Here is a 43061-nt window from a genome sequence, read left to right on the forward strand (position 1 = left end):
AGTAGAGTCTGAACAAGTTGAAAATAACTCTGAGGTTATGAACACTTCAAATACTCAACTTTTGGCAATAGAAAATAAGATAGACGTCAAAAGAAAGGAGATTATTTCATTTGCTGAGGAGCATGAAATAACCTCTTTAGAGCGTGATGAAAACCGCTTATTAATTAAAGTAAAGGCTTTGAGTGCTAATTTAGATCAAGCTATTTCAGAAAAAACAGCTGCTCAAGCATTGTTAAATAGTTTAGTCGATTCAGTCCAAAAAAATCAGTCTATTATTCGGGATGAAGATAAAGCTGGGATTAACGCAACTAAACAAAGATTGCAGTTATTGACCAGAGAGCTATCTAGCCTTGAGCAAAAGTATACTCAAGCCTATTTAGAGCGAGACCCAATAATTGTAAATAAGCAACAAACAGTCACAGTGTTAGAAAAATCGTTATTTGAACAGTTAAAATCCAGTCAAAAACTTTATTTGCAAGATACTGAACGTGATTTAACTGCTGCAAATGAAAAAGTACTTCAAATGCAATTGCAATTTGAAGTGCAAAATCAACAAGCTCAAATATTCAGCCAAAAACTCCAAGAATATAAAATCTTGAATACAGAGCTAACGGCTTTGCAAGAGCAAGAACAAAAAATCCGCAATCAACAAGTTTCGCAAGAAGTTTCACAGCCCTTTGACGCTAAAATTAGTGTATTAGAAGCTCCATATACGCCTAATTTTCCAAGTGGTCCAGATTATTGGTTTATTTCTTTAATTAGTTTATTAGTGGCTTTTGTAAGCAGTGTTATTGCTTTACTTTTATTTGGATACGTAGTTAAACAAAAATACGTTCCTCAAGCTTCTACAAACTATATGGTGGTGCCAGGTCAAAGTTTAGATAATGGTTTATCTCAATTATCAGGAGCAGATCAAGTTCAACTTGCTCAAAATTCCCCGACGTTATCAATTGGAAGTGAGACTAGCCCTAATGAGATTTTGCGAGAGTTGACAGAAGTAGAATCCAAAGCATTGTACAGCGTATCAAATAGTGAAAGTAAGGTAATTATTGGGCTGGTTTACGCAGGCTTAAATATAGATGAGCTTTGTCAGCTTGAACGTAGTCATTTTTCTGAAGGATATTCTACGGTTTCTATTCAAACTGGTTCAAAGCGTATTTTAGAGCTGTCTCAACACTTGTCTGAGAATATTGCGTTATTTTGCCAGGATAATTCAGAATTAACTTCGTTTTGGTCGACTATTGACAAGGTTGAAGATCTAGAACAGGTGGTTATTAATACCGCGTATGACGTTGAATTGGAAAACCCCGAACAATTTAGTCTCAATGTACTTCGGCATACTTATATTTGTTACCTCGTTAGGTCAGGAGTAAGACTGAATGATCTTAATAAAATTGTTGGTAAGGTTTCTCCTAGTGATTTAGCCAAATATCGACCATTTCAACGGGTAGGTTCATCTATTGATTTTGAGACAATCAATCTACATTATCCATTACATAAACAAGTTAAGTGAAACCAATAAACTCCAACTACATTCAGATTTGGCGAACGGTGCAGTTAATTCCTATCGGATTTGTGTCTAGTTATGGGCAAATTGCTGATTTGGCAGGCTTGCCTGGTAGAGCAAGGTTAGTGGGTAAATCTTTAGGGTTTATTCCAAGTGATATGAACGTGCCTTGGTATCGCGTTTTACGTTCCAATGGACAAATTGCTTTTCCATTAGGTTCAGAGTCAGCGATTGTTCAAGCTGGTTTACTTCAAGAAGAAGAGGTGGTGGTAATCAACAACCGAGTCAAAATGAAGTTATTCCAATGGCAGCCAGATCTAATAGAAATCTTAAATAAACTAGAATATTAGTTTAGTGACTCGCTGCTTCTTTAATTATTATTTTTAGCTGATCACTTGTTACGTCAGAAGGACAAATTCCTTTATTCACTAATTCTTCCCTTATACATTCGGGATCATTTGAAGAGAAATTTGCGCTATTTTTTTGTACATAACGAGTGAGTTTTTGCTGTAATTTACGTGTTAAACAAGACATCTGTACATCTTAACCAGTTATTTAATAAGTCATTGTAAATGGCCTATAAGTATAATGAAAACTTATAGAGTAATAATCAATCCATTAATATTGTTATAATCAAAAACCAAGCCAAGATTAATTTGTTAATAAATTCATATAGATATAAATTTCAGGTTGGATGGGTGTAAAAAAAGCTGACAAATTAAGTCATTATGATTAATTGTTAGATTCTTCAACTTTATCTATTGTCTTATTATACTAGGTTCGTTAGTTGAATTTTCTCATCTTTAAATCAAAAAAGTTAAGTTATTAGGTATTTAATTGGAAAAGTGTATGAATATAAATGAAGGAAAATTTAGTCTAGATTTAGTACATATCGATGTGGCTCGTAACGCGACTGATGATTTCAATTTATTTCATGACAAAAAACAGTGGGATCAGATTGAAGGTAATCCTTTTGAAGGTCCTATTGCTTTAGGTTTCCAGTTAGAGTGCTTCATTGAAAATTTGGTTAAACGTTATCGTCAACATCATGATGAGATAAGCCTTATTGAACAAGAACAACTTACTTTTAGTAATTACTCCTTCAATTTTGCTGGTGTGGTTAAGCCTAAGGATCAATTGACCGCCTTAATCAAAAAATCTCGCTTGTCGTCAAGTGAGCAAACTGTTCTCTCTAATCGTGTAGTCATTAAAAATGAGCAAGGAATTGTTTTAATTGGCTTTAAAAGTGAATCTAGTCGACCTTTATTTGCTAATGATGTAGCGCTACATCAAACGCTTTTTATTGGAAATCTATTAGATAGAAACATAGTTGATAACACCGGCTACTTCTATAAAAGGAAATTCACAACTAACAGTAATGCCAAAAATTTCTTAACCAGCTCCTATGTTGAGCAGTCGGATTATCTAGATGAGGTTAATGACAAAATAGTATTTCCAGAAACCTATTGCACCAGTCTTATTTCTTGTGCGTTACTTGAAAGAGGAAAAGCAGAAGGTTTGGATTTTAAGCGAAACCCTATGGTGTATACGTCTCATAAAATATCTGTCAATAGACGCAATGTAGAAAAACTACGTAGTGACCAAAAAATCCATATTTTAGTTGGGCCGCCTATTTCAGATACTGAACCAGAAATTGAAGGTCATTCAGGATTGATAAAACACTATTGTTTTGCATTAAACCAAGAAAAAGAGGTGTTGTTTCAAGGAGAAATACAACTGGCCCCTCTTTCTTATATTTTGCCCAAATAGGTATAAATTTATTCTATATTCGCGATCTGTTCGCGCATTTGCTCGATAAGCACTTTTAGTTCTACTGCTGATTGAGTTGTATCTGTATTTATCGATTTTGAACCCAGTGTGTTAGATTCGCGGTTAAATTCTTGCATCATAAAGTCTAATCTACGGCCTACAGCGCCACCTTTATTGAGAATTTTTCGAGTTTCACTTATGTGTGAAACTAAACGATCAAGTTCTTCGGCTACATCTACCTTTTGCGCTAACATGACCATTTCTTGTTCGACTCTAGCAGCGTCTAATTCTATTTTTGCTTCTTCAAAACGATTTTGAATTTTATCTCTTTGCCATTGAATAATTTCAGGCATATAACCGGTAACATTATCAACTTCAACTTGGATGCCATCCAAACGCTGTTCGATAAGCGTTTTAAGGTTGCTTCCTTCCGTTGCTCGGGCTGCAATAAAGTCTTTTAGGGTTAAATCAAACTCGTTAAGAATGTCACCTTGAATGCTGTCCATATCAGCTTCTTCGGCTGCAATAACACCAGGCCAACGTAAAATGTCTACAGGGTTAACACCGTTTGATTGCCCTTGGCTTTGAACCCAGTCGGCGGCTTGCATTAATTGTTTGGCTAAGTCTTCGTTTAAGCTCAATTGGCCTACCGCTGCATCATTGGCCACAAATCTAAGTGCACATTCTACTTTCCCGCGTTGTAAGCTTTTACGAAAGCGTTCACGTAAAACCGGTTCCATGCTCTTAAATTGTTCAGGTAGACGAAAATAGGTTTCTAAAAACCTTTGGTTAACTGATCGAATCTCCCATACAGCTGTGCCCCACTCGGCTTTAAGTTCTCTGCGTGCAAAGGCGGTCATACTGTAAATCATCGAAAATTCTCCAAAAGTTTAATTGGGCACATTATACGCATATCACCTTTAAATTCGCTATCTGTGTGAGTCACTCCTGCATATTTTTCAGATAGCCTATTCAATAACAAATTATGCTCATAATTAACCAGAAACAATGTCTGTTTTCTGGTTATAATTCGCAGCAAATTTATTGATGGAGTACCACCATGCGTCCAAGTGGAAGAACTGCAAGCCAAATCCGCCCTGTAACAATAACCAGAAATTTTACCTGTCATGCTGAAGGATCGGTATTAATTGAATTTGGTAACACTAAAGTTTTATGTAATGCCTCTGTGACAGAAGGTGTACCACGTTTTATGAAGGGTAAAGGGCAAGGTTGGGTAACAGCTGAATATAGCATGCTGCCACGCGCTACTCATACCCGTTCAGATCGCGAAGCTGCGAGAGGAAAACAAGGCGGACGTACTCTAGAAATTCAACGTCTTATTGCTCGCTCATTACGTGCGGCGGTTGATTTAAAGTTACTAGGTGAAAACACTATTGTTGTTGATTGTGATGTAATTCAAGCAGATGGCGGAACTCGTACGGCTTCCATTACCGGTGCATGTGTTGCTTTAGCCGACGCATTGAGTTGGATGCGCTCTAAAGGCATTTTAAAAGCGAACCCAATTAAACATATGATTGCTGCTTTATCTGTAGGTGTTTACAAAGGAACAGCTATTGCTGATTTGGAATACCTAGAAGACTCAGACGCAGAAACAGACATGAATGTTGTGATGACAGACACAGGTAAATTAATCGAAGTGCAAGGCACTGCTGAAGGCGAACCATTTGATTTTGACGAATTAAACGAAATGTTAGAATTGGCCAAACATGGTATTCGTGAATTGTTCGACGAACAAAAGTCAGCGTTAAACTAAGAAAAATTAAGAGTTAACTATGCAAGATTATCAAAAAGCATTTATTGAGTTTGCCCTAGCTCGTAATGTTTTAAAATTTGGGCAATTTACTCTTAAATCTGGCCGCACTAGCCCGTACTTTTTTAATGCGGGGTTGTTTAATACTGGTGGTGATTTAGCCAAGTTAGGACAGTTCTACGCACAAGCGTTGCAATCATCCAATATTGATTATGATGTTTTGTTTGGACCTGCTTATAAAGGTATTCCAATTGCTACCACCACTGCCGTAGCGCTTGCGGATAAACATGGGGTAGATAAGCCTTATTGTTTTAATCGTAAAGAAGCCAAAACTCATGGTGAAGGTGGTAATTTAGTTGGCAGTCCTTTAGCTGGCAAAATCATGCTGGTGGATGATGTGATAACGGCTGGTACAGCCATTCGCGAATCTATGTTGCTTATTCAAGCTAACAATGCTGATTTAGCCGGTGTGCTGATTGCCTTAGACCGTCAAGAAAAAGGTCAAGGCGAGCTTTCGGCTATTCAAGAAGTTGAGCGAGATTTTAATACTCAAGTTGTATCGATTGTGAGCTTGGCTGACTTGGTTGAATATTTGGCTGATAAGCCAGACATGGCTGAACACTTAGTCAATATTCAGCAATATAGAGTCGATTTCGGGATATAGCTTTTTGATTGAATTAAACCTCTTTGATAACGCAGACTTTGAGCTTGATGCTCTAGGTCTTCGTTGTCCAGAACCTGTAATGATGATACGTCTTAAAATTCGTGAAATGCAGGTGGGACAAACTTTGGTGGTTACTGCAGATGATCACTCTACTACTCGAGATATCCCTAGTTTTTGCCGGTTTATGGATCACGAGTTATTAGCTACTGATACTGAACAAAGTCCTTATCGGTATGTGGTAAAAAAAGGCTGTTAATTATTGTGAGATAACATGTTGTCTAACAGTGACTGTAATAAATACCTCCGATCTGTCTCTCCCACTCTAGCTTCTATATATCGATACATGCTTTTAGTTTCTTGGTTATCACCTAATAACCCCCAAATATTATCTACATAACCCATAGTCACTTGTGGTGTGGTTGGTAGCTCTTGTTGAGAAAATCGAATTGCTAATAGTTGAGATAACTTGTCTATGAGTTCACTAAAACCGTGATCAATAACTTCCACTTCTTCTCTAAGAGCTTGTTCAGCTTGACTAATAATGTGTGCCGTTAACGCTCTTTTAGCCTTACGTTTACTGCGTGATGATTGCGCTATATTTGGATCTTGGTAACCATCGTCGCAGGCCACTAACATACCTCTTAATGATGCTAATCTTGAAACAACAGGAAGACGAAGAGGTTCTAATTGTTTTTCTGTTTCAACCAGCCATGTCAAAGATTTTTGTGGGTAACTAGGATCGAGCAACATGTATTTGTCAGTGATATTAGTTAACAGCAATAGTTGATGGATAATTTTTTCTTTAGCAATAGAGCGCATAGTTTACTCGGGCTGTAAGCGATTTTTTAATTTTCCATCCTGACTACTTGTCGCCCATTCTAATCCTTCTTCACGCAAGGTGATTTGTAATCGCACACTATTGGCTGAATTAGTCGACTCTTTGACCGCACTCGTTGTAGCGTTAGCCACCAAAGACAATGGATTTGAATTCGACTTTAATGCGACTTGAGACAACTTGTGTCTAATGGACTTGCTCACTACTTGGGTTTTTTCAAATGGGATTTCTTTATTGGCAACATTCTTTTTGAGCGATTTAGAAAACGCATCATCAATACTTCTCAATAACGCCTCTCGGGTGACTCGCGTTCCACCAGCTCGTTGTAATTCAGACATTTTGTCTAATGCTAGTTTTGATTCTTTGTCAAAAGACGCTTGAAAACTTTTGGTTTTACTCAGTATATCCTCATCATCTAAGCTCTGTTTAAATTGCTCCATTAGTGCTTTATGAATGTTACTTGGCGAGTCTAGTTCTGCATCTTTAGCAGGAATATGCTGTTCAAATGTTACGGGCATATCTATGGTTAATTCTGGCACGCGCACTCGAGGTAAGCTCATGCCTTCTAACAAAGGATTATCTTTATAATACTCTGCTACGGCTGCTGTTTCTTCATCTGCTAAACGTCTTGCATGAACTAAACTAATCATTACAGCACCTAACACTTCACTTAATTCTGACATGTTCCACTCCTGTAGTATTACTTAAATAAAAAGGGGCAATATGCCCCTTTATAACTAAGCTGCAGATTCCACTTCTGTTATTGAATTTTCTAAGATTCCTAACAATTTTTCTGTTCCTGCAGGCAGTTCATCTTGCACAGCTCTCACGTTTACCGACAAGCTATAAGTTCGCTCAATTTTAGATGAACTCGATTTAGCGCTTTTACTGGAATAACTTGCGCTAACTTTGACTGATACCGGCCCCCATCCACCTTTAGCTGATAAACTTGCGTTCAGGCTTTTTGATGACGACGTTGTCGATTCCTGTACTGAGTTTATTTTTGCGTTAAAACTAATGGTTGTTTCTTCTACTCGAATGAAAGGTATTGGTAACATTGTGAGTATGGGAACGGTTAAATCAAACTTCTTGGGTTCTACTGAGGTTACATTACCTTCGGCATCTTTTATTTCTACCGCCTTCATGTAACTGAATGTCACCATTGTAGGTTCATTTGTATCTTCATCAAAACCAACGGCTTTGATAAAATCTACAGAGGTTTGTGCAGATTGGGCTTGCGCCCGAACGACGGCATCTAAAGGCCCGCCAATCATAGATTTAAAATCAATACTGGAAAGTTCTTCTCCTATTGCCATGACAATTTCCTTGGTTATCTCCGGGAGTAACCCCAGATTTCTGTATTATTAAATACCTCTTTAAATTCAAGTCTTTAAAGAGGAATAGTGTGAATGTAAAACACTTCAATACTTCACTTAGTACCGAATAATTCAGATCTTCATTTTATTTGCTAACTTCGAAATATATGAAATACCGCATCCTAACAGTACGTTTAATACTTATAGCAGCGAGAAAATATTTTGCCAGTTAAGGTGGTGGTTTTTTGAGCAGATATTTTAGAGTGGAAAAACTAGCAACAAAGTATGTTGCTAGTTTGGTATTTTGAATTCTAAATTAAATTGGTTTGCGAAACTTAATAGTCCAGCGGTCTGTATTACCAGTGACTGACTTTACCCCTACTTCATATTCCAATTCGTCATCTTCACGGTAGTGTAAAGTACTAAAATCGACAAATTCAAAGCCGGCTTCTTGTATTTCTTTAATGGCTAAAACCGGATCAAACCTACGATTGTTGGATGGCGTGTTTTGCTCCATATGTCTTCGCGTATGGTCTACTACTGCATAGGTTCCACCCGCTTTTAATGCATCAAAAGCAAGTTTATTCATTTTACGACGACCTTCTTCTGCAAAGTTATGGTAGTTACGGAACGTTAGCACCATATCTACATTTTTCACCTCAAGCGTATTGGCTTCTAACGAGTAAAATTTAGCTCCTTCTTCTTTATAAATTTTTGAGTCTTCAGCTAGAATTTTTATTTTTTCAAACCCAGGCTGTTTTGCCAATTTTTTTATCGGGCCGGTATACAAAGCGCCGTAATATTGCCCTTTTTCAGCTACGGTTGGTGCTAATATCTTTGTATACCAGCCTCCACCAGGTATTAACTCAACTATTTTCATATCATCACGTAACCCAAAAAACTTTAGGGTTTGTAATGCTTTACGGTTTTTGTCTCGCTTTGTATCCTTTTCAGTACGAACTTCTGATTTTATCGCGGCTTTTATTTTGTTTGCCGTACTTTCAAATTCACTAGCTGCATAAGCACTGCTGCAAAGAGTGGTAAGCAGCAAAGTGGTAATAAGTTTTTTCACTAGGTATTCTCCATTTTTTGAATTGACTGGTTAAGTGCCCATTATCAGACCATGAAACCTTAAATAAAATTGCATAAAGTTTGAGGTAGGTACTTGAATTTGTTTATTAAATCATTGCTGGAAACGAACGCGAGAAAAACTCCTGAAATAGGCATAATTCATTTTGATAAAGTGAGAAATTAAAGAGCCAGAGTTTCTTTAATCTCTCGCAATTTGGCTTTGATACGTCGCATGTTTTCTGGGCCAGTTCTTAATAATTGCTTTTGAGGCGCAGATAAACCTTCTAATCGCTCATCTGCAAATTTGAACATAACGCTGTCTGTGAAAACTTCTACAGGTACAGGCACTTCTGGTGTGTCTAACAATACGTTAATTGCATCCGCTAATTTTTCTTCAAAGGTGTCTCTTGGGTTACTGATTTCAGCAAAAATTTCTTCGATAGCTGGTTTATATTCTTGATACAACTGAATTAAAGATTCAGTTTGAAGCGACTCAAACACATCAACATAAGGCACATATCGTTTGTAACTGGCAGGATCAATCCAATCTTTATCTGCTTGGCGATAGGTTCTAAAAGGCTTCTCTGGGTTAGATAATACATTGTGGCTTGCAGAAATATTTTCGTCAGCAAGTGTAGTCGTCATCACTACAAAACGCTGTAATAAGGATTCATCAATTAACAATCGAGCAAAGGCATCATAATCAGATAAGGAAAGTAACTTTGTTTTGACTGCGCCATCGCTAACGTCTAGTGGTTCTTCCACTGCAGGCTCTTCAATTACCAATGGCTCAACAGGTTCGGGCTCAGGTTCATAGGGTTCAGGCTCTACTATTTGAGGTTCGGGCTGTGGCTCTGGCTTTATTATAGGAGTATTGACCGGCTCATTAATTATAGGGAGAGGTTTAACGGGCGTTTCTTCAGGCCAAAAAAATACGGCAAGTATTATAATTACAACACTCGCTCCAATTATGAAATGAGGGACTAAAGATTTTTTTGCTTCGTCGTTCATGAATATTCCCATTGTATGCAACAAGCACTACATATTAACGTTTAGCCTACTTAATTTTAGTTTAAAATGATATGAACAGATTGTAAATTTGTGTAATCAAGCCATAGAAGCAAAGATTGAGAAAAGTAAATAATGAGATGGCTTGTAAAATAATAAAAACTCCCCAACTTGTAGCTTATGTAAATTAGAGGTAGCAAATAAATGATAGACTTAAGTGGTTATGAAGCGATTGTGTTTGACATGGATGGCACTCTTATCGATTCGATGGGCGCTCATGTGACCGCTTGGCAAATGACATGTGAATATTTTGGTCTCCCCTTTAACGCAGACTACATGTACGGATTAGGCGGAGTACCAACTAAACAAATTGCTGTTTTATTAAATCAAAAATTCTCTACCGATCACAACCCTGAAGAAGTGGCAGCAAAGAAAAGGGAATATTGGTCATCAATTCGCGATGTGCCGAGTAAAATTACTGAAACGTGTAACGTGTTAGAGCATTACCAAGGTAAGTTGAAGATGGGCGTAGGCACAGGCTCTGAACGCAAACATGCAGAAGATGTATTGTGCAAAACAGGAATAGATAAAAAAATAACCGCTTTGGTCACGGCTTCTGACGTAACCCATGGTAAACCTCACGCTGAAACTTTTCTAAGAGTCGCTGAATTATTAGGTGTTGAGCCAACAAAATGTGTAGTATTTGAAGATACTGAAATTGGACGACAAGCAGCAGAAGCCGCCAACATGGATTGTATTTTAGTCAAAGATGGAAAAATCCAAATGAGTTAATCATATTTTTGAAATACGGGAGGCTAAGTGAATATCATTTTATATGCGGTACCCGTATTTTTTTTATTGATTGCAACAGAGTTGCTTTTAGAAAAAGTAAAATCTACACAGTACTATCGGCTAAATGACACCATTAATAGTTTAACCGCGGGCGTTATGAGCCAAATGGTGGGGTTAATCAAGCTACTTATTCCCGTAAATATCTATCTACTGTTTTACCAATCAGTGTCGCTGTTTTCCTTACCTGATAGTCCATGGACGTGGGTATTGGCATTTGTGATATATGATTTTTGTTATTATTGGAATCACAGGTTGGGTCATGAAATGAATATTTTATGGGCTGCCCATGTGGTGCATCATTCAAGTGAAGAATACAATTTAAGTACGGCTCTTAGGCAATCCAGCAGTAGCTTTTTTAGTTGGATTTTCTATTTGCCGTTAGCCATTATGGGGTTTGAGCCAGAGCTGGTCTTGGCAGTAGGGGCTTTAAACTTAGTCTATCAATTTTGGGTGCATACTCGCCATGTACCTAAGTTAGGTTGGTTTGAATGGATCTTTGTCACTCCGTCTAACCACAGAGTACACCATGCGCAGAATCAAATTTATATCGACCGCAATTACGGCGGTGTATTTATTCTGTGGGATCGCTTGTTTAATACTTTTCAGCCCGAACTCGACAGTGAGAAACCTATCTATGGCATTCGTAAGGCTCTAAAAAGTTGGAACCCTTTGTGGGCCAACGTACATGTGTATAGTCAGCTTATTAAGGACTGTTGGCATGCTCAAAATTTTTCCGACAAGATACTTATTTGGTTTAAGCCAACTGGTTGGCGTCCTGCCGATGTCGAACAAGCCTACCCTTTATCTAAAACAAATTTAGCGCAATTCAAAAAGTTTGATATCCCACTTTCATTATCGAACAAGCTCTACAGCACATTGCAATATTTTATTATTTTGGTACTTGGATTAATGACCATTATGAATGTTTCGAATCTGAGCGATTTACAACAAGTGTTGCTAGTTGTGGGTATTCTGCTGAGTAGCTTATCCACTGGGTTTATATTAGAAAACAGATGGTTTTCTACTTGGACTGAATGGGCTAAACATCTAATGAGTTTAAGTTTGTTGTATATGTATGCCCTACCCATCTGGTTGGAATATATTTTATTTACTTGTTCGTTATTAAGTATCGTGATGCTGCTTGTTAAAGGTAAAACTATGATGGAATTAAAAGTGCCGGAGAAGACCAAATGAAAAAAATTAGCGGTTCAATTTTGTTGTTATGTTTTGGACTAATTAATACACACGCTAAAGCCGAGGTTTTACAGGTTTCTGAACACGGCTTTATCGTTGAAAACACAATTCAGACTGACAAAAAGCCTGAAGTGGTGTGGGCAAAACTAGTCAAGGACATTGATAAGTGGTGGCCTAAAGATCATAGCTGGTGGGGAGATATGGGTAAGCTTTCTATTCAAGCCTATGCCGGAGGTTGTTTTTGCGAGGTTTCGGACGATAAATCTGCTGAACACATGCGTATCAGCTTTGTTAATCCAAATAAAACTTTGCGAATGACAGGTGGTTTAGGGCCATTACAGGGTATGGGAATGTATGGTGCTTTGAATTGGGTATTGTCTGAACAAGAACAAAAAACACAAGTGACTTTAACGTATAGAGTAACTGGGATTAATCCAGAAGGATTTGAAAAGCTCGCGCCAATAGTTGATAGAGTGCAATCAATTCAATTGAATGAACTAAAAAAGTATTTAGAAAAGCGGCCTTGAGTGCTTAACATTTAAACGTTTTAACTAAAGCATGCATTGCATGGATGTGAGGCAAAAACACATGAATAATATAGATACCCAGCTTCACTCTTATATCACTATCCTTTTACTTTGCTCAAAACTGCTTCGACTTTATTTTTGGGTGTTTTTGCTAACTTTTGAATAAAAGAGAAGGGCACTTCTTTAGTGTCCATTTGGCTAGCAATGTCATCAACCATAGCCATCCACAACTTTGCGGTCATTTCTGAATCATATAAAGCACGGTGAAACTGACCTTCAGATTGAATATTTTTATAGCTAACTAATGATCCTAGCTTGTGATTCGGTGCTTGCTGGTAGACACGTCTAGAAACCAGTAAAGAACAAGCAAACTGACCCTGATAGGATTGTGAAATTCGCCCCAATTCTGCATCTAAAAATCGTTTATCAAAAGAAGCATTGTGGGCCACAAGATTGCTATCCCCAATAAAATTTGCAAACTGATGCATCACTTCTTCACAGGGAGCGGCGGAACTCAACATTTGGTTAGTGATACCGGTATAATTTTCAATGAAACGGCTCACTCGTTTACCAGGGTTCATTAAACCTTGAAATCGTTCCACTACTTCGCCTTTTTGTAACCTAACGGCACCTATTTCAATCGCTCGGTCACCCATGTCCGGAGATAATCCTGTGGTTTCAAAATCGAGAACAATAAGGGAGTCAGCGCACGTTTGCGTCATCAAAGGTTTACCTAGTGAGTGAAACAGTGAGTTTAACAAAAAGCGACCCAAGGATTAAGTCGCTAAGTAAAAATACCAAGACCTCCACAATACTTTTAGGTAACTCTTTGTTTTATATGGTAATGCACAGTTTAATTTTTTGGATACCGAGATTTCACTGTGCCCGTATCCTGACTTGCTACGCGTGAGCCTAATTAATAAGCTCTGGATTTACCGTTTAAGTCATTGTTAATAATTATCAAGCAGCGCTCAGCTTACTTACTTTGCTGCTGTAACCATTGAAATAGATCAGGCTCGACTCTATCACTTGCCCCAGTGATACTATGAGTTTCGCTGGGAAGAAAAGGCCAAAGTGAAGTAGTAAAATGGGTACCTTCTAGGTAATTGGTTAACTTGGCTCTTTCACTGGGATTGCAGCCGTTAATCGCATTGGCTGCGGTAATACCTGTATTGGTAATTAGGTTAGAATCTTGAGTGCCTACAAAGCTCCACATAGGTACGTCAGCAGCATCACAAACATTACCTGGCACGCCTTGAAACCAGCCTCCCGCAATGGGTACAACCGCCGCGACTTTATGGGGATAAATTGTCATATAACGCAAGGATATATTGGCTCCTTGGCTCCACCCAGCGAGATAAATACGTTGCGAGTCAACCTGATAGTTTATCAAGGCATATTCTATAAAATCATCAAGAGCTTGGGTATCTAGACCGTCTTTTCGATGGGGGGATAGAATGACAAATGGTAGTTCGGTATCCCAAGAATCAAAGTTAATCACTGCCGGCAAACCACAACACTCTACGTCATGCAGGTTACCAGAGCCCGTAGCTCCAGAACCATGATTGAAAATAATTAACGGTGCAGAATAATTAACACTACTATTATAACCTTTAGGTAAATGCTCAATATAACCTAGTTCGGCTGGTGTATTATTTGGCTGACGGTATGATTGCCGCACGGGCTCAGAGTCGAATACTCTCACTATACGATTCGCCTCACCCATTGCCCCATTTAAATCCGTGACCTGATAACGAAGTAAATAGTCAGCCACTACTTGGGTATTTACCGCCCCAACAATGGAAATACTGGCAGACAAGTCTCCATCCTCTTGATCAGTCGCCTTAGCTCCGCTCTCATTATAATTTTGACCTAAAGACAAAATCACAACGCGCTCGCCTAACAAAGTTATCTCTGGCTGGGTATTATTACTGTCTTGGACTATTTTATTATCTGGTGACGGATCAGACAATTCAGGGGACGTTGAAACTAAAGATGAGCCGCCACAACCTATAAATAATCCACAAACTAATACAAATCCCGAATATTGGTATATTCCCATAACTCTTCCTTTCCCCATTAGGGATTCAATTTATGAAATAGAATCCTTCGTTTAGACGTATTTATCTATCCAAGATAGTAATGCCCCAACCACTGTAACGTCTAAAACGAAGCGTGTTAAAGATAATCACACTTAAGTTAGCTCAAGTCAGCCGTATTCTATTATGAGGACATGTATAACCTTTTATTAATTTCAGAGTATTACATTTTGGCCGCCTGTTTTTACAAAATAGGCCTAGACAAAGTGTTCTGTGTTCGGCGTATTATGCTAGACAAATGTTTGATACGGGGCGCCTGTAACGGGTGAAACCGTCTCTTGGACTGCAGGCGAATTTAAACAGGTTTATTGTTTTATTTAATAGTTAAAGAAGCGCTAAAACAACAAGGCCTTGACTAGAGAGTTAAACTATCTGGTCAAGGCCGAGTTATTAATAAAAGTCTGTGTTTAATGTGAGTTAAATTCGACTTTAATCAATTCAACAGAATCAGTAAAAGTTAAGGTTTGTAAATCACCCTTTCCTTCTACATTAATAGTATTAACTTGCTCGGGCCACAAGTCGCGCAATGCATCATGTTGAATACTCAAGTTTTCAAGTTTAGCCGGTTGTTTGGTTTCTTGGTAAACCCAAAAAAATTGACCTTCAATTTCATACCCCACTACTTTTAAGGGTAATGGTTTTTGTTGATTATCAAACAAACTAAATCTCTGATCTACATATTGACTAAACTGAGTTTGGGTTTCTTTTGAGTCTAAGATATCAGCGTCTTTTCCAAAAATCTGTTTTACCGCATGTTCTGCATCGTGCACTCTAAATCTATGCATAACTTCAATGTTTTGGGTGCGGGGATTAAACAAAACCGTACTGATGGAAGACTTTTGCTGATGAGCACTGGCAAGCTGCGTTACTAACAGTAATGCAGTTGCCATTAAAATAAATAATCGGTTTACCATTATTTACCTAAGTACTCTTTTTTACCTGTCTCTTTATCAAGTTCTGTTTTGATATCTTGCATCAGATCTTGAGATACCTTTTTGGTACTCTTCTTCTGTTTGTATGCTTCAATTCGAGACTCAATCATTTTACGAGGGAAGTGGTTATTGTGCGTGTTTACGTCAGCAGTTTCCCATCTTGGATCAACTGTTACACTCACCAATTCTTTATCTTTGTCGGTAATAATCAGTTTGTTAACTGCTTTAGAAGTACGACGCCAAATTTCAGCCGGGATATACTGATTTTCCTTGCTGCCATCTTCGAATGTTAATTCAAGGATAATAGGCATGACTAATCCACCAATATTAGAAAACTCCAACACATAGTAGTTTTTATCTTCTTTAACCGCGCGTTCAAAGGCTGCTTTTTCCCAAGGTTTTAATCCGTTTACAAACTTATGATATTTGTTTCTTTCTTTGTTAGTTACGGTGAAACGATCGTTTGCGTCGTAGAAATCTTTAATGTCTGGAAAACGGTCAACCCATAACTTTTTACCTTCGGCTTTATTTCGCTCATCAGTAAGAGACAAAGGTTTGTCTAATTCAACTTGGCGCTGACGGGCAAAGTCGATATCAGGGTTTTTAGTATCTAAACGCAACTTGTAAATGTTATCTAGTGAAATATCTACATGGTCTGTGCTGTAAAACCAGCCACGCCAGTACCAATCTAAATCAACGCCAGACGCTTCTTCCATTGTACGGAAAAAGTCAGATGGTGTAGGGCGCTTAAATTTCCAGCGCGTTGCATACTCTTTAAAGGCAAAATCGAACAAGTCTCTGCCCAATATGGTTTCACGTAGAATGTTTAAAGCAGCAGCCGGTTTGGTATAAGCATTTGGGCCTAAACGTAATACGCTATCTGATTGGGTCATAATAGGTACTTGAATTGAAGACTTCATATAATCTGTGATGTCTCTTGGCTCAACACCCCAAGGAATAGTTGGATCCCATTCGCGACCTGCTACACCATCTAAAAAGCTGTTAAGCCCTTCGTCCATCCAAGTCCATTGACGTTCGTCAGAGTTGACTATCATAGGGAAGTAGATATGCCCTACTTCATGGATAACCACTCCAATCAAAAAGCGTTTTTCAGCTTGTGAATATGTGCGGCTGCCATCTTTTTGTAATTCAGTTCTAGGGCCGTTAAAGGTGATCATTGGATATTCCATGCCACCTACAGGACCATTTACTGACTGTGCTACTGGGTATGGGTAATTGAATGAAAAGCGGTTGTACACATCTATGGTATGGATAATAGATTCAGTAGAATACTTCTTCCATAAATCGCCGCCTTCTTTAGGATAAAAAGACATAGCCATGACCAATGGTTGTTCTTTGTCATCTTGTTTATACCCACGGGCATCCCACATAAACTTACGTGAAGAAGCCCAAGCAAAGTCTCTTACGTTGTCCGCTTTGAATTTCCAAGTTTTAGTTTTGTTAGTGCCTGACTTTTCGTTTTCTAAGGCTTCTTCTGCAGTGACAACAAATACTATACGCTCTGCTGTTTCAGCTTCTTTAAGTCGCTTACGTTGTTTGGAGGTTAAGACATCATTTGCATTCTCTAACGAACCTGTAGAACTAACAATGTGATCAGCAGGTACTGTTAGTTCAACTTCGTAATTACCAAATTCTAAGGTAAATTCACCACGACCAATAAACTCTTTGTTAGTCCAAGCTTCATAATCTGTATAAGAATGTAAGCGTGGAAACCATTGGGCTAACAAAAATATGTCATTGCCGCCGTCACGTTTATCATTTGGAAAATGTTCATAACCCGCACGAGCTGAAACGGCATCTTCCTCAACAATGTTAAAAGCAAAATCTAAAGAGAATGTGACTTTTTTACCCGGCTTTAAATGAGTCGGTAAGTCAATACGCATGTTGGTGCCAACAATGACATGGTTTAATGATTCACCACGTTTGTTTTTTACACCACTGATGTCATAACCCAGTATGTTATCGTCAACAAATTGTTGGCGACGTAACGCTCCTAAGCTTAATTGAGCGGGTTTGTCTGATGAAGCCGCAGATGTTGCTGGACCTCTGTTACCTATGCCACCAAAAGTGGTTGTTGTGGCAGACATAGAATCACTTTTAAATTTATTTTGGTCTAATTGTATCCACAAGTACTTGAGCGTATCGGGAGAATTATTATGATACGTAATGGTTTGGCTAGCTTCTATGCGACGTTTGCTTTCGTCTAATTTTGCTTGGATTTTATAATCAACTTGCTGCTGCCAGTATTTGTGACCAGGTTCGCCTGCGGCATTTCGGTATACATTAGGGGTAGGAAGAGATTCGTCAAGTTGTCGAAATTTATCTTCAAAACTTCCTTTAGTTTGGTTAATGCTAGCGTTGGCTGTGAGTAACACAGACAACGATAACACTGATATCGTAATTAATTTGTTGAACATACTTTTCCCTGATTTTTATTTAATAGTGATTGCAGCTTTTTTATTTTTTTTACTGCGAAGTGAATTTTATTGTATTTTTATGAATAGTTTTTGTTTAATTCGCCTTCTTTTAGACGGATTTATGCGGTTTTCGCCGAATAACCTATGTTTTTGCAATAAATGTTTCCATTTGTTGGATTTATTAGGGCAAGGTTCCATAGCTTATAACTACAAAGGCTTGTTAATACTGCTATTTATCGTAATCTAAGGCGCTATACAGATGAGGCTTAACATGACTATATTTAACTGGAAACGTGCGGTGATAAAAGTGGGCAGTAGTTTAATTGCGCCCAGTAATCATCAGTGCAGTACCCAGTATCTAGAGGCAATAGCTAAGTTTATTAGTGATAGCCGGAAACAAGGGAAAGAGGTTATTTTAGTCTCTTCAGGCAGTGTTGCTGCTGGAAGGGGTAAAATTGCCCATAAGCACAAACCTTCTATTGCTGAAAAACAAGCGATGGCAGCGATTGGTCAAACTCAAATGATGGCAAATTGGGCTAGTTTATTTGATTTTGATTGCGCGCAAATATTACTGACATCTGATGATTTACATAACAGAACGCGATATGTGAACATAAAAAACACCTTACGAGAGCTGTTAAAAAACAATTCATTACCCATAGTAAATGAAAACGACACTGTGGCAGTGAACGAACTAAAAGTAGGTGACAACGATAATTTGGCAGCCTACACAGCCTTAGTGGCAGAAGCGGATACTTTGATTATTTGCTCAGACATTGATGGCTTATATGATGCTGATCCCCGTAAAAATCCGACGGCTAAGTTAATGCCAGAGATCAACAATATAGATCAAAGCATTTTTGATTTAGCCGGTGGTGCTGGTAGTGATGTGGGTACCGGAGGCATGCAAACTAAAATTCAAGCGGCCGAAAAATGTGTGAATTCTGGAATTCAAACATTGATAGTCAATGGGCGAGATGCCAGTGCATTTGAAACGTTAGCTAAGGGGCAAATCCCAGGTACTTTGTTTACTCCAAAAACAACCTTAGATAATGCTAGAGATACCTGGTTGCGCCATACCTTAAAAGTACGGGGCACCATTAGCGTAGATTTAGGTGCAAAACAGGCGTTATTGGAAAAGGGCGCGTCTTTACTGCCTAGTGGCATTATTGATGTGCAGGGCCAGTTTGACGCTGGAGAAGCGGTTAATATTTGTTTTGAAGAACAGCCGATAGCAAAGGGGTTAGCGATATTTAATGCCGCTGATTTAACCTCTATAAAAGGTCTTAAAAGTAATCAAATTGAAGCTAAACTAGGTTATGCATCTAGTAAAGAAGTGATACATAGAGACGATTTAGTCTTATTATAAATAGGCTTTTGCCAACATATTTAATTTTTAATTGAGGATATACCATGAGTTTTTCCATCGCCGACGCTGCACAGCAGGCTAAAAAAGCCGCACGCCAAGTAGCTAACTTAAATGCTGAACAAAAGAATCAGTTATTAACAGACATTGCTGAAGCTTTATCTGAAAATACACCCAGCATTTTAGCGGCTAATGAGAAAGATCTTGCTGCAGGAAAAGAAAACAATCTAGATGCAGCTATGTTAGATCGTTTAGCGCTCGACCCAGCACGTATTCAAGGTATTGCTGATGCAGTTATTGAAATTGCAGGTCAATCAGATCCAGTGGGAAATATCTCAAGTATTCAACGTATGCCAAGTGGTATCCAAGTGGGTAAAATGCGTATTCCTTTAGGTGTTATTGCGATGATTTATGAATCTCGCCCTAACGTGACTATCGACGCCGCTGCTTTATGTTTAAAAGCTGGAAATGCTGTGGTTCTGCGTGGAGGTAAAGAAGCGTTACATTCAAACTTGGCTTTGGCTGAATGTATTAAATCCGCTTTAGCTAAACAACAAATTGATCCTGCAGCTGTAGTGGTTATTCCTGATACTGATCGCGCGGTCATGAATGAGTTAATGACACTAAATGATTCAATTGATTTGATTATTCCTAGAGGTGGCGAAGGCCTAATTCGTTTTGTTTCTGAAAATAGCAGAATCCCCGTTATCCAACATTACAAAGGTGTTTGCCATTTGTATGTTGATAGCGCTGCAGATGAAGATAAAGCCTTAAACTTGCTTAAAAATGGTAAAACTCAACGTACGGGAGTGTGTAATTCTCTTGAAACATTAGTGGTACATCAAGATGTTGCTAAGAACTTTTTACCAAAAGCGGCTGCTATGTTGGCCGAGCACAGTACTGTGGTACATGCTTGTGAAAACAGTATTGGGTATTTCGCTGATGCAACACCTGCTACAGAAGATGATTGGCATGCAGAATATTTGGCGATGGAAATTGCAGTTAGAGTGGTTGCTGATTTTGATGAGGCCATTGAACATATTGAAGAGTATGGCTCAGGGCATACAGAAGTGATTGCCAGCCAAGATTATTCCAAAACTCAGGAATTTATACGCCGAATTAACTCTGCTGTAGTGATGGCCAATGCTTCTTCACGTTTTTCAGACGGTGGTCAGTTAGGTTTGGGTGCTGAAATTGGTATATCGACTAGTAAGTTACATGCCTACGGGCCTATGGGAGCTGAATCACTAACAACAGAAAAATTCATCGTGATGGGAGATGGCGAAGTTCGTCAATAACCCTGCATGATATTTATCTGATGGATATCAAACACTTCCTGTTTGATTGGGGCGACACCTTAATGGTAGATCTTCCTAACCAAACAGGTCCTATGTGTGATTGGCCTGAAATCCAAGTGGTGGATGGCGCTTTAGATTGTTTAATTAGATTAAACAAAACCAGTCAATGCCACTTAGCGACTAACGCTGAAGACTCCACAGAAATTCAAATTCGCCAAGCGTTGCAAAGAGCGGGATTAAGCCAGTACATTCAACATATATTTTGTCGTGAAAATTTAGGTGTAGGTAAAACTGAGCCTGAATATTATGCCAAGATAGTGAATAAGCTGAATACACCCGCCAAGCAAATTATGATTACAGGCGACTCGTTGGATAAAGATGTTTATCCAGCTTTAAGTGCAGGGCTTAATGCGACTTGGTTTAACCCAAGTCAAGATATTCAAATAATTGGAAATTCAACTATGATTCAGGGTCATCAAAACATAGTTGAAATTCATGAGTTTTCGGATTTAGACGGGCTTTAAAACAGCTCTAAATCTGTGTTTGACGAGGTCGTTTCTTCTTCTTGTTTAGTGTCTTCTATAATTTCTAATACTTGGTTGGACAATAAACACAGCTGCTCTTGTATATCGAGCAACACTTGTTCGACACTCATCATACGTTGCCCACTTTTTTCAAATAAATCGTGGAAAAATGTTTCTTGTATTTCAGTTAATTCTAAACTGTGAAAGCTGCTCGCCATAGTACCCATCATGTCGGTTACGACAGAAGAAATTAACTGATTATGGGTGGTGACACTGGTTTGGACATTACCAATTGTAGTACTAAGTTTATCTGTAACTAAGCTCAAACCTGCCTGCCTTTTCAGGTCAATAACCTTGGCTTCTAATCCTTCGATTATTGCTGCAACAATATCTCGAACTTCGCCCGCCTCTGCTTCATCTTTTGGCATGTTTTTGATTAAGAATGAGGCATGAGCGTCATTAACTAATAATCGATTGCCAAAAGCATATAACCTCCCTGCATCCTTTAGAGCCACAAATAACTTTCGTTCAATTGGGTTTATCTGATTATCAGAAGGCGCATTGAAGTAACAATATTCGTCTGTTCTTAAAACCAGACAAGCCTTTAGATCCCAAAACTCCATCGCTTCAAAAAATAAATTAGCAACTTGTTCTGGAGTGCTGCTATGAAAAAGGTTTTTAAAAAAGTTCATGATATAGCCATAGTGAGACGCTTGTTTCATAGAGGTCATGGCTAATGATTGGGTGTCCTGGGCGTCATTGATTAGCGTATTTCGCTCTTCAATTAATGCGCCAAAACTTGTCATTTTGGTAACGAGTTCAGTATTTGAAAAGGGTTTAGCAATAAAATCATGGCCACCAGCGTTGTAGGCTTTAATTTTGGTGGTCGTATCATTCTTCTCTGATATAAAAATGATGACGACTTTTTTACCGCAATTTAATGTTGAAAAGTTTTCGTAAGAAGAAGTGCAGTCCATATCGGGCAAGTTGATATCAATTAATATGATGTCGGGTTTGTATTCGTTAGCTTGTTTAATAGTGTCTTGGTTAAGATCTGTGGTTAAACAGTCAAATTGTGACGCTAATGCTGACTGCACGTTGTTTCGAGTCTCGAGACTATTATCAACTACCAATATTTTTTGCATGAACTTCCCTATCAAACCTAAACTTTAATCTAAGTTAGTCTATTTTGGCGTTTATTCCAATCATTTATCCGCAATTTTAGGGTAATTCACCGATTTTTTGCGGTAAGTATAATTGCCCTAAGGTTTTGGTTATATTACTAAGTGCCAAATTAATAGGGCCCTAGAGACTTTTTACCATTCAGCTCTAAGTTAGTTAATTGGTGGCAAAGCCGATTGCTCGATTAAGGCATGGTAAAACTGTATTGATCGCAGGTAGTCGTCTACTGAAATTTGTTCGTTGATACCGTGGAACTGTTTCAGTGTTTCAGAATTTAGCGTGACCATCATAAAACGATATATGTTGTCCGACAGGCCATGGAAATGTCTGGCATCTGTGGCACCTATCATTAAGTAAGGGGCGACTAAAATATTGTCGTCTATGCGCCTAATAGTTGATTCGATTAGGTTAAAACCATAACTATCAGCAGGTGAAACCGCAGACGCTTCATTTGCCAGTTCAGCGGTAATTTCAACTTGTGGGTTATCTATGACTTTTTCTAAATGTGCACGAATACTGTCTTGTGTGTCTCCCGGTAATATCCGAAAATTTACCACTGCACTGGCCACTGTGGGTAATACATTTGATTTGGTACTACCTTGCAACATAGTCACTGCAGTAGTGGTTCGGGCGCTTGCTGCGGTACTAGGTTTAGCGGTAAGTACTTGCATGACGATAGGCTCTAAAATCCACAAATTAGCCAGCGGTATACGCAAAGATAGGTCGGTTGCGTAACCAATACGTTTAAACATCAATTCAAAAAAGTCGAATTTAGCGGCAAAGGGATTGTTTTCAACTTGCACTATGGCTTGTGCCAAAATTCCCGCCGCTGTATGTGGCGGAGGTTGTGATGAATGACCGCCCTCTCCTTTAACGGTTAGACGAAAATTAACAAAGCCTTTTTCGGCCACACCAATTAGAGCAACTTGTTGCGATACGCCCGGTACTAAACCATCTGCAATAATACCCCCTTCATCCATTACAAATTCAAATTGGGTATTTTGTTGTTTGAAATGTTTAGCTATTGCTATGGCACCTTTGCCTCCTACTTCTTCATCGTGGCCAAAGGCAAAATAAATACTACGTTTGGGTTGTTTACCTTGAGATAAATATAACTCCATCGCTTCCATCAAGGCTATCACGCTGACTTTGTCATCTATGGCTCCTCTGCCCCATATTGTGCCGTCAACTAGTTTTCCTGAAAACGGGTCATGTAACCATTTGTCTTTTGAAGCAGGATCAATTGGCACTACGTCCATATGGCCCATAAATAGAGCCGGTTTCAATTGTTTGTTTGTGCCTTCTAAGTGGTACAGTAAACTAAAGTCTTCAAACTTAGTGATTTGTGTTTTTTGATGGGTCAGCGGAAAGTTAGTTGCTAAAAATTGATGAAAAGATTCAAAGGCGGCCAAGTCAATTTTACTTAAATCGTCATAAGAAACGGTTGGAATTTGTATTGCTTGGCTAAATCGTTGGATAGCCTGGTCTTGATCAATATTAATCGCTGGAATAGGAGTTGATACTTGGTACTGATGGTTCTCGAATACCGAATAAGTGCGATAGGCGACTACTGAAATGAGTAAAATGATGATGATGGCGATTGAGAGCAATATTTTTTTCATCGAGAGACTACTTAGTTTCTAATTTAAAGATAAACTTAAGTGCAGTATAACCTTTCATTAAGAGGATTAAACCTTTGTCTAGTCCCTTGCTATTTTTAGTCGTTGTTCTCATTTGGGGATCCACTTGGCTCGCTATTACCTTTCAATTTGGAGAGGTAGATCCGGTATTATCCGTGGCTTATCGATTTTTTGCTGCTTCTTTTATTTTGTTTTGTTACTGCAAATTCAAAAAGTTATCTTTAAGTTTACCTACCCATATCCATGTGAAAATGGTTTTTGTTGGTTTGTGTTTATACACAATGGACTATTCATTGTTGTACCAAAGTCAGCAATACATTATTAGTGCTATTGTGGCGTTAATGAGCTCTGGAATGGTGTACATCAATGTATTATTACGTCGAGTATTATTAAAAAAGCCGATTCGATTTGAAGTCATGGTAGGGGCGACTTTAGGCATGATTGGTATAGGTTTAATCTTTTTACCGGAGTTCTCAAAAGTAACGGCCAATGACTATTTAGTTTTAGGGATTAGTTTTGCTTTAGGTTCATTCTTTTTTGCATCTTTAGGTAATGTGATTTCTGAACGGATTTTAGATCATGGCACGCCTGTTATTCAGATGAATTTTTGGGCTATGAGTTATGGCGTAGTCTTTCTATTTATTGCGGTTTTGTTTAGTGGTGTTGAGTTTGTGATCCCATCCAATCCTAACTATTACCTTTCAATGTTTTACCTTACGGTTTTTGGCTCGGTCATAGCGTTTGGGGCTTATATGCAATTAGTTAAACAAATGGGCTCAGATAAGGTCGCTTATGTTGTTTTGGTGTACCCCATAGTTGCACTCATTTTGTCCACCATATTTGAAGGGTATGAATGGCATACGGAAGCATTTGTTGGCGTAGCAATAGTGCTAATCGGTAATGGCATTGCTATGGGAAAAATACCTTTAAAGCGCAAGACGGATATTAAATCCGGTTAAATCCGACTAACCACGGGCTCTGTCGGACTCAAATAATTTATCATCAACTTTCGTACGAATAGTAGATGAACTGATAGTAATAATAAGTACATTTTTTTGCTCTCAATTAAGTATTCATTCTAATAGTCTTTGTTTGTGAATATTTATTACATGGAATTTGTAATAAAAAAAAATTTGCTCAGACTAATACAAAAAACATTCAACTGATGTGATAAGAAGTACCTAAACTTGAGTCGTGAATTTTTACAAATTATGGATGAACACGCTGCTTTGCTCGGTCGAGTAGCCGCGACCTATGAGGCCAACTTTCATTTACGCCAAGAGTTGTTGCAAGAAATCACTTTAGCTGTTTGGCAGTCGTTGGAAAAATTTAAAGCGCAAAGCAGTATTAAAACTTACATTTTAAAAGTGGCTCACAATAAAGCCGTAACGCATGTCACTTACCAAGCAAAGCTACCTCGCAATGATAGTTATTGTGAAGTCCATGAACCGGCAGCTAATAGTGAAAAAAGCGCGGAAATTCAGGTACAGCAACAGCAAAAAATTGAGACCTTACTAGAAGAAATTCGCCATATGCCTATACAAAGTAGACAAATCGTCACCATGTCCATGGAGGGGTTAAGTTATACCGATATAGCAGAGGCGTCAGGTGTCACTAAATCTAATGTGGGTGTGATCCTAAATCGAACAAGAGCTGCGTTAATGGAGCGAGTCAATCATGACGAATAACATCGACCCTTTAAATCAACTTTGGCAACAACAAAGTGTAGAAAAACCTGATGTGTTAGTGACCAAAAAACAATGGAAAAACACGCAATTAAAGCATCGAATGTATGCGCTGTTAGACATACTTAGTTTAGTTTTGCCTTTTGGCTTTGTTCTATTTTATGCGGACAAATTGGATAGTTTTACGCGCATATTATTAATCTGTGTTTTTGCACTATGTGTGCCTTTTGTGGCTTATCTTATTTGGTTAAGGCGGTTTGCCATTGGTTGGTCTAGTTCAGACACTGAGCAACATATACAAAAATTGCGTAAACAAATTACCAATAATATAAAAATTGCTTTTGTGACTAAACATTCAGTTTGGCCCTCGACACTCATGCCTGTTGTGCATTTGGGAGGGCTGTATTATTTAAATATTTTACCTCTTGAGAAGATTATGGCGAAAGCACCCTATTCAATTGCCATATTAGTAGTCGTGTTACCTATAGTTTGGATTTGGGCAAATAAACGACAAAATCGATTTATTAACGATCTCGCAAAATTAAATCAACTCTTAGATACGGGTTCAATTAAATAGCCACACATAATTTATGGTTGAAAGCCAGACTAGGCTCAGTATCCTAGCCATTAGTTAATCCTACTGGAGGTTGGATTTGTTGTGGCAGAAGGACGCTTTATACTTGCCGCTCTAGCTAAGAGGTCTTATGAAACAAATTTCTCAACTACTTGAAAACAATAAAAACTGGTCTGAATCCACTAAAGAAACCGATCCTGAATTTTTTAACCGTTTGTCTGAAAGACAAAGCCCTGAATATTTGTGGATAGGGTGTTCTGATAGTCGTGTACCGGCGAATCAAATTGTAGGTTTAATTCCTGGTGATATTTTTGTGCACAGAAATGTTGCAAACCTAGTTGTTCATACAGATTTTAACTGTTTGTCTGTACTGCAATATGCCGTGGATGTATTAAAAGTCAAACATGTCATAGTATGTGGCCACTATGGTTGTGGCGGTGTTGATGCTGCGTTAGGTGATCAACAGTTTGGTTTAATTGATAACTGGTTAGGTCATATTAAAGATCTCGCTTATAAACATAGAGAAGAGTTAGCAGGCTTAAATGACCATGATAAATCTGCTCGAATGTGTGAATTAAATGTAATGGAACAAGCCGAAAACGTGCGTCGTAGCAATATTATTAAAGACGCGACCAATCGTGGACAATCTGTGAAAATCCATAGTTGGATATACAGTTTACGAAATGGCCGAATCAAAGATTTGGCAAACCCTGAAAATCACGTCCAAACAAATTAAGTGTTTTATCGTTTTTATTGGATGAGTTGAATCATTTAAGAGTAACTTATGCTGCTACGAAGTGTTACCAAACATGTAAAAGAGCAAAATTGGTTTGCCGTATTTATAGATTTGGCAATTGTAGTTGTTGGTGTGTTTATTGGTATTCAAGTTTCAAATTGGAATCAGACATTAGCCGGCGAGCATCAGGCTAAAGTTTTACTTAATCGACTCAGCGCTGATGTAAAGAACGATCAAGACGCATTAAAATCTGAGTTAGATTACCAAGTTGTTGTCAGAAAATACGCAATCAATGCGATTAATGCATTAAATGGTGATAGCTCTGTAAATGATGAACAATTTGTTATTGGCGCTTATCAGGCTAGCCAAATTAATGGTGCTTGGACTAATCGTGCCACCTATAATGAAATGCTTAGCACTGGGCAAATCAATTTAATTAAAAGTGACCATTTGAAAGGTTTGATTTTTGGTTATTACTCTACTGATTTTAATGATTTGCCACAAATAAAAGATTTTGCACCCTACCGCGAGTTTATTAGAGGCTTAATACCCATTACCATACAAGATGCAATAAGAGAAAACTGTGGTGACATTGTTATTGAGGTTGCTAAGACTTTTTCGAATAAATTGCCTGAAAGTTGTGATTTAGATATACCTAATGGGGAGATGGGTGACGCTGCGAAACTATTACGTATGCAACCTGACATGTTAGCTAAATTGCAATATCAGGTAGCGGTTTACGATACTCAAGTATTTACGATTAGTAATTTTGTAGATGAAAGCCAAAAGTTAATGAATGCCCTGAAAACCTTTCAGAAACAACTTTAACGTTCAAGTGCACCATAAAACTTCTCTTTGTGATATCTGGTTAAAGTTGAAATAATTAATCTGAATTTAAATAAAAAATAAAAGCACTATTATTAGGGAGTGGTAAAATTCCGCGCTTTCATTTTTTAGGTAAACTCATGTCTCAGGCTCATCAATCTTCGTCTAAACAAACTAAATCAGATATTGGTTTAGTGGAGTTTGTGGCGCTTATGGCGTTGATGACTTCAATTGTGGCGCTAAGTATTGATGCCATGTTGCCTGCCCTGCATCAAATTGGTCTAGATTTAGGTGTATCTGACCCGCAACAAACCCATTTAATCGTTTCATTATTCTTTTTGGGTATGGCTTTTGGGCAGTTGTATTATGGCCCGCTTTCTGACGATAAAGGTCGACGTTATGCCATATTGCATGGGCTCATTATCTTTGCATTAGGCACGTTAGTTTGCATGTTTTCAGACACCTTACAGATGATGCTCATCGGCCGCGTTATTCAAGCTTTTGGTGTTTCTGGTCCTAGAATAGCTACGTTAGCAGTCATCCGTGATAAGTATGAAGGTGAAGCCATGGCACGGGTCATGTCTTTTATCATGATGATATTTATTCTTGTGCCTATGTTAGCGCCGAGCTTTGGTCAAGCTGTGTTAATTTGGTTGTCTTGGCAGCACATATTTTCTTCTTTTTTAATCATTGGTTTGATTATTGGGATTTGGTTTTTTACCCGCCAACCAGAAACCTTACCTAAACACCTGAGAACACCATTTAGTTGGGCAAAGTTATGGGAGTCTAGTCGGTATATTTTGACCCATAAACTGGTGATGTTTTACACCATATCTTCGGGCATTATTTTTGGTGCCTTCTTAGCTTATATCAGCGCTTCGCAAACCGTTTTTCAACAGATTTACGATACCGGCGAAATGTTCCCTATGTATTTTGCATTGTTGTCGTTTTCGATTGGGGTCGCCTCATTTACCAACGGTACATTAGTGATGCGTTTAGGAATGCGAACCTTGTGTACTTGGGCCATGATAGGTTGGATGGTATTTTCGGTTGTTTTGGCTATTTTGTGTTTGCACTATAATGGTATTCCACCATTGTGGCAGTTGGTCACGACTTTGTTTGCCGCTTTCTTTTGTATTGGCATTTTGTTTGGCAATATTAATTCAATGGCTATGCAACCATTAGGAAAAATGGCCGGACTTGGTGCCGCAATTATTGGTTCGTTAAGCAGTTTGTTTTCGGTGCCAACCGCCGTTTTTGTAGGTAGTTATATCGATCAAACCATTACCCCAATTGCATTTGGATTTGTTGGTTTTGGCGCTGTGGCATTTGTTCTTTATTGGTACGCCGAGAAATAACTCACTCTAGAGTTCGGGGTAGTTAGCCAACTCTGTAAGGCTGAGTCATAATATCATCGATTAAATACCGGTAATCTTGTACTGATGGAAAGTGATTAATTTCTCTTGTGGGTTGCTGGCTATCTGGATTACTTACAGCCAACAAATGTTGGATACCAAACTCCTTAGCTGCCTCTAAAATTCCTAGACTGTCGTCTACAAATAAAGTGTGTTTCGGATCAAAGTTCAATTTTGCTTGTAGTTTCTGCCATAGTAGCTGTGATTCTTTGGTTACGCTAAATTCATGGGTCGAAATTAATAAATCAATGTGTTCGTCTAGCTGGGTATGTTCCACTTTAAGAGATAAGCTATCTGGGTGGGCGTTGGTCACTAAAATGACTTCTCTCCCTGAATCCTTAAGCGCATCTAAAAAAGGGATGGTGTCGTCACGCATTTTAATTAGATGTTCAACTTCTCGTTTCGCTTCAACAATATCCATGTTGAGTTTGTCTGCCCAAAAATCTAAACAGTACCAACTTAAGGTACCTGTTACTTTTTCATACTCTGCTTTAATAAATGTGGTGGCTTCTTGTATCGATATACCGTTTTGTTTAGCCAATTTCTGCGGAACATGGTGTAACCAAAAGTGATTATCAAAATGTAAATCCAGCAATGTGCCATCCATATCCAGTAAAACAGTATTAATTTCTTTCCAAGCGAGCGTTGACAAGTGGCGTGTCCTTTATTTAACAGGTATATTTAAATACACTGATTTTTAAGTAATTTATAACCAATAGCTGCCTATATTAACGTGAATTATTGATGAGCAACATAAACAAAAGTAAAACACTTCCACAAATTCATAATCGTAATGTGGTGGCAAAAAGTGGCTTGTTTAAAATTGAGCAACTTGATTTAGAATTCTCGAATGGTGAAAAGCGTGTCTTCGAAAGAATGGCTGGCAGTGGCCGAGGTGCTGTGATGATAGTGCCTTTTATCAACGACCATGAATTTTTGTTAGTGAGAGAGTATGCAGCAGGCACACATACCTACGAACTGGGCTTCCCCAAAGGGTTAATTGACCCAGGTGAAACGCCCGACATAGCGGCTAATCGAGAGCTAAAAGAAGAAGTGGGTTATGGTGCTCACCTTTTACATCCATTGCATAATTTGAGTATGGCTCCGGCATTTTTTGATTCAAAAATGGCCATTTTTATTGCACAAGACTTATATCCGGAAGTGTTAGCAGGAGATGAGCCAGAGCCACTAGATGTTATTAAGTGGTCAATGAACGACCTTGATGCTTTATTGGCACGAGAGGATTTTATCGAAGCGAGATGTATCGCAGCTTTGTTATTAGTTGAAAAATGGAAAAAGAGGTAATAATGCCAACTGAAAACGCACAAGAATTATTACAAATAGCCAAAGATGCAGCTGTTGAAGCAGGCAAGGTCGTCTTTGATTTATATAATGAAGGCGATTTTACTAGTTATCAAAAAGACGATGATTCACCCGTCACATCCGCTGATTATAAATCAAATGAAATCATCATGGATATATTGCAAAAGCAAACCCCAGACATTCCTATTATGTCTGAAGAGTCTGATTGTGGCCCTCTCGAAAACCGCAAACATTGGCAGCGTTACTGGTTGTTAGACCCAATTGATGGCACTCAAGAATTTGTTGCTCGCAGTGGTGATTTTGCAGTTAACATTGCTTTAGTTGAAAATAACGAGCCAGTAATGGGCGTGATATATTGGCCTGCAGGGGAAACATTATATTATGCATTGAAAGGCCATGGTGCTCACAAAGAAAGCCCTTCTGACTCTAAACAAATTCATGTTAGACCTTTCAAAGATACCGAAAAAGACGTGATCATGATTGCCATTAGTCGCAGGCAAGCCCGAGAAAAAGTGATGAACTGTATGGACACTGAAAGAGTTTATCAAACCTTACCGTTAGGCAGCTGTTCGTTAAAAGCGTGTTTTATTGCTGAAGGAAAAGCAGATGTATTTATACGCTTTGGGGTTACCGGTGAATGGGATACAGGTGCATCACAATGCATAGTCTCAGAAGCTGGTGGTTCAATTTTGGCCCATGATTTTAGTCCATTAACTTACAATCAAAGAGAAGAATTAACTAACCCAGACTTTATTGTGATGGGTGATAAAAATGTTGACTGGACGTCTATTGTTAAATATCAGGAAAGTAAATAAAAATGAAAAAAACATCTCCTATTTTACTCGTTAGTTTGTTTGCGAGCGGACTAATATCAGCATCTGCTATAGCTAATTGGAGTTTGCAGAATGAGCAATCTAGTGTGCATTTTGTTTCTACTAAAAAACAACACGTAAGCGAAATTCATCATTTCAAACAGCTTTCAGCCAAACTTACAAAAAGTGGGCAGTTTGACTTGTCTATTGATTTGGCTTCAGTTGAAACCGGCATTGATATTCGTAATACCCGCATGCGTGAACAGCTGTTTAAAGTAGGCACGTTTCCAAGTGCAAACATTAGCGCCAAGTTACCAACCGAAGTGATGAAACTTGAAAATGGTCAGTCACAACAAGTGAAACTAACAGCTAGTTTGAGCTTAATGAAAATCACCAAACCACTAAATTTGAATATACAGGTGACTAAAACCCAAGGTGGGGAATTTGTTGCTACCAGTATCCAGCCCATATTAATTTCAGCGGCTGATTTTGGATTGAAACAAGGGGTAGAAACCTTACAGAAATTAGCGGGTTTACCCAGTATTGGATTAACGGTACCCGTGTCTTTTAATTTATTACTTACTTCTGACTAGAAGCTTAGATTATTTATCCTGAACTCGGGATAAGGAGTGTTCAGTTTATTTAAAGTGCCGCAACAGCGGCATTTTATAAGAGTTGGGCAGAGTGTTAGTATTCTTCTTGCGTGGCTGCGAGTTGGTCTTTAGGTACGATATTGACTGATTCGTGAAGCTCCGAATAGACCAACAAAGCCTCGCCTCGTTTTAGTTGCTGTAAAACTTGATCTACTTTGTCAGCTAAATCACAATCTACGCTGCCGTACTCGGTGCCTTCACGTAATACAAATCCTTCAATTATATTCATAAGCGTGTCTGTGGCTATTTCTGATACAGGAATAATCATTACTGGTTTGTCGCTTTGTTTGTGGTATTGAACTCGTCAAAAAAAGCATTCAAAAAACGATTGGCTCTTTGGTGCATCCAAATTTTAGGTCGCCAAGGTGTACCTTGTAAAAAACCTACGTGACCTCCTTTTTCACTGACTTCCAAGCCAACACTAGGTGACAGTTCATTGGCATTAGGCACAATAGTTTCGTGCATAAAGGGATCATCTTTAGCGTGAACCACTAAAGTAGGTGTGCTGATGTTTTGCAAAAAATTGGCGGAGCTACATTTTTTATAATAATCTGCTGCGTCTTCATAACCATGGAGTGGTGCAGTGATATGTTGGTCAAATTCTCTGAAACTTTTGAATTGTTTGATTTGAGTTTCGTTAACCTTGAGTAGGTTTTTATAATCAATGGAACGCATCTTTAATAGTAGATTATTAATCATGCTTTTTAATAAATACCCTTGATAAATGCGTGAAAATCCTTGGTTAATGTTGGTTGAACAAACATCGAGTTGAAAGGGGACTGATATGGCCATAGCCGCTTGTAATATTTTTTGTTTGGGTTGCTCGCTGAGTAATTTTAACAACATATTCGCGCCCAATGAAAAACCTATGGCGGCCTTGCGAGTTTCTGGAAATTGTTTTTCTAGCCAGTTTAAAAAGTACCAAGCATCTTCGGTTTCACCTGAGTGATAAGCTCTTGGCTTAAGGTTCGCTTCGCCACCGCATCCTCTAAAATGCATGAGAACCACGGCATAACCTTGTCTAACTAAATTGGCAGCCATGTCATTAGTATAGTGGGACCGAATTGAACCTTCTAAGCCATGAAATAACGTAATTAAACCATTTGAACTTTTAATGTCGCCAGCCCAAATTAAATTAACAAAATCACCATCAGGTAACTGTAGCTTTTCTTTGCGGTAATTGAGCTTGGCTCTTTTTTGCAGGAACCGGGGAAAAATAGTTTGTAGATGCCGATTTTTAGCCCACCACGGCGGAACAAAGTCACTTTCGACAATTTCGCCATAACGAACGGCTTGAGTGGGGTTGGGATCAGTAAACATTAACAATAATTAGTACAGTAAATATTTTAGTAGAATACACTTTTTGCTGACATTCGTCGCTGAGGAATTATTTGCAGATAAATTCAGGAATTAAGTCTGATAGCTGATAGTGACCTTTGCCACTAAACCACCTTCAGTATGGTTACTAAGTGATACTGTCCCTGAATGTAAACTTACAATGCGTTTAATGATGGCTAGACCAAGTCCCGACCCCAAACTTCCACGGGCTTTATCACCTTGGGTGAAAGGTTCGAACAAAGCTTCAATTTTGTCTTCTGGTATACCTGGGCCAAAATCTCGAATAGAGAAACTCACTTGTCTATGTTTTTTATCATGGGTAGAGGTAATTTGGATGTGTTCTCCACCATAACGAAAAGCGTTTTCAATTAAGTTTTCCAGAACACGTCTTAAGGCCACTCTACGAATTAGAATCAGTGGTAAAGGATTAAGGTCTAATTCAATCTGGTGATTTTCTTCTATGTTACGGGCATTGACCGCATCATTGATTAAATCATTAATATCCCCTTGTTCTAGGGTCTCTTGTTGGTCTTGGCGAACATAATTTATGAATTGATCGATTATTTCGTTCATATCTTCTATGTCATGCACAATACCGTCTTTAATCCAGTCTTGATCATCAGGTAACATTTCCGAAGCTAATCGAATACGAGTTAAAGGAGTGCGTAAATCGTGAGATATACCTGCCGTTAATAATGCCCGATCTTTTTCTAGTTGTTTGATACCTTTAGACATTTGATTAAAAGCACCCGTAACAGCTATTAGTTCGCTAGAGCCTTCTTCATTCAAAGGTTTAGGTACTTGCCCTTTACCTACACTAATCGCAGCTACTTCCAGGGCTTTTAATGGGCGGTTAATACGCCTTACAAAAATTAAACTGCCGCCTACACTCAAAATACCTATCATTAACAAATACACTAAGTGAGGGGAGCCATCGCCTTGGCTAAGGCCAACTATGGGAATAGTGATCCAAATGGATGGATCTTGAGGTGGTTTAATCCAATATAAGTAGGGTTCGCCGTGAGTGATTTTGACCTGGGCTTCTCCTCCCAAGTTATAAGACATTTGTTTAGACCAAGATTGATAAGGCACCGCTTGGTCAAGGCCATTCGCTGAAGCCTCTGAGTCAGTTAAGACTTGCATTCCGGTCGTTTTAAAAATTCTTAAGTCAATCTGAGGATCGTCACCATGTAAACCTTCATCGAAAGCCAGTTTAATTTGATTGGCTAGTAAATTATTAATTTGTTGCACGTTAGGGCTAACAAAATAATAGGTAACCGATACAAGTGATACCACTTGGTTGATAAACAACAAAATGCCTATTAATAAGACGGTTTGACCAAAACTGCTTTTAGGTAAAATTCTCACACTAATGTAATACTTTTTAAATGGCTAAAACTTAAGATGCACTTTCACCATCGGGCACAAATACGTAACCCAAACCCCATACCGTTTGAATGTACCTAGGATTAGTTTGATCTTCTTCTAACATGCGTCTTAGACGTGAAACTTGCACATCGATACTGCGTTCTAAGGCGCTATAGTCACGACCTCTCGCTAAGTTCATTAGTTTGTCACGTGATAAGGGTTCTCTTGGGTGAGTCACGAGTGACTTAAGCACAGCAAATTCACCGCTGGTTAACGTCATAGGTTCACCGTCAGATAACATTTCTCTGGTACCTAGGTTTAATGAATATTTACCGAATTCTACGACTTGTTCTTCTTGGGAAGGGGCTCCTGGCGCTTCTATGGTTTTACGACGTAATACGGCTTTGACTCGTGCTAATAATTCTCGAGGGTTAAATGGTTTAGGTAAGTAATCGTCTGCACCCATTTCTAGGCCTATGATGCGATCTACTTCATCCCCTTTAGCCGTTAACATCACAATTGGAATATCATTTTCTTTTTGGCGTAGTCTTCTGCAGATTGATAAACCATCTTCGCCAGGTAACATCAAATCTAAAACGATCAAATGAAAGTTTTCACGTTCTAAATATCGATCCATTTGTTCGGAATTGGCAGCGGCTCTAACTTGAAAACCTTGTTCAACTAAATAGCGTTCCAATAAGCTACGTAGTCGCATGTCATCATCAACAACCAAAATTTTTGTAGTTTCTTGTCCCATACCAATACCTCAAATGTGCTTTAACTTCTATTTGAACACTATAAGTGAAAGCTAATCAATTCAAAAGTATACTGTGTATAACTCGAACTTTGCTTTGTTACAAAATTTGTCATTGTTATCAGGCGTTTTTAAGCAGAGGCTTTTCTGCCTGCTCTAATGGCGAGCCTACCTGCAATGATGGGGGTAAATAACAAAGATAGAATAACTGAAAAGCCCACCCCTCCTGCTAACACAACCGCCAATGGTGGCCAGAAAGATCCTTCACTAAATAATAACAAGGGAATAAATCCGCCTAGTGTTGTGAAGGTGGTAGATAAAATGTGTCGACTGCAACTCATGGTTTCGTTGACGATTTCATCTATATCACCATTTTTAGCTTTGGTATTTCCATTAATGGCGGCAATCACAACGATAGAACCATTGATCGCAACACCGATTAACCCAGCAGAACCTAACAATGGATTAAAACCAATCGGTAGGCCAGATAACCATAAACTTAGAAAACCCAAACCTACAGACAGTATAGCGACTGAGCCTATTAAGCCTGCTAGCTTTACGCTTTTAAAGGTCAAAATTAACGTGGTTAACATTAATACTAACAACACGGGTAAATAGGTAATTAAAGAGCCCATGGCTTTTTGTTGCTCATCAGCATCTCCCGCCATTTTTATTCGGTACCCTTTAGGAAGTTCAAAGCCCTGTTCTTGGAGCTTTTTTTGCACCGCAATACTGGCATCAACAGCAGTGGCATTGGGTAACAAAAATGCTTCTACGATATTGACCCTTTCTCCGTTCTTTCGAGTGATACTGGCAATACTTGAGTTTAAGGAGAACTCGCCAAGAGCTGAAACAGGTATTGTCGCTGGGTTATTGCCAAGGTTTGCGCTGAGCAAAGGTAAGGTTTCGATTTGTGAAATACTTGAGCGTTGAGTTTGATCTGCTCGTATCCTGACAGGCAACTCTTCAGTGCCTTCTAATACCGAACCTCCTGTTGCTCCGTCTAAGTATGTTTGTAATTGCCCCGCAATGGCATTGAGTGAAAGGCCACTGAGTGACGATACGTTTCGACTGGCATTTAATACTAATTCAGACTCACCCATAGTAATTGACGCTATAGATTGAGTGACGCCAGGAACTTGAGACATAGCGAGTCTGACTTGCTCACCTAATTGGTTAATGACGTTTAAGTCTGGGCCATAAATTTCAACACCAATTGGAGCTGATATTGGTGGGCCTTGACCAAAGGGCCTAACCACAATTTTTGCTTGTGGGAAATGCTCGTCTAACTCGTTTTGTAAGGTTCCAATTAATTCAGAGGCTTGATTAACCGTTGATGTTTTCACCACCGCATTGGCGTAGTGTGGGCTATTATCGCGACTCATGACTTGGTTATAGTAAATAGACGGGGTCGAGCCCCCCACCAACCAAGTAATTTGTGTGACTTGTGTATGTTGTTTAATGCGCTGATCCATTTGTAACGCTAACTTTTGACTCTGGCTAATCGAGGAGCCATCGGGCAACCATACATGTAATGCAAATTGATTTCGGTCTGCACTCGGGAAAAACACGTTACCAAGTTGAGAGGATAAACCAAAGCCAGCAATGGGCAGAGCAATAGCTACTATGAGTGCATACACAGGTTTTTTCATATTGTAGGTAATAAAACTGCGATACCAGTTAGACATAATAGGCACTTGGATCCCACTTTTGTGCCATGCAGGTGAAGGCGTATTTTTAATTGGTCTAGGCAGATATTTAGCCGCTAACGAAGCGATTATGGTTAAAGAAATAAACAAAGAGCCAATGAGTGCCATAACCACGCTAATAGCGATTGAGCCAATAAAATCACCTATATTTCCAGGAAGCAGGAATATAGGCATAAACCCTAATATAGTGGTTAACGTAGACGCTAAAAGTGGACTAAATAAATGCCTCAGTGCTTTCACCAAGGCGTCGAGTCTAGAGAGTGTTTCATCCAGTAAATTAGCGCGAATTTCGTCTGTAATCACAATTGCATTATCAATTAATAAACCTATCGCGATAATGATCCCAAATATCGACATCTGATGAATTTGTTCATCAAAAAAACTTAGGCTAAATAGGGTGAAGGCAGCACTTAATGGAAGGGATAATCCGACTATCCAAGCTGAGCGAGCCCCCATAAATAAAAACACCACAGCCATGACGACTAAGCAGCCCAATAACAGATTTTCAGTTAATGCTAATAACCTAGATTCTGTATATTGGTTTTGCTCAAATATAATTTCGGCCACAGTTGAGCCTTGATAAAGCTGATTGAACCGCTCAATTGTCGCTTTGGCGTCTTTTGTCCAAGTGTCTGAACGCAGTCTGGGTTGCATTCTTGCTGCAATAAATACACTTTGCTCTCCTGCAACATAGGCCAACTCTTTTTGTGGATCTTTCCCTCCTCGGCTTATTGTTGCTACATCGGCCAATCGCAGAAATTGGCTATCCCTAGACACTCTAAGTGGAATGTTACGTATGATATCTAAGCTAGTTAATTCTTGGGCAACTTGAATGCGGATGTTTTGTGTGTCTGTATGCAACACACCAGCCGGCACTTTAGGATCTGCAGCTGAAATTAACTGACTGACTTGGCTGATGGTTAATCCAGTACGGGCTAATTTTTGTGGATCGATTTTAACGACTATTTCTTCTGATAGTTTTCCAAAAATGCGCACAATTTCAGTGCCAGCTACATTACGTAAGCGATCTGCTACCTCTTCACTCATTCGGGATAATATTGAAAATGGTGTAGGCTCTCCCTTTGGTGATTTCATGGCGACGAGTAAGGTAAAAGACGTGGCGCCTCTTTGTTCGTCTAAAACAGGTACACCAGCGCCCATAGGGAATTTTTGTTGTGCAGCTGACAGTCGGTCACGCATTTTCGAAAAAATTTGTTCATTGACTGTATTGTCTACCCAATCTTGCAATTCAATATTCAGGATTGAAATGCCGGCTCTAGAAGTGGATTTGAGCTCTTTGATTTCGAATAATTGTCTTAACTCATCTTCAATCACATCGCTGACTAAGGCCTCTACCCTTTCAGCAGAAGCGCCGGGATAAGGCGTTATGACTAATACATTTCTGGTGTCGATGCGTGGATCTTCGAGTCGTGGTAAAGATGACAAGGCCGATAAACCTGCAACCAATAAAATAATGATACTCAGTGCTAACAAGTAACCATTGTTGAAAAAGGCGCTAAACCAAGGGCTGTTTGTGGAAGTGTGAGAAGGTGTCGACATGTTATTGGCTGCTTGTGGTGTTTGAAGCAACGGCTTGAACTAATTGTCCCGGGACTAACCTATGGCCACCACTAACAACTAACCAGTCACTTGGAGCAATGTTGCCCCTTACAAATACTTTGTTTTTTTCGGCATACAAAATTTCAACAGACTTCGAATTAACCGTGTGTTGGCCTGTTGAAGGCACCACAAATATTGTCCACAGTCCGCGAATACCGCTGGTTAAAGCTTGTTTATCAACCCAAACGCCGGCTTCAGGTGTATTTTGACTATATTCAAAAGCCACTAAGTCACCCGACAACAAAGGCAAGTTGTGTGGGATTTCTATGTTAAAAATAACGTCTATGGTGCGAGTATCACGTTTACGCTGTTTCGCGATTGATTTTATTTTGCCGGTTAATGCTTGATCTGAGTAATACAAAGTATGAATTTGTCCAACTTGCAATGCAAAAGCTTGGTCTTGAGGCATGCCAATTCGTACTTCAAATGTATTTTCGTGTTGAACGCTGAATACTGTTTGGCCAACCGCAACAACAGAACCTCTGTCTATAGGCCTAGAAACAACAATTGAGTTTTCACTAGCGTAAAGAGAAGATTTTTCGACCTCTAGTTGCAATGAAGATTTCTTAGCTTGAATTTCTTTGACCAAAGCTGCTGCTGATGACGTTAACTCTGTGACTTCATCCAGTTTTTGTTGTGACTCTAGGTTTTTTGCTACGAGTTCTGTTACTCGTTTTAGCGATAATTTAGCTAACCGTAAATCAGCTTGGGTGCGAGCCAACGAGGCGTTAATTTCTGCTTTTGACGCTTCAAGCCTGCTAATGTCCAATTTAGCTAATAACATATTGGGTGTTAACACATCACCTTCATCAACAAATACATCAATGACTTTGCCACTTAACTCAAATCCCAAATTACTCTGTGTACTGGACTCTACTTGACCATAAACCATCTTTTTTTGCTGGTGGCTCGTTTCTAAAACAGAGGGTTGCACAAATACTTTGTGTATTTTAGCTTGAGTTGGCGCTTGAGTTACTTGCCCAGATCCAGCCGCTATCATAAGAAATATCACAGCACAAAAAGGTACCGCTAAGATGACAAAAATAGTCAATTTTTTAGAGGTAATAGAATTAAACTTGCTACTCATTATTTTGAGCCTTCATAATAATATTTTGGTAAAAGCACACTAAGTGCTAATTTGTAGAGATAAATAGACTAGTATATAAATACTAGACCGTCTAGTATGATAATTAAATAAATTATAAAGAGCAAAAGTGGAAAATCAAAAAATAAAGGCTGGTCGACCTAAAAGTGAAGAAAAACGTACCAATATTTTGTTAGCAGCGACTAAGTCATTTTTAGAGTTTGGCTATAGTCAAACGTCTATGAATCTAGTGGCGAATGAAGCTCAGGTATCAAAACAAACGGTTTATTCTCACTTTAGTAATAAAGACGCTTTGTTCTCAGCTGTGATTGAATTTAAATGTGCGGAATACCAGTTAGACAAATCACATCTCCAACAGGGGAATTTTGCACTTAAAGAAATAATGTTGGGAATTGGTGAGCAGTTCAGTAGTTTGATGCAAGATCCACAAGTAACGGCTATGTATAGAGTATTAATTGGTGAGGTGAATGCTAACCCTCATGTTGCTGAGCTTTTTTATGAAGCAGGCCCTCAATATGCAATTAATGCTTTAGGTGCATTTATTGAAAATGATCCCGCTTATAAATTATCTCAGGATGAAGCTAGATACTGGGCATGTGCATTTTTTAATTTGTTAAAAGGTGATTCCCACATGCGTAGTTTATTGGGGCTACCGTTTAAGATGAGTAAACAAGAACAAATTGATGAAGTTAAAAAAGTAACGGATATTATTTTAAGTATGTTGCACAAGTACAAACAACAATAACGATTAATTAAAAACCGCCGTACAGACGAGGTTAATTATTCCTCGCTGACCCAATCCATTTGAAATCCAGCCCGACGTTTTTTATCTAATAACTCTTCAAGAAGTGGGCTTAAAATTAATTCCATGGCTAAGCCCATTTTTCCTCCGGGTACCACTATGGTGTTAATCCGAGACATAAATGCGCCGTCTATCATTTTTAATAAATAGGGATAATCGACGGTTTTCATTTCTCTTCGAAAACGTACAACAACAAAGCTTTCATCTTGGCTTGGAATTTCACGTGCACTAAATGGGTTAGAGGTGTCTACGGTAGGCACTCGCTGAAAGTTTACGTGGGTGCGTGAAAATTGCGGGGTAATGAATTTAAAGTAGTCGTCTAAGCTTCGTACAATACTACTCATTACCGCTTCTCGAGAGTGCCCTCTGTCTGTTGTATCTCGTACTATTTTTTGGATCCACTCCAAGTTTACTATGGGTACCATGCCTACCAGTAAATCAACGTGTTTGGCCACGTCTACTTCGTCGTTGGTTACGCCTCCATGTAAACCTTCATAAAACAGCACATCTGTATTTTCGGGTAAGTCCTGCCAAGGAGTAAAAGTACCTGGCATTTGATTGAACGGCACTGCTTCGTCGAAGGTGTGTAAATATTGTCTATGTTTACCCATACCGGTTTCACCGTATTCAGTAAACAATGACTCCAACATTTCAAAGTCATTGGCTTTAGGGCCAAAATAACTAATATGCCTACCTTGCTCTTGGGCTTTGCGGATTTCGACTTCCATTTCAGGTCGAGTGAAACGATGAAAGCTATCTCCCGCCACTACCGCAGCATTTACAGACAAATTACGAAAGATATGCCTAATGGCATTTGTTGTCATAGTTGTGCCGGCACCGGATGAACCGGTAATGGCTATAATAGGATGTTTAACAGACATTCAACACACTTTGTCGAGAAATGAAGGTCATTTATAAGCAAGCTTTGTCCTAGGGTCAAGAATAAGTGTGAGTTAACTTAGATTATTTGACTTTAAATCAGCAATGGGCATTAATTAAACAACCTATTTTGTTTTCGAGTTGTATTTGAGATGCCGCAAACTTTAGTTATTTTTGATACAGAATTTACTGCTTGGCAGGGCTCTAAAGAGCGAAATTGGTCAGAAGTTTGGGAACATAGAGAAGTCATTCAAATTGCAGCTATTAAAGTACGATTAGATCTCACAGAACTAGACATCACATCTAGCTTTAACTGTTTAGTTAAACCTAAAGTGAATAACATTTTGAGTGACTACATCATAGAATTAACGGGCATTGAACAACACGTATTAGATGAAATGGGTGTCGATTTTCCAGCAGTCTTACAACAATTTTACCAGTTTACCGAACAAGGCTCCTTGCCATGTTTTTCATGGGGCAATGACATTAATATATTAACTGATAACTGTCTCTTAAATGGTATTGATATGCCTGACTTCAAAAAAGGTTTTCATAATTTACATGCCATGATCCGTAAACAAAACCTAGATGGTAGCCATTTATGTAGTGGTGAATTAGCTAACCATTTAGGGTTAAGTTTTGATGGCCATGTACACAATGCTTTATACGACGTGCGAAGCATCGCTTTGGCCCTTAACCATTGGATGAAACAAGGTGTATTGGCTGAAAACACGTTTCAACCAGTTAAAAACGTTTATCAAAACTAATACAGGTAAGCCTGTTACTCACCGTAATTTGGATAACGGCGTCCTTGCCGTTACTTTAAAAAAAACTCAAAAGCATGAATTCGATAATTTATCAGACTATTTAGCCAGAACTCTGGATAAGAAGGGGTCATGTTGTTTACGTTAGCTTTCAAGCATTAAATCTACTGGGCTAATTGTGCCCGCTCTGCGATTACCAACCACATGGGTGTATATTTCTGTTGTGCGTAAATCAGAATGGCCAAGTAACTCTTGAAGTGTTCGAATATCATTGCCGGCTTGTAGTAATTTAACTTCGTCTTTTGTCATAACAACAGGTAACTCAGATTGCCTTTTAGAACGAGAAAAATGTAGGTTTCAACCTCATTATCGCCCATTGAGGCTGGATGTCGTTTTTGGTGATAATGAATAAATGACGTGCTCCATTTTAAATAAGATTCAATCGTTTTTAGTGAGAATCGTCTGATTAACATGTAGTCATTTATGTACTGTAAATATGGATATTTAGTTTTCATTACACTTACCAAATGCGTGCTGTTTTTATGTACAGCTCTATCCGCTTTCCTTACTAGTCAAGAAAAGAGGAAAGTTTCTTTTAAAAGTTATTTTTATAAAGAACCATTAGGGGTATTTATTTAATGCTGGTAAGTAATTAGGGCATTTGATACAACTATGTAAATTCAGAAATAGGGGAAAGTCGTTGGA

At 38.7% G+C, this 43061-nt stretch carries 45 protein-coding genes and 1 pseudogene; 23 read left to right on the top strand and 23 right to left on the bottom strand.

The annotated features are described in order from the left end of the window. On the top strand, positions 1 to 1513 hold a 1513-nt coding region (locus ACSHXM_RS08875), incomplete at its 5' end, for a hypothetical protein (protein WP_435688401.1). A gap of 5 nt (positions 1514 to 1518) precedes the next feature. Further along, positions 1519 to 1857, top strand: a complete 339-nt coding sequence (locus ACSHXM_RS08880; RefSeq protein WP_435688444.1) for an MGMT family protein — start codon at positions 1519 to 1521, stop codon at positions 1855 to 1857. Position 1858: 1 nt separating this feature from the next. Here the strand turns inward: ACSHXM_RS08880 and ACSHXM_RS08885 are convergent, their stop codons facing one another. Continuing rightward, positions 1859 to 2041 (bottom strand): hypothetical protein, encoded by a 183-nt coding sequence (locus ACSHXM_RS08885; protein ID WP_435688402.1) that lies wholly within the window; start codon positions 2039 to 2041, stop codon positions 1859 to 1861. A 315-nt stretch (positions 2042 to 2356) separates the two neighbouring features. Between ACSHXM_RS08885 and ACSHXM_RS08890 the strand changes: the two genes are divergently transcribed. Next, the gene (locus ACSHXM_RS08890; RefSeq protein ID WP_435688403.1) at positions 2357 to 3277 is read left to right on the top strand and encodes a hypothetical protein; all 921 of its coding nucleotides are present in this window, start codon (positions 2357 to 2359) and stop codon (positions 3275 to 3277) included. A gap of 8 nt (positions 3278 to 3285) precedes the next feature. Here the strand turns inward: ACSHXM_RS08890 and ACSHXM_RS08895 are convergent, their stop codons facing one another. After that, entirely contained in the window at positions 3286 to 4149 is an 864-nt protein-coding gene (locus ACSHXM_RS08895) for a YicC/YloC family endoribonuclease (protein WP_435688404.1), read from the bottom strand. 188 nt (positions 4150 to 4337) lie between these two features. Between ACSHXM_RS08895 and rph the strand changes: the two genes are divergently transcribed. From rph to tusA, 3 genes are read left to right on the top strand one after another with little or no spacing between them, the layout of a single operon-like run. Then, a complete protein-coding gene (rph, locus tag ACSHXM_RS08900) occupies positions 4338 to 5051 on the top strand; it encodes a ribonuclease PH (RefSeq protein ID WP_435688405.1) in 714 nt (237 codons plus the stop codon). A gap of 19 nt (positions 5052 to 5070) precedes the next feature. After that, positions 5071 to 5712, top strand: coding sequence for an orotate phosphoribosyltransferase (gene pyrE, locus ACSHXM_RS08905; RefSeq protein ID WP_435688406.1), 642 nt, complete (start codon positions 5071 to 5073; stop codon positions 5710 to 5712). A 7-nt stretch (positions 5713 to 5719) separates the two neighbouring features. Further along, positions 5720 to 5968: a sulfurtransferase TusA gene (gene tusA, locus ACSHXM_RS08910; RefSeq protein WP_435688445.1), complete on the top strand. Its 249-nt coding sequence runs from the start codon at positions 5720 to 5722 to the stop codon at positions 5966 to 5968. Here the strand turns inward: tusA and ACSHXM_RS08915 are convergent. The 5 genes from ACSHXM_RS08915 to ACSHXM_RS08935 all read right to left on the bottom strand — a co-directional run bounded on the left by ACSHXM_RS08915 (position 5965) and on the right by ACSHXM_RS08935 (position 9945). After that, positions 5965 to 6531, bottom strand: a complete 567-nt coding sequence (locus ACSHXM_RS08915; protein ID WP_435688407.1) for a hypothetical protein — start codon at positions 6529 to 6531, stop codon at positions 5965 to 5967. The two genes, tusA and ACSHXM_RS08915, sit on opposite strands and share 4 nt — an antisense overlap. A 3-nt stretch (positions 6532 to 6534) precedes the next feature. After that, a complete protein-coding gene (locus ACSHXM_RS08920) occupies positions 6535 to 7230 on the bottom strand; it encodes a hypothetical protein (RefSeq protein ID WP_435688408.1) in 696 nt (231 codons plus the stop codon). Positions 7231 to 7284: 54 nt separating this feature from the next. Then, positions 7285 to 7863, bottom strand: coding sequence for a DUF2589 domain-containing protein (locus tag ACSHXM_RS08925; protein ID WP_435688409.1), 579 nt, complete (start codon positions 7861 to 7863; stop codon positions 7285 to 7287). Positions 7864 to 8179: 316 nt separating this feature from the next. Beyond that, entirely contained in the window at positions 8180 to 8935 is a 756-nt protein-coding gene (locus ACSHXM_RS08930; protein ID WP_435688410.1) for a class I SAM-dependent methyltransferase, read from the bottom strand. A gap of 179 nt (positions 8936 to 9114) precedes the next feature. Further along, positions 9115 to 9945 (bottom strand): DUF3014 domain-containing protein, encoded by an 831-nt coding sequence (locus ACSHXM_RS08935; protein ID WP_435688411.1) that lies wholly within the window; start codon positions 9943 to 9945, stop codon positions 9115 to 9117. A gap of 201 nt (positions 9946 to 10146) precedes the next feature. On the opposite strand from ACSHXM_RS08935, the gene ACSHXM_RS08940 reads away from it, so the two are divergent. Genes ACSHXM_RS08940 through ACSHXM_RS08950 form a run of 3 tightly spaced genes read left to right on the top strand, consistent with a single transcriptional unit; the run spans position 10147 to position 12515 of the window. Then, a complete protein-coding gene (locus tag ACSHXM_RS08940; RefSeq protein WP_435688412.1) occupies positions 10147 to 10734 on the top strand; it encodes a beta-phosphoglucomutase family hydrolase in 588 nt (195 codons plus the stop codon). Between the two features lie 27 nt (positions 10735 to 10761). Further along, positions 10762 to 11988, top strand: coding sequence for a sterol desaturase family protein (locus ACSHXM_RS08945; RefSeq protein WP_435688413.1), 1227 nt, complete (start codon positions 10762 to 10764; stop codon positions 11986 to 11988). Continuing rightward, positions 11985 to 12515 carry an SRPBCC domain-containing protein gene (locus tag ACSHXM_RS08950; RefSeq protein WP_435688414.1) on the top strand — a complete coding sequence of 177 codons (531 nt, stop codon included), beginning with the start codon at positions 11985 to 11987 and terminating at the stop codon, positions 12513 to 12515. The genes ACSHXM_RS08945 and ACSHXM_RS08950 overlap by 4 nt, the downstream gene beginning before the upstream one ends. 98 nt (positions 12516 to 12613) lie before the next feature. On the opposite strand, the gene ACSHXM_RS08955 is transcribed toward ACSHXM_RS08950, so the two are convergent. From ACSHXM_RS08955 to ACSHXM_RS08970, 4 genes are all read right to left on the bottom strand, one after another. Then, entirely contained in the window at positions 12614 to 13237 is a 624-nt protein-coding gene (locus tag ACSHXM_RS08955; protein WP_435688415.1) for a 3'-5' exonuclease, read from the bottom strand. Between the two features lie 254 nt (positions 13238 to 13491). Then, positions 13492 to 14577, bottom strand: a complete 1086-nt coding sequence (locus ACSHXM_RS08960) for an immunoglobulin-like domain-containing protein (RefSeq protein WP_435688416.1) — start codon at positions 14575 to 14577, stop codon at positions 13492 to 13494. A 444-nt stretch (positions 14578 to 15021) separates the two neighbouring features. Next, positions 15022 to 15528 (bottom strand): DUF6702 family protein, encoded by a 507-nt coding sequence (locus ACSHXM_RS08965; RefSeq protein WP_435688417.1) that lies wholly within the window; start codon positions 15526 to 15528, stop codon positions 15022 to 15024. Then, positions 15528 to 17984 (bottom strand): M1 family metallopeptidase, encoded by a 2457-nt coding sequence (locus tag ACSHXM_RS08970; protein WP_435688418.1) that lies wholly within the window; start codon positions 17982 to 17984, stop codon positions 15528 to 15530. The genes ACSHXM_RS08965 and ACSHXM_RS08970 overlap by 1 nt, the downstream gene beginning before the upstream one ends. A gap of 271 nt (positions 17985 to 18255) precedes the next feature. Between ACSHXM_RS08970 and proB the strand changes: the two genes are divergently transcribed. From proB to ACSHXM_RS08985, 3 genes are read left to right on the top strand one after another with little or no spacing between them, the layout of a single operon-like run. Continuing rightward, complete coding sequence (gene proB, locus ACSHXM_RS08975; RefSeq protein WP_435688419.1) at positions 18256 to 19353, top strand: glutamate 5-kinase; 1098 nt, start codon at positions 18256 to 18258, stop codon at positions 19351 to 19353. Between the two features lie 44 nt (positions 19354 to 19397). Further along, the gene (locus ACSHXM_RS08980) at positions 19398 to 20648 is read left to right on the top strand and encodes a glutamate-5-semialdehyde dehydrogenase (protein ID WP_435688420.1); all 1251 of its coding nucleotides are present in this window, start codon (positions 19398 to 19400) and stop codon (positions 20646 to 20648) included. 20 nt (positions 20649 to 20668) lie between these two features. After that, positions 20669 to 21172, top strand: a complete 504-nt coding sequence (locus ACSHXM_RS08985) for an HAD family hydrolase (protein WP_435688421.1) — start codon at positions 20669 to 20671, stop codon at positions 21170 to 21172. On the opposite strand, the gene ACSHXM_RS08990 is transcribed toward ACSHXM_RS08985, so the two are convergent. Both ACSHXM_RS08990 and ACSHXM_RS08995 read right to left on the bottom strand, forming a co-directional pair. Then, positions 21169 to 22317 carry a response regulator gene (locus ACSHXM_RS08990; protein WP_435688422.1) on the bottom strand — a complete coding sequence of 383 codons (1149 nt, stop codon included), beginning with the start codon at positions 22315 to 22317 and terminating at the stop codon, positions 21169 to 21171. The genes ACSHXM_RS08985 and ACSHXM_RS08990 overlap by 4 nt on opposite strands. 189 nt (positions 22318 to 22506) lie before the next feature. Next, positions 22507 to 23976 (bottom strand): M20 family peptidase, encoded by a 1470-nt coding sequence (locus tag ACSHXM_RS08995; protein ID WP_435688423.1) that lies wholly within the window; start codon positions 23974 to 23976, stop codon positions 22507 to 22509. 74 nt (positions 23977 to 24050) lie between these two features. Here ACSHXM_RS08995 and ACSHXM_RS09000 point away from each other — a divergent pair, with 74 nt between their 5' ends. The 6 genes from ACSHXM_RS09000 (at position 24051) to ACSHXM_RS09025 (ending at position 29172) form a co-directional block, all read left to right on the top strand. Next, positions 24051 to 24953, top strand: coding sequence for a DMT family transporter (locus ACSHXM_RS09000; RefSeq protein ID WP_435688424.1), 903 nt, complete (start codon positions 24051 to 24053; stop codon positions 24951 to 24953). 228 nt (positions 24954 to 25181) lie between these two features. Further along, entirely contained in the window at positions 25182 to 25682 is a 501-nt protein-coding gene (locus ACSHXM_RS09005; RefSeq protein WP_435688425.1) for an RNA polymerase sigma factor, read from the top strand. After that, positions 25672 to 26256, top strand: a complete 585-nt coding sequence (locus ACSHXM_RS09010) for a hypothetical protein (RefSeq protein WP_435688426.1) — start codon at positions 25672 to 25674, stop codon at positions 26254 to 26256. The genes ACSHXM_RS09005 and ACSHXM_RS09010 overlap by 11 nt, the downstream gene beginning before the upstream one ends. 127 nt (positions 26257 to 26383) lie before the next feature. Beyond that, the gene (gene can / locus ACSHXM_RS09015) at positions 26384 to 26989 is read left to right on the top strand and encodes a carbonate dehydratase (protein ID WP_435688427.1); all 606 of its coding nucleotides are present in this window, start codon (positions 26384 to 26386) and stop codon (positions 26987 to 26989) included. A gap of 48 nt (positions 26990 to 27037) precedes the next feature. Next, on the top strand, positions 27038 to 27817 hold the full coding sequence (locus tag ACSHXM_RS09020; protein WP_435688428.1) for a DUF6090 family protein: 780 nt from the start codon (positions 27038 to 27040) through the stop codon (positions 27815 to 27817). Positions 27818 to 27954: 137 nt separating this feature from the next. Continuing rightward, complete coding sequence (locus ACSHXM_RS09025) at positions 27955 to 29172, top strand: multidrug effflux MFS transporter (protein ID WP_435688429.1); 1218 nt, start codon at positions 27955 to 27957, stop codon at positions 29170 to 29172. A gap of 22 nt (positions 29173 to 29194) precedes the next feature. On the opposite strand, the gene yrfG is transcribed toward ACSHXM_RS09025, so the two are convergent. Then, entirely contained in the window at positions 29195 to 29881 is a 687-nt protein-coding gene (gene yrfG / locus ACSHXM_RS09030) for a GMP/IMP nucleotidase (RefSeq protein ID WP_435688430.1), read from the bottom strand. A 92-nt stretch (positions 29882 to 29973) separates the two neighbouring features. Here yrfG and nudE point away from each other — a divergent pair, with 92 nt between their 5' ends. The 3 genes from nudE to ACSHXM_RS09045 are packed head-to-tail and all read left to right on the top strand — an operon-like array spanning position 29974 to position 31957. Further along, positions 29974 to 30534 carry an ADP compounds hydrolase NudE gene (gene nudE, locus ACSHXM_RS09035; protein WP_435688431.1) on the top strand — a complete coding sequence of 187 codons (561 nt, stop codon included), beginning with the start codon at positions 29974 to 29976 and terminating at the stop codon, positions 30532 to 30534. Positions 30535 to 30536: 2 nt separating this feature from the next. Continuing rightward, complete coding sequence (gene cysQ / locus ACSHXM_RS09040) at positions 30537 to 31367, top strand: 3'(2'),5'-bisphosphate nucleotidase CysQ (protein WP_435688432.1); 831 nt, start codon at positions 30537 to 30539, stop codon at positions 31365 to 31367. 2 nt (positions 31368 to 31369) lie between these two features. Continuing rightward, positions 31370 to 31957: a YceI family protein gene (locus tag ACSHXM_RS09045; RefSeq protein ID WP_435688433.1), complete on the top strand. Its 588-nt coding sequence runs from the start codon at positions 31370 to 31372 to the stop codon at positions 31955 to 31957. A gap of 94 nt (positions 31958 to 32051) precedes the next feature. Here the strand turns inward: ACSHXM_RS09045 and ACSHXM_RS09050 are convergent, their stop codons facing one another. The 6 genes from ACSHXM_RS09050 to ACSHXM_RS09075 form a co-directional block, all read right to left on the bottom strand. After that, entirely contained in the window at positions 32052 to 32285 is a 234-nt protein-coding gene (locus ACSHXM_RS09050) for a YheU family protein (RefSeq protein WP_435688434.1), read from the bottom strand. Next, positions 32285 to 33337: a hydrolase gene (locus tag ACSHXM_RS09055; protein WP_435688435.1), complete on the bottom strand. Its 1053-nt coding sequence runs from the start codon at positions 33335 to 33337 to the stop codon at positions 32285 to 32287. The genes ACSHXM_RS09050 and ACSHXM_RS09055 overlap by 1 nt, the downstream gene beginning before the upstream one ends. A gap of 90 nt (positions 33338 to 33427) precedes the next feature. Then, entirely contained in the window at positions 33428 to 34723 is a 1296-nt protein-coding gene (gene envZ / locus ACSHXM_RS09060; RefSeq protein WP_435688436.1) for a two-component system sensor histidine kinase EnvZ, read from the bottom strand. 31 nt (positions 34724 to 34754) lie between these two features. Further along, positions 34755 to 35480 (bottom strand): osmolarity response regulator transcription factor OmpR, encoded by a 726-nt coding sequence (gene ompR, locus ACSHXM_RS09065; protein ID WP_435688437.1) that lies wholly within the window; start codon positions 35478 to 35480, stop codon positions 34755 to 34757. Between the two features lie 128 nt (positions 35481 to 35608). Further along, the gene (locus tag ACSHXM_RS09070; protein WP_435688438.1) at positions 35609 to 38746 is read right to left on the bottom strand and encodes an efflux RND transporter permease subunit; all 3138 of its coding nucleotides are present in this window, start codon (positions 38744 to 38746) and stop codon (positions 35609 to 35611) included. A gap of 1 nt (position 38747) precedes the next feature. Then, positions 38748 to 39893 (bottom strand): efflux RND transporter periplasmic adaptor subunit, encoded by a 1146-nt coding sequence (locus tag ACSHXM_RS09075; RefSeq protein WP_435688439.1) that lies wholly within the window; start codon positions 39891 to 39893, stop codon positions 38748 to 38750. 127 nt (positions 39894 to 40020) lie between these two features. Here ACSHXM_RS09075 and ACSHXM_RS09080 point away from each other — a divergent pair, with 127 nt between their 5' ends. Next, positions 40021 to 40656 (top strand): TetR/AcrR family transcriptional regulator, encoded by a 636-nt coding sequence (locus tag ACSHXM_RS09080; RefSeq protein ID WP_435688440.1) that lies wholly within the window; start codon positions 40021 to 40023, stop codon positions 40654 to 40656. Between the two features lie 35 nt (positions 40657 to 40691). Here the strand turns inward: ACSHXM_RS09080 and ACSHXM_RS09085 are convergent, their stop codons facing one another. Then, positions 40692 to 41594 carry a phosphoribulokinase gene (locus ACSHXM_RS09085; protein ID WP_435688441.1) on the bottom strand — a complete coding sequence of 301 codons (903 nt, stop codon included), beginning with the start codon at positions 41592 to 41594 and terminating at the stop codon, positions 40692 to 40694. A 150-nt stretch (positions 41595 to 41744) separates the two neighbouring features. Here ACSHXM_RS09085 and ACSHXM_RS09090 point away from each other — a divergent pair, with 150 nt between their 5' ends. Beyond that, a complete protein-coding gene (locus tag ACSHXM_RS09090) occupies positions 41745 to 42359 on the top strand; it encodes a 3'-5' exonuclease (RefSeq protein WP_435688442.1) in 615 nt (204 codons plus the stop codon). Between the two features lie 141 nt (positions 42360 to 42500). On the opposite strand, the pseudogene ACSHXM_RS09095 reads toward ACSHXM_RS09090, so the two are convergent. Both ACSHXM_RS09095 and ACSHXM_RS09100 read right to left on the bottom strand, forming a co-directional pair. Next, positions 42501 to 42644, bottom strand: a pseudogene (locus tag ACSHXM_RS09095) (tyrosine-type recombinase/integrase); the annotation flags it as partial. Between the two features lie 17 nt (positions 42645 to 42661). After that, positions 42662 to 42871 carry a phage integrase N-terminal SAM-like domain-containing protein gene (locus tag ACSHXM_RS09100; protein ID WP_435688443.1) on the bottom strand — a complete coding sequence of 70 codons (210 nt, stop codon included), beginning with the start codon at positions 42869 to 42871 and terminating at the stop codon, positions 42662 to 42664. Positions 42872 to 43061: the final 190 nt, after the last annotated feature.

Origin of the sequence: Paraglaciecola sp. (assembly GCF_051252315.1) — a bacterium.
GTDB lineage: Bacteria > Pseudomonadota > Gammaproteobacteria > Enterobacterales > Alteromonadaceae > Paraglaciecola.

Coding starts and splice junctions, on each gene's coding strand:
- ACSHXM_RS08885 (WP_435688402.1), bottom strand. CDS start 2,041: ATGTCTTGTTTAACACGTAAATTACAGCAAAAACTCACTCGTTATGTA.
- ACSHXM_RS08890 (WP_435688403.1), top strand. CDS start 2,357: ATGAATATAAATGAAGGAAAATTTAGTCTAGATTTAGTACATATCGAT.
- ACSHXM_RS08895 (WP_435688404.1), bottom strand. CDS start 4,149: ATGATTTACAGTATGACCGCCTTTGCACGCAGAGAACTTAAAGCCGAG.
- rph (WP_435688405.1), top strand. CDS start 4,338: ATGCGTCCAAGTGGAAGAACTGCAAGCCAAATCCGCCCTGTAACAATA.
- pyrE (WP_435688406.1), top strand. CDS start 5,071: ATGCAAGATTATCAAAAAGCATTTATTGAGTTTGCCCTAGCTCGTAAT.
- ACSHXM_RS08915 (WP_435688407.1), bottom strand. CDS start 6,531: ATGCGCTCTATTGCTAAAGAAAAAATTATCCATCAACTATTGCTGTTA.
- ACSHXM_RS08920 (WP_435688408.1), bottom strand. CDS start 7,230: ATGTCAGAATTAAGTGAAGTGTTAGGTGCTGTAATGATTAGTTTAGTT.
- ACSHXM_RS08925 (WP_435688409.1), bottom strand. CDS start 7,863: ATGGCAATAGGAGAAGAACTTTCCAGTATTGATTTTAAATCTATGATT.
- ACSHXM_RS08935 (WP_435688411.1), bottom strand. CDS start 9,945: ATGAACGACGAAGCAAAAAAATCTTTAGTCCCTCATTTCATAATTGGA.
- ACSHXM_RS08940 (WP_435688412.1), top strand. CDS start 10,147: ATGATAGACTTAAGTGGTTATGAAGCGATTGTGTTTGACATGGATGGC.
- ACSHXM_RS08950 (WP_435688414.1), top strand. CDS start 11,985: ATGAAAAAAATTAGCGGTTCAATTTTGTTGTTATGTTTTGGACTAATT.
- ACSHXM_RS08955 (WP_435688415.1), bottom strand. CDS start 13,237: ATGACGCAAACGTGCGCTGACTCCCTTATTGTTCTCGATTTTGAAACC.
- ACSHXM_RS08960 (WP_435688416.1), bottom strand. CDS start 14,577: ATGGGAATATACCAATATTCGGGATTTGTATTAGTTTGTGGATTATTT.
- ACSHXM_RS08965 (WP_435688417.1), bottom strand. CDS start 15,528: ATGGTAAACCGATTATTTATTTTAATGGCAACTGCATTACTGTTAGTA.
- ACSHXM_RS08970 (WP_435688418.1), bottom strand. CDS start 17,984: ATGTTCAACAAATTAATTACGATATCAGTGTTATCGTTGTCTGTGTTA.
- proB (WP_435688419.1), top strand. CDS start 18,256: ATGACTATATTTAACTGGAAACGTGCGGTGATAAAAGTGGGCAGTAGT.
- ACSHXM_RS08980 (WP_435688420.1), top strand. CDS start 19,398: ATGAGTTTTTCCATCGCCGACGCTGCACAGCAGGCTAAAAAAGCCGCA.
- ACSHXM_RS08985 (WP_435688421.1), top strand. CDS start 20,669: ATGGATATCAAACACTTCCTGTTTGATTGGGGCGACACCTTAATGGTA.
- ACSHXM_RS08990 (WP_435688422.1), bottom strand. CDS start 22,317: ATGCAAAAAATATTGGTAGTTGATAATAGTCTCGAGACTCGAAACAAC.
- ACSHXM_RS08995 (WP_435688423.1), bottom strand. CDS start 23,976: ATGAAAAAAATATTGCTCTCAATCGCCATCATCATCATTTTACTCATT.
- ACSHXM_RS09010 (WP_435688426.1), top strand. CDS start 25,672: ATGACGAATAACATCGACCCTTTAAATCAACTTTGGCAACAACAAAGT.
- can (WP_435688427.1), top strand. CDS start 26,384: ATGAAACAAATTTCTCAACTACTTGAAAACAATAAAAACTGGTCTGAA.
- ACSHXM_RS09020 (WP_435688428.1), top strand. CDS start 27,038: ATGCTGCTACGAAGTGTTACCAAACATGTAAAAGAGCAAAATTGGTTT.
- ACSHXM_RS09025 (WP_435688429.1), top strand. CDS start 27,955: ATGTCTCAGGCTCATCAATCTTCGTCTAAACAAACTAAATCAGATATT.
- nudE (WP_435688431.1), top strand. CDS start 29,974: ATGAGCAACATAAACAAAAGTAAAACACTTCCACAAATTCATAATCGT.
- cysQ (WP_435688432.1), top strand. CDS start 30,537: ATGCCAACTGAAAACGCACAAGAATTATTACAAATAGCCAAAGATGCA.
- ACSHXM_RS09045 (WP_435688433.1), top strand. CDS start 31,370: ATGAAAAAAACATCTCCTATTTTACTCGTTAGTTTGTTTGCGAGCGGA.
- ACSHXM_RS09050 (WP_435688434.1), bottom strand. CDS start 32,285: ATGATTATTCCTGTATCAGAAATAGCCACAGACACGCTTATGAATATA.
- ACSHXM_RS09055 (WP_435688435.1), bottom strand. CDS start 33,337: ATGTTTACTGATCCCAACCCCACTCAAGCCGTTCGTTATGGCGAAATT.
- ompR (WP_435688437.1), bottom strand. CDS start 35,480: ATGGGACAAGAAACTACAAAAATTTTGGTTGTTGATGATGACATGCGA.
- ACSHXM_RS09070 (WP_435688438.1), bottom strand. CDS start 38,746: ATGTCGACACCTTCTCACACTTCCACAAACAGCCCTTGGTTTAGCGCC.
- ACSHXM_RS09075 (WP_435688439.1), bottom strand. CDS start 39,893: ATGAGTAGCAAGTTTAATTCTATTACCTCTAAAAAATTGACTATTTTT.
- ACSHXM_RS09085 (WP_435688441.1), bottom strand. CDS start 41,594: ATGTCTGTTAAACATCCTATTATAGCCATTACCGGTTCATCCGGTGCC.
- ACSHXM_RS09090 (WP_435688442.1), top strand. CDS start 41,745: ATGCCGCAAACTTTAGTTATTTTTGATACAGAATTTACTGCTTGGCAG.
- ACSHXM_RS09100 (WP_435688443.1), bottom strand. CDS start 42,871: ATGAAAACTAAATATCCATATTTACAGTACATAAATGACTACATGTTA.